This is a genomic window from Patulibacter minatonensis DSM 18081 (assembly GCF_000519325.1).
In the GTDB taxonomy this organism is placed as follows: domain Bacteria; phylum Actinomycetota; class Thermoleophilia; order Solirubrobacterales; family Solirubrobacteraceae; genus Patulibacter; species Patulibacter minatonensis.
On record NZ_KI912613.1, the window covers coordinates 4567512 to 4621497 of the forward strand.

Below are 53986 nucleotides of genomic sequence, written 5' to 3' on the forward strand. Positions count from 1 at the left end.
GCCGCTGACGCACGAGCGGATCGGCGGGTTCGACGAGGGGTACGCCGGCTACGGCGGCGAGGACACCGACTACGCGTTCCGGGCCCGGCGGGCGGGCGTCGGACTGACGTGGGTCGGCGGCGCGTGGGCGTATCACCAGGACCACCCGGTCTCGGACCCGCCGATCGAGCACCTTCACGACGTCGTGCGCAACGCGCGACGGTTCCGTGCGGTCTGGGGGCGCTGGGCGATGGAGGGTTGGCTCGCGGCGTTCGCGGCTCGGGGACTCGTCGAATGGGACCCGGACGGCGACCACCTGGAGCTCGCGGCCGGATAGCGCGCGGGCGGCCGGGGGGTGTCCCTATCGGGTTGTCAAGTCGATCGGGTCAGGTTGTCTGGGTGAGGGGGCCGGCGGAGCCGGCCCCCTCGAACCGGTAGAGCGTCTGCGTGCGGAGCATCTTGTGAAGCAGGTCGCAGCGCCGGCGAGCGAGGCACATGATCGCGGCGTTGTGGCGCTTGCCCTCGGCCCGTTTGCGGTCGTAGTAGGTCCGGGAGGGTGGGTGGTGCAGCGAGCAGAACGCGGAGAGCCACAGCGCGTTCTTCAACCGGTGGTTGCCGCGCCGAGACCGGCTCTGGCCACGGATTGATGAACCGGATTGGCGGGTCACGGGCGCAAGTCCGGCGTAGGCGGCGAGGTGCCCGGCGGTCGCGAATCGGGTCGGGTCACCGATCTCGCTGAGGATCCTGGCGCCGGTCCTGGTCCCGATCCCGGGGAGGCTCTCCAGGACCGGGGCGAGAGGGTGGGAAGCAAACAACTCCCCGATCTGTTCCTCGAGCGCTGCCCGATCGCGCCTGAGCGTTTGCAGGTTCTTCGCCTGTCCGGCGACGATCGATCCGATCGTGCGCTCGGCCGGCACCACGATCGTCTGCTGCTCCAGAGCGGCCCAGATGTCGTCGCGGAGCCGCTCGGCCATCCGTGGTGCGTGGTGCTTCAAGGTCTGCAGGATCCGGCCCTTGCCGGCCTTCCGCAGCGTCGTTGCAGTCGGATACCGGGTCAGCAGCTGCAACACCGCCGGGTGCTCCAACCGCTTGCCAAGCACCGATTCCAGCGGCGGATGGGCCTGCAACAGCAGGTCTCGCAGCCGGTTTGAGACCCGCGTCACGTCGTGTGCGAAGTCGTCATCCATCCCGCACAACAGCTGCAGCGCCTGCAGCACCTCGTCGTCCTCCGGCAGCCAGTGCAGCCGCGCTGCGTGAAGCCTCGCGGTGTCGGCGAGGACCATGCTGTCGCGTCGGTCGGTCTTGCTTTCGCCCGGGTAGAGCTCCGCCGCCCTGCGCATCACCAGGCCCGGCACATAGGCCACCGGCATATCCCGTGCCCTCGCGGCCTGCACCGCGAGCGACCCGATCGAGCCGGGCTGATCGATCACCAACGCCGCCCGGCCCACACCCTGAGCGGTGTCCAGCAGCGCCTCGAGGTCGTCCTGGCGATTCCTCACCGCCCGGTCCGCGAGCTGCCCACCCGCCGTGTCGATGAGCGTGGCGTGGTGGTCGTGCTTGCCGACGTCCAGCCCGATCCAAACCTCGATCCCCGGATCGTCGTGGTCGCTCATGACGGCTGCTCCTCCTCGTTTCGGGGTGCGGTTCGGGCCCTGCAGGGCCCGAACCGCACCCCGAAGCCGCAGCCACCTTACGAATCAGCCCCAACGTGGGCGTGTCCCTATCAGCGGTCACCGGGATGCCCGTGCCGCTGGCCGCAACACCCCCCAGATCACAACGGACAGGGGGCCTTCAGCGCTACCAACGACACCGGGCCCACAACGCATCCTGGCCGAATCACCAGGACGCACCAAAACGGTAAGGGGGTCGCACGCCTCGAGACGCGGACGAACGGCCGCGCCTTCCGGCGCTCGCGGAAGGTGAACGACCGGACCGTGTCGTTCAGGAAGGTCGACATCTCGCCGGACGTCCCGCCCATCAGCTCCTGGACCACCGCGACCGACGGGCCCCGTGGGTCAGGTTCCGGTGCCGAGGCGCCGGGCGTCGGTCGGGGCGTAGGGCGCGTACGCACGCAGCGCTCGGCGCGCGGCGGCCACGCGGCGACGGTCCGACCGCACCGGGCCCGAATCGGCGGCGGCACGGTCCTGCGCGTCGGCGTCTCGGACGGCCGCGAGCACCCGCGACACGTCGACGTCGGACGTGCCGGTGCGCTCGCCCACGGAGTCGGGGGCCGGCGCGCTCACGCCGCCACCGCCCGGTCCGCCCCGGGCTCGAGATGGGCGCGCATCTGCGCGGCGGCGTTCTCGAGGATGCGGGAGATCTGCATCTGCGAGACGTTCACCTCGGCGCCGATCTCGCGCTGCAGCATCTCGTCGCGGTATCGCATGTCGACGACCTTGCGGTCGCGTTCGCTGAGCACGGCGAGGGCGTCGTCGAGCAGGTCGACGTCCTCGACGTGCCCGTAGCCCTTCTCCGGACGACCGAAGGTGTCGAGCAGCTCGCGGTCCTCGCCCGAGGGGAAGCTGAGCGAGTCGATGCGGAAGCAGCGCGCGGCACGCCGGGCGTCGACCACCTGCTCCTCCGTGGTCTCGAGCCGGCGGGCGAGCTCGGCGGTCGTGGCGACGTCGCCCCCGCGCTCGATGACCGCCTCCTCGGCGGTGACGCGCGTCTGGAGCTCCTTCATCGACCGCGGCACGGCGACCGACCAGCAGTGGTCGCGGAAGTGGCGCTTCATCTCGCCGGTGATCGTCGGCGCGGCGTACGCCACGAAGCGGTGCGGTCGGGAGAGGTCGAAGCCCTCGATCGCCTTCACCAGGCCGAGCATCCCGACCTGGACGAGGTCCTCGAGCTCCTCGCCACGCCCGGCGTACTTGCGGGCGAACGAGCGCACCATCGGCGTGAACCGGTGCACGAGCTCGTCGTACGCCGCCCGGTCGCCGCGGTCGCGGTACCGGCCCAGCAGCTGCTTGTCGCGCAGGTCGCGCAACGTCGCGTCTTCGACCATGGGTGTCCCTTCGAGTGATGAACCGTGAGAAGCGGCATCGCTCGAGCCGAGATCGGCCGCGAAGGACTGTCCACCTGGAGCTGAAGTGCGCCGCCGCCCGGGGGGCCGCGGACGTCCGACCCGTGAGCCTCTGGTCGAGGCGGGGGCGGGAGGCGACCTGATCGGCAGCGCTATACACCTGTTCCCCGTTCCGACCGTCCGAAACACCGGATCGCCGATCGGGCCGAAGACATCCGATCGGCCTCACGGCCCGTAGTGTGCGCGTTCAGCGCCCCTCCAGGCGTTCGATGAGGTCGAGCGTCAGGAACAGGGCGTCGGAGATGCTCCGGCGGGCTCGGTGGAGCTCCGGTACGTCCGCACCGTCGAGGCGGCGCCGCGTGGCGCCGGCGACCTGGGACTGGAGATCGCGCAGCGCGCCCGTGAGGACCTCGACCCGATCGACGTCCACCGGTCCACCGACGTGGACGCCGTGCGTGATCGCCCGGAGGTCCGCGAGGATCAGGTCGGCGCGGGCGCGCAGCCCGTCGGCGCCGCGGACGTCGAGGCCTCCGGCGTGCCGATCGTCCGGGGCGGGTCCGTCCCGGTTCGCGAGGCGGGTCGCCGGGGCGGCGGGACGTCCGGCGCGCGGGTCGTCGAGGGGCACAGTGGATCCTTCGCGTTCGGGTTCGGGGCCTCCTGTCGGCGGGCGATGCCCGCCGGCGGTCCTGCCTCACGCCTCCCGGAGCTCCCTGGTGAGATCCCTGCGACTCGTGCGTCCGGGCTCGTCGCCGAGCCCGATCACCGGAGAGTACGACGCGGGGGGCCGGTCGGTTGCACCCGGTCCGCCGACCCGACGCCCGCGGAGCGGGTGCACCGTCGTCAGTCCCCGTGGTCGTCCACGGGTTCCGGGTCGCCTGCCGACCCGAGCACGAACACCTCGCACATCATGTCCGGATCCTGGTGGTTGCCGGACATGAAGCCGACCACGGGACGGCCCGTCGCGTCCTCGACGACCTGTTCGAACCGCCGGCGCAGGAGCTCCTGGAACGCCATCCGCTGCTCGATCACGGCCGCGCCGTGGCCGGCCTCGAGCAACGTCGCCTCGACACGGGTGAAGCCGCCGCGGAGGATGCAGACGACGAGGTCGTCCGCGTAGTAGCTCCGCACGCGCGTCGGACCGCGACCGTAGAACTCCTTCAGCAGCCCGACGAGGCCGTCGGAGACCGCCGTCAGGACGTCCCCGCGGTCGGGGTGCGGCCGTCGCGCGTTCATCGTCGGCCCGTCCGGACGCCGGTCGTCCGGGTCATGCCGTGCGTCGAGGACCGGACCGTCCTGCGTCGTTCACGGCCGGTCCGCCCCGCGGTCCTGCGGGGCCCCCAGCACGAAGACCTCGCACAGCATGTCCGGATCCTGCTGGCTCCCGCTCATGAAGGCGATCACCGGCCGTCCGGTGGCGTGCTCCACGACGGCCTCGTACCGGTCGCGCATCATCGCCTGGAACTCGCGCCGCTGCCGAAGGACCGCCTCGCCCCGGCCGCCGTTCAGGAGCGTCTCCTCGACGCGGGTGAACCCGCCGCGGAGGATGCAGACCACGAGGTCGTCCTCGTAGTACGACTTCGCCTGCGTCGGTCCCTTCCCGTAGAACTCCTTCTGCAGGGCGACCAGGCCGTCGGAGATCGCGGTCAGGACGTCGCCGCGCTTCGTCTGGGTGTGCTGTGGCGCTGGTACCGGGGACCTCGGGCGGAGGGGTCGGTCGGGTGGTGTGCTGGGCTTCTCCGATGCGGGCATGCGGACTCCGGTCGCGACGACGTCATGGACCGGAAGTCAGACCGCGCGATCCTCGACGACACGGCGCCGAACCTCGCTGGTTGCCCTCCTCGGCAAAAAGTAGCCCGCCGGGGTCGGGCGTGTCGAGTCCCCGGCGTCGGCGTCGGTGCTCCGACGGCGGACCGTCACGTCCTGCGACCGTCCCCACCGGCCGGGTCGGGCCGCGCCGGAGGATCGTCGGGCCCGTCGCCGGCCGCGGTCGGTCGGCGGTCGGCGAGGCGGCGCACCTCGTCGTCGAGGCGCCGACGGGTCGCGTCGAGGGCGTCCCGCAGGTTCGTGAGCGCGCTGACCGTCGCCCGTCGGAGCTCGGCATCGACCGCGGCGGGTCGGCGTTCGTGGTCGGTCATGGGGCCTCCGGTCGCTGGCGCGGGTGGACCAGAAGTCGATCGGCCGGTACTCGTCCGGGCGGACGAACCCCGGCGCGGGGCCCTCGGCGTTCGGGGGCCGCCCCGGTGCCGGCCGCGCACGAGCCGCCGGTGCCCTGAGGACCCTCCTCGCGCAACGCTAGCACCGGGTCGGGCGCCCCCGAAGGAGCTGCCCGGTGCGCCGCCGGTGGACGCACACGCGGACCGACGTCGCGCCGGGAGCGCCGAGGACCGCCGGGAGCTCCGGCCCACGTCGCGCGGGCTCGCGGGGCGGGTCCGGGGCGACGCAGCGGGTAGTGCACCTGCATGCCCCGCCCCGCCTCCCGACGCCGCTGCCGGCACGACCGCTCATGGACGTGAACGACGTCGTCGAGCTGACCCTCGAGTCCGACGACCCCGAGGCGCTGGAGCGGTTCTACGTCCGGGCGTTCGACCTCGAGGTGCTCAGCGAGGAACGCGACCGGCGGTGGCTGAAGGTCGGCGAGCGCACGCGCCTGGGGCTCTGGAGCCCGGGCCGCAAGGAGTTCGGCGACCAGGGTGGCCGGCACGTGCACTTCGCGATGTCGGCCACCCCGAACCGCCTCGACGCGATCCACCGGCGGCTCACCGAGGAGATGGGACTGGAGGTCGAGGGTCCCGAGGAGCACGACGGCGGCGACCGCTCGCTCTACGTCCGCGATCCGGCGGGCAACCTGATCGAGGTCTGGGACTTCTTCGAACGCGGGAAGGGCGCCCGCGAGGGGGCCGACGGGCTCGGCTGAGCGCCGCCGGACCCCCGGGGTCAGTCCGCCGCGGTGAGGATCCCGCGCTCGACCACCAGGTCGACGCCCAGGGTCCGGTAGCCCGCGTCCTGGAACAGCACGGTCATCCGCCCGTCGCCGTAGCGCTGCACGACCCCCGGGCCCCACTCCTCGTGCCGGACGGTGGCCCCGACCGCGAACGGCCGGTGTTCGTCGTCCTGCGTCGCGGTCCGGCCCTCGGCGCAGTTGTCGCACGCGCCGCACGGGCCCGCGAAGTCGTCGCCGAAGTACGAGAGCAGGACCGCGCGCCGGCAGTCGCGCGTCTCCGCGTAGGTCCGGACCATCGCGATCCGCGACTCCTCGTAGGCCTGCCGGTGGCGCCCGGCCTCCTCCGCGGTCCCGACCGCCTCCTCGAGATCGTCGGGCGGGGCGAGCGGCGCGACCCGTCCGTCGGGGAGCACCTCGACGGCGCCCGCGTCCTCCAGGCGACTCACCGCGGTCGTGACCTTCGAGGCGGTCAGGTCGATCTCGTCCGCCAGGCGGACCGGGTCGACCGCGTCCCCGAGCGCCCCGACGACCGTCGCCACGCGTTCGATCTGGTCGCCGTCGACCTGCCCCGCCCCCGCCTGGAAGCGCCGAAGCCCGAGGTCCTGGGGCCGGTAGAACAGCACTGCGGAGGCGGGCTCGCCGTCGCGACCGGCACGCCCGATCTCCTGCAGGTAGGCGTCGAGCGACGCGGACGGCGCGTCGTGGAGGACGAAGCGGACGTCGGGCTTGTCGACGCCCATCCCGAACGCGATGGTCGCCACGACGACGCGGACGCCGTCCGCGAGGAACGCAGCGAGGACCTCCTCGCGCTCGGCGGACGGCATCCCGCCGTGGTAGTGCCGTGCATCGACCTCGCGGTCCCGCAGCGCCTCCGCCAGCTCCTCGGCGCCCTTCCGCGTCGCGACGTAGACGAGGCCGGAGCCCGTGCTCGCCACGAGCTCGTCGAGCAGCGCCTCGTCCTTGGCGCGCTCGTCCTCGTACCGGCGGACCTCGAGCCAGAGCTCCGGACGGTCGAAGGCGCCGATCACGACCTCCGGGTCCTCCATGCCGAGCCGGGACGCGATCTCGTCGCGGACGGGCGGCGCCGCGGTGGCGGTGAGGGCGAGGACGGGCAACGGCCCCGTCCTCGCCCCGGACAGGAGCGTCCGGGCGCCTCCGAGCCGCAGGTAGTCGGGCCGGAAGTCGTGGCCCCACTCGGAGATGCAGTGCGCCTCGTCGACGACCAGCAGCGCCGGCGACGTCGCCGCGAGGTCCTCGAGGACGTCCGGGTTCGTCAGCTGCTCGGGGGCCAGGAGGACGAAGCGGGCACGGCCGTCGGCGAGACGCTCGAGGGCGTCCCGGCGGGCCGGCGCGCCCATCTGCGAGTTCAGCGTCACCGCCAGGTCGTCGTCGCCCGAGCGGTCGTTCAGACCGGCGACCTGGTCCTGCTGCAGTGCGATCAGCGGCGAGACCACGACCGTCGGCCCGTCGAGCTGCAGTCCCGACAGCTGGTAGATGGCGGACTTGCCCGACCCGGTCGCCATCACGACGAGCGCGTCCCGCCCTTCGACGACCGCGGCGATGGCGGTGCGTTGCTCCGGGAGCAGCTCCTCGATGCCGAGGGTGTCGCGGGCGAGCTCGTCGAGGGCGTCGGTCACCGCGGGTCCGTACCCACGCCGCCGCGACCGCACCCCCGGTCGGGATCAGGCGCCGCCGCCAACGCCGGAGCGCACCTCGCCGGTCCGCCACGGCCCTCCGGCGTCGGGATGGAGCGGCGGGGTGTCGCCGCCGGCGCGGTCGCGGAGGCCCTCGAGCAGCTCGAGCAGGACCTCCGGTCCATCGTGGACGGGCGCCCAGCCCAGGCCGCGGATGCGGTCGGTCGAGAGCAGCGGCGAGTCCATCGCGAGGTCCAGCCAGCCCGGCGGCGTCGGCTGCGCGCGACCGAGCCACGTCGCCTTCGCGAGCAGGCGCAGCGCCCTCGCCGGGACGGGGACCGGCACGCCGCGCGGCCCTCCGAGCACCCGGGCGATCCGACGCGGCGTCAGCACCGGCTCCGTCGCGACGTTGTACGCCCCGCGGGCGTCCGCGTCGAGCAGCACCAGGCGGTAGGCCTCGGCGACGTCGTCGGCGTGGACCGCCTGGAACCGCAGCGCGGGCGGGAGCGGCGCCACTGGGATGCGGCCCGGGCGGACCAGCGCGCTCGGCCAGAACGGGCCGAGGAAGTAGCGGCGGATCTCCTGGGCGGCGGACCGCTGGAAGATCAGCGCCGGGCGCAGGCGCACGAGACGCACCTCGGGGTGCCGGCGCTCGAAGACGTCGAGGAGGCGCTCCGCGGCGACCTTCTCGCGCGAGTAGAACGACGTCGAGATCCCGACCGTCGGCCAGCCCTCGTCGACCCGGAGCGTCGGGTCGCCCGGGTGCGGGCCGTAGGCGGCCAGCGACGACGCGTGCACCAGGACGGGGACGCCGGCGGCCGCGACCGCCTCGAGCACGCGTCCCGTGCCGCCGACGTCGGTCTCCCGCGTGACGTCCCGCCGGCGCGACGGCTGGATCCGCCACGCCAGGTGGACGACCGCGTCGGCGCCTGCGAAGAGCCCGGCGAGGTCGTGGTCGCGCACGTCGCCCGTCACCCAGGTGACCCCCGGGGACGTGTGCTCCGGGGCGCGCCGGGCGAAGCCGGTGATCGCGGTCACCTGCGGCTCCGCGACCAGCGATCGGACGAGCGCGGTCCCGACGTTGCCGGTTGCTCCGAGGACGACGACGTGCATCGGCGCTCCCTACCCGCGGATCGCGCCCCGCACCGAACGGCACGGGGCCGCGTCGCGCGGAGGCGTCACCACGCGGGCGGGGTCTCCTCGGGGGTGTTCTCGGTGCCGACCTGCTTCTCGGTCTGCGCCTCGCCGGGCTGCTCGTCCTCACCGCCGGACCGCTTCGCGGCGTCGGGGACGCTGACGGCCGGACCGGACTCCGGGTCCACGCCGCCGTCCGTCTTCTCGGGATCGGGGTTCGGATCGGGCATCGGATGCTCCTCTGGTCGTGTGGCGGGATCGCCGTCCCGGCGGCTACCCGGTTCGCGGCCGGCCATGGGTCGGTCGTCGAGCGGACCCCGACGCGGGCGGCCGCGCGACCGCAGGACCGACGCAACCCGTCGCCACGGGCGCCACGTACCGGGGTACGTGTCGGAGGGCGACTCGATCCACCACCTGGCGCGCCGGCTCCGGCCCGCCCTGGTCGGGTCGCCCATCGAGGGTGCCTGGCATCCGGGACCCCGGATGCGGGGGCGCGGATGGGACCGGGCGCTCCGCGGCGCGACGGTCACGTCGGTCGCCGCACGCGGGAAGCACCTGCTGATCGCCTTCGACCGGCCGCTGGTCGTCCACAGCCATCTCGGCATGAGCGGCTCCTGGGTCGTGTGCGAGCACGGGGAGGCATGGACGCGACCCCCGGCCGCCGCGTGGGTGGTGCTCCGTCGTGCCGGTCGCGACGTCGCCCAGTTCGGCGGTCCCTTCCTGCGCCTGCGGGAGCGACGGTCCGTCCTCGCGGACCCGAACCTGCGCCGGCTCGGTCCGGATCTGTGCGTCGCGCGCGAGGTCGACGTGCGCCGCATCGTCCGGAGGCTGCGGGACGACGACCCGGAACGGCCCGTGGGCGACGCGTTCCTCGACCAGCGCACGATGGCCGGGGTGGGCAACGTCTGGAAGGTCGAGGTCTGCTGGGCCCTGGGCGTCAATCCGCTCGTGCCCCTCGGCGTCGTCACCGATCGGCAGCTCGGGGCGATGGTCGAGTGGATCGCGCCCCGGATCCAGCGCTGCGGCCGGCTGGGGACGCACCTGCGTCCCCGGGAGATCTACGGCCGCGCGGGTCGGCCCTGCCCACGGTGCCGCACCCCGATCGTCCAGCGCGGCTCGGGCGAGAACAACCGCCGGACCTTCTGGTGCCCCGCCTGCCAGCCCGGCCCCTCGCCGCCGCAGCTCGGTCGGGTCCGGGTACCGTCCCGGACGCCGGCCTCCCCGGGCGACGATGCACGACGGAGGGCGTAGGGCGGCCCGGCGACCTCAGGGCCGCTCGAGCACGAGGACGATCGCGCCGAGGTCCGGGTCCTGGCACGTGTCCGCGAGCACCGCGACGACCTCCCGGCCCAGGACCTCCGAGACCGCCACGCCGAGGGTCGGGGCGATCATGTCGCCGAACGCCCGGCGCTGGTCGCGGACCGCCTCGGACCGGCCCGCCTTCCGCAGCGACTCCTCGACGATCGAGAAGCCGCCGCGCAGGACCGCCAGCACCGAGTCGGGGTTCAGGTGCACCTTGATGCTCTCCGGGCCCCGCCCGTACTGCGCCTTGTACGCCGCCGAGATCGCGTCGGCGATCGCCTGCCGCTCCGACCGCTCGCGTGGCAGGACTTCGGGGACGATGGCGGGCGGATCCTCCGGACGCGCGGTCATACGAGACCCGTACGTCCGGCCCGGCCCAGTGGTTGCAGGGACCGAGCATCGGGTGCGCGCGACCCCGGCGTCCGCCCCGCGACCGCCGACCGGCCGGGGGCCCGGACGGCACCGCTCACGCCGTGGGGTGGTCCTCGTGCGTCGGGGCGGCGCTGCTGTCCAGCGCGACGAAGTCGCGGTCGTCGCGGATGCGGTGCCACCGGACCACCGCGTCCAGCTCGGAGTACATCGAGCCCAGCGTCACGTCGAGGATGTCCGCGCTGTCGTCCATCTGTCCATCCGGTGCGCCCGCGAGGACGACGAGCAGCCTGGAGCTCCCCCACCGGCCGAGGATGGCGGGAGGCGGGAACAGCTCGCGCAGCAGCATCGCGACCTTCGCGAGGTCCTGGTCGGGGACGAGGTCCGCGGACGTGCCGGGGGCGGCGAGCTCGACGCGGACCGCAGCGACCGTCCGGCGCTCGAACACGAGCTGCCGCATCTGCTGCTCGAGGCTCGCCCGGTTGCGGAGCCCGGTGACGTCGTCGTGGGTGGCGTGGTGCTCGAGCGCGCGCTCGGCCAGCCGCTGCGGGGTGATGTCGGTGTGCGTGACGATCGCCCCGATCCCGGGGAGCTCCATGCGGACCGCGAGGAGCCGGAACCACCGGAGCTCGTCCGGGGCGTGGCAGTCGTAGTCGTGCTCGAACCGCGAGCGTCGTCCGTCCAGGACGGCGCGGAGCCCCTCGGCGATCGGGTCCGTGGCGTCGGGATCGTCGCAGGGGACGGCACTCGCGGCGACGTAGTCGACGCCGATCCACTCCGTCGGATCGCCGCCGTTGTCGAGCGAGAACCGCTGCCATGCGACGTTGACGTGCACCACCCGGCCGCGATCGTCGAGGAGCACCACGTGGTCGCTCACGACGTCGAGCGCGGCGACGACGGCCGCCAGGAGCGCGGGACGGGGACGGGAGTCGGTCATGCGGAGCGGGCGGCGTCGTCGTCCGCGACGACGATCGCGGAGTCGGTGTCGAGGTGGTCGGCCATGTCCATGAGGGAGCGGTTGAGGATGCGGGAGATCTGCATCTGGGACAGCCCGATCTCCGTGCCGATCTCGCGTTGGAGTCGCTCGTCGAAGTACCGGAGCTGCACGACCTCGCGGTCGCGGGGGCCGAGGATCGACAGCGCGTCCTCGACCTCGTCCTGATCCTCGACCTCCCTGTACCCACGCTCGACGGTGCCGAGACGGTCGCCGAGGGTCGATCCCTCGTCGCCCGCCGACCGGAAGTCGAGCGAGTCCGCGCTGTACGCCCGCTGGACCGCCTCGGCGTCCTGGATCTGCTGGACGGTCAGCTCGAGGATCGACGCCAGCTGCTCGCGCGTGGCGTCCGGGTGCTCGGCCCGGGCGCGGGAGACGCGGACGTGCAGCTCCTGCGCCGATCGCGGCACCTTGACGTCCCACGTGTGATCGCGGAAGTGGCGTTTGATCTCGCCGCTGATCGTGGGCCGCGCGAACGCGCCGAAGCTCGCTCCGGGCTGCGGCTCGAACCGCTCGATCGCCTTCACCAGCGCGAGCAGGCCGACCTGCAGCAGGTCCTCGATCGGCTCGCGGCCCCGGGCGTGCTGCTGCGCGACGTGGCGCACCATCGGCCGGAACCGCACGACCAGCTTCTCGAGCCGTCGCGGATCGCGGGTCGACCGGTAGAGCCGGATCAGTGCGAGATCCATCGCGTCTCGCTCGCGATACGAGCTGTCGGAACGTCGGTCCTGTGCCATGCGGCGCCAATCGCGACCCGGTGCGGGCCGTAGTGGGACTGGCCGCCCGGCAACCTGGACTCGACGCCCTGGCCCACCCAACGGATACGACACCTCGGCGGACGCGCCGCCCGGTCTTCACCGGAGCGGACGCCAACCGACTCGCAGCCAGCCTACCCCACCGCGTCCTCGCCGGTGCCCGCCGCGGCCGCGACTCAGGCCTTCTGGCCCCGCGGCTCCGTGGCCGTCAGGACGCCGGTGCGGGCCCGGTGCGCACGCTCGTAGGTGCCGACGCGGTCGACGAGGTCGGCGTCCGCGGTCAGCAGAACCGCGCGGACCTCGTGCACGGCGAGCTCGTCGTAGTTCGCCCACGGCTTGTCGTCCGTGTCGTCGTGCTCCGGCGCGTCGTCGCCGGTCGTCGGCTCCGGGGCCGCGTCCTCCGTCGGCTCCGGCGCGGCCGCGCTCACGGTATCGGCGGCCTCCTCGGTCTTCGCCTTCGCCGCTGTGGCCGCCGCGGCGGCGGAGCTCTTGGCCTTCGCCGCTTCCTGCGTGGCGGTCTCCTTCGCCTTCGCCGCTCCCTGCGTCACCGTCGTGGTGGCGGCCTTCGCCGCCTGCGCGGCCCCGGTGTCCCCGACGTCGTAGGACCCGGCACCCCGGACGTCGGCGTCGAACACGGCGTCGGTCAGTCGCGGGATCTCGTCCAGGATCCGGTCGAGCATGCGCTGCTCGTCGCGCAGGATCGACTCGGCGAGCTCGGCGGTCTCGGCGTCGCCGGCGCGCTCGGCCAGCTGCCTGATGGCGGTGTACGTCGCGATCTCGAGCGCCTCCGTCGCGGCGGCGTCCTTCGCGTTCTTCAGGACCTTCTCCTCACCGCCGCTCCCGCGGAGGAGGTCCAGCGGGGTCTTCGCGAGCGCGAGGGCCTGTCCGACGACCGCCTCGGTCGTGCCGATCGCCAGCGCGACCGGATCGAACCCGGACTGCAGGCCCTTCGCCCGTCGGTGCACGCGGGAGGCGTGCTGCCGCGTCTCGCCCAGGTGCCGCTCGAGCCCCGAGCGGAAGGGCCCCTCGGGCGTCATCGCGATCTGCGACTGGAGCACCCGGACCAGGGCCAGCTCGCTCGCGCGGGCCTCCTTGAGGTACTGCACGATCTTCTCGTCGGCCGTCGTCATCGTTCTCCCGCGGGTGGTGGTCGTCAGCGCGCGTCCCGGCGCCGACCACACCCCGGTCGACCGAAGTGCCCGGGGTCCCTACCCCGGTGGGGCGCGCACACCGCGCACCGGTCGAACCGCACACGACCGACCGGGGCCGTGCCGCGATCGCGGCCCCGGGACGGCACCCCGGAGCCCGGAGCGGCCCGACCGGCCGGGCCGCGTCGGCCGGGACCTCACCCCTCCTCGAGGAGCTCCGCGTAGGCGTACTCGACGTCGCCCTCCAAGCCGCTCGCGTCGGTCGACAGGCGGTAGAGCTCGCGCCCCGCGCGCTCCTCCCCCTCCGCCACCGGGTCGCCCAGCACCGGTCCGTCCGGCCCTGCGCTGAGCACGACCAGCTCGTCCGCGCGGTCCTCGTCGATCGACAGGCTGCCGCCGTCGAACGGTCCTCCGTGGAAGTGCGCGGTCACGGTCGGGCGCGGCATGACCGCACTCTCTGCCCGCCGCCGACGCCCCGCAATCGTCGTGCTCCCCGGGCCCGTCCGACCCCGTCCGCCGGCGTCGGACGGATCCGCGGAGGAGGGCAACCGGCACACCGCACCGCCCCGTAGCGACGGCACCCGGGGGCGCTCCAGATCCCCATGGCGGCCCCCGCCGCCGACCGCCCCGCGACCGCAAGGACCCACGATGACCGCCATCCTGTTCGGCTCGATCAGCACGATCGCCGACACCTCCGAGCTCCAGCGCGACGCGTTCAACCGCGCCTTCGAGGAGCACGGGCTCGACTGGAACTGGAGCCGCGTCGAGTACGTCGAGCTGCTGCAGAAGAACGGCGGGAAGCAGCGCATCGCCGAGCAGGCCGAGGCCTCCGGCGAGGACGTCGACGCCGAGGCCGTGCACGCGACGAAGTCGCGGATCTTCCAGGAGGCGCTGGCGGACGCCGAGCTCTCGCCGCGCGCCGGCGTCGTCGAGACCATCCGTGAGGGCCGCGACGCCGGCTACAAGATCGCGCTCGTGACGACGACGTCCGCGGAGAACGTCGACGCGCTCGTGCAGGGGCTCGCCGGGACGGTCGACCGCTCCGACTTCGACCTCGTGGTCGACGCCGGGAGCGTCGAGCGGCCGAAGCCGGACGAGTCGGCGTACCTCTTCGCGCTGAGCACGCTCGGCGAGGACGCGTCGGGCTGCGTCGCGATCGAGGACAACGTCGGCGGCGTCGCGTCGGCCCGGGCCGCGTCGGTCGCCGTCGCGGCGTTCCCCAACGCGAACACCGCCGGCCACGACTTCGAGGCGGCCGACGGACGGGTCGACGAACTGAGCCTCCCCGCCCTCCGCGCCCTGATCCCCGTCGCCTGAGGCCTGCCATGAGCAACGTCGAAGCGAGCTACACCGCCACCGATCGCGAGTTCCGGGTCGAGGGCTACGAGCGGATCGACTTCAGCCTGCTGATCGTCGACGGCGCGTTCGCGGTGGAGAACACCGAGATCGCCGACCACTACCGCGACGCCGGCCGCTGCCTGATGATCGTCGACGAGGCCGTGCACGGCCTCTACCGCGAGACGTTCGAGGCGTACTTCGAGCACCACGGGATCGCGCTGACCGCGTTCCCGATCCGCCAGCACGAGACCGCCAAGTCGCTTCGCACCCTCGAGCGCATCGTCGACGAGTTCGGCCGGTTCGGCCTGCTCCGCAAGGAGGCACCGCTCGTCGTCGGCGGCGGGCTGACCACCGACATCGCCGGGTTCGCCTGCGCGAGCTACCGCCGCGCCACCCCCTACGTCCGCGTCCCGACGACGCTCATCGGCCTGGTCGACGCGAGCGTCGCGATCAAGGTCGCCGTCAACCACGGGCACATGAAGAACCGCCTCGGCGCGTACCACGCGTCGTCGAAGGTGCTCCTCGACTTCTCGTTCCTCAGGACCCTTCCGACGGAGCAGGTCCGGAACGGCATGGCCGAACTCGTGAAGATCGCGGTCGTCGCCGACCTCGGCCTGTTCGAGCTGCTCGAGGCGCACGGCGAGGACCTGCTGCGCACCAGCTTCGGGCACGTCGACGGCACGCCCGAGCTGCTCGAGCACGCGCGGAAGGGCACGTACGACGCCATCGACACGATGCTGCGCCTCGAGGTCCCGAACCTCCACGAGATCGACCTCGACCGCGTCATCGCCTACGGCCACACGTGGAGCCCGACGCTCGAGCTCGTGCCCGAGACGCCGATGCGCCACGGCCACGCGGTGACGGTCGACATGGCGTTCTCCGCGACCCTCGCGGCCGAGCGTGGCTACATCACACCGGAGGACCGCGACCGCGTCCTGCGCCTGATGAGCGGGCTGGGCCTCGCGATCGACAGCCCGTACCTCACGTCCGAGCTGCTCGACGAGGCCACGGCCTCGATCACGCAGACGCGCGACGGGCTGCTGCGGGCCGCGGTCCCGAAGCCGATCGGCACGTGCTTCTTCGTCAACGACGCGACCTCCGAGGAGCTCGCCGCGACGCTGGCCGTGCACCGCGGTCTCTGCGCCGAGCACCCGCGCGGCGGCGACGGCGAGGACATGTTCGTCTCCGCCGGCGCCCCGGCGGTGGGCTGAGCGCCGTCGTGGCCCCGGAGACCGAGGCGACGACGGGCGCGCCGCGCCCCGTCACGCCGGTGGGCATCCTCGCCGCGGAGCTCGAGGCGCTCGTGGCGCGGGTCACCGCCGAGGGCCCCCCGGACGCCGAGCTGCTGGCCGGGCTGGTCCGCGCCCGCGACCTCGCCGCCGGGCTCGACCCGTACGTCGCGGCGTGCACGAGCCCGGAGTCGCCGGCGCTCGCGGCGCTCCACCGTCGGACGGCCGCGGAGGACTGGGGCACGCACGACGGCGGCCTCGGGCTCGAGCAGGAGATGGTCTCCGGCCACGTCGAGGGGCAGGTCCTGCGGTTCCTCGTCCACGCGACCGGCGCGCGGCGGGTGCTCGAGGTCGGGCTGTTCACCGGGTACTCCGCGCTCGCGATGGCCGAGGCGCTCCCGGACGACGGGGAGCTCGTCGCCTGCGAGGTCGACCCGCGGGCCGCGGCGATCGCAGAGGAGTGCCTCGGCGCGTCCGCGGCGGGCGCGAAGGTGCGGATCGAGCTGGCCCCCGCGCTCGAGACGCTCGGGCGCCTCGCGGACGCGGGCGAGCGCTTCGACCTGGTCTTCGTCGACGCCGACAAGGCGGGCTACGCCGGCTACCTCGACGCGGTCCTCGACCGCGGGCTGCTGTCCCCGGACGGCGTGGTCGCGGTCGACAACACGCTGCTCCAGGGGCAGCCGTACCTCCCCGGCGAGCCGACGCCGAACGGCGCCGCGATCCGCGACTTCAACGCCGCGGTCGCCGCCGACCCGCGGGTCGAGCAGGTCCTCCTGCCGGTGCGCGACGGCCTGACCCTGATCCGGCGGGCGGCGTGACGTCGCGGGAGGCCCCGCCGGACACCGGTGACCGTGCCCGGGCGGTGCTGCGCTCCGTCGCCGCCCTCGGCGCGCTGACCGCCGTCCTGCCGCTGAACGCCGCGGTCACCGGGGCGCTGCTGCTGCGCCGCCCGCGACGCGTGCCCGCCGGTCCTCCCGGCGCGGCGCGGAGGACGGTCCTCATCAGCGGCGGGAAGATGACCAAGGCGCTGCAGCTCGCGCGGTCGTTCCACGCCGCCGGGCACCGCGTCGTCCTCGCCGAGACGTCGCGCTACCGGCTCACCGGCCACCGCTTCTCGCGGGCCGTCGATGCCTTCCACGTGGTGCCGCAGCCCGACGCCGAGGACTATGCGCGGGCGCTCCTGCGGATCGTCCGCGACGAGGACGTCGACGTGTACGTCCCCGTGTGCAGCCCGAAGGCGAGCTTCTACGACGCGCTCGCCCGCCGGACGCTCGACGCGCACTGCGAGGTCGTCCACGTCGACTCCACGACGATCGAGACGCTCGACGACAAGGACCGCTTCGCGGCCGCCGCGGCGGGGCTCGGGCTCCCCGTGCCGGACACCCACCGGATCACGGACCCGCGGCAGGTCGAGGCGTTCGACTTCCCGGACGACGGCACCCGGTACGTGCTGAAGAGCATCGCCTACGACCCCGTCCGCCGCATGGACCTGACCCTGCTGCCCCGGCCGACGCCCGAGGAGACCTCGGCGTTCGCGCGGTCGCTGCCGATCTCCACCGGCAACCCGTGGATCCTGCAGGAGTTCGTCGAGGGCGAGGAGTTCTGCACCCACAGCACCGTGCGGGGCGGCCGGGTGCGCCTGCACTGCTGCTGCCGCTCCTCCGCGTTCCAGCTGAACTACGAGCACGTGGACGACCCCGAGATCGAGGCGTGGGTGACGCGGTTCGTCGGCGCGCTCGGGCTGACCGGCCAGGCCTCGTTCGACTTCATCCGCGGCCGCGACGGCGTCGCCCGCGCGATCGAGTGCAACCCGCGCACGCACTCCGCGATCACGATGTTCTACGACCACCCCGGCGTCGCGGGGGCGTACCTCGAGGACGACGGCGACGTGGTCCTGCCGACCGCGTCGAGCCGCCCCACCTCCTGGCTCTACCACGAGGCCTGGCAGGCGCTCCGTCACCCGGCGACGGCCGCGGGCCGCCTGCGGACGGTGCTGCGCAGCAAGGACGCGATCTTCGACCCGGGCGACCCGCTGCCGTTCCTCCTGGTCCACCACCTGCAGATCCCGCGGCTGATCCTCGGCAACCTGCTGCGCGCGAAGCCGTGGGTGAAGGTCGACTTCAACATCGGCAAGCTCGTGGAGCCGGCGGGGGATTGAGCGTGCGCGTCCTGCACCTCGCGGGCTCGCCGACGAGCGCGTTCCACGCCGATCTCTCGCGCCTGTACGCCGCCGACTGCCTCGACGCGATCGCCGGCGCCGATCTCGAGTCGCACGTCGCCTGGGTCGCGCCGGACGGCCGGTGGCGGTTCCCGGACGACCTCTCCCCCGCTGCGATCGCCGGCGCCGAGCCGCTCGCGCTGGGCGACGCCGTCCGTCGCATCGCGGGGCTCGAGGTCGACGTGATGGTGCCCCAGATGTTCTGCCTCGCGGGCATGACCGTCTACCGCGGGCTGTTCGACGTGCTCGGGATCCCCTACCCGGGCAACGGCCCGGACGTCATGGCGCTGACCGCCGACAAGGCGAAGGCCCGCGCGGTCGTCGCGGCGGCGGGGGTCGACGTGCCGCGGGGCGAGGTGCTCCGCGCGGGCGACCGTCCCGGGATCGCACCGCCCGTCGTCGTCAAGCCGGTCGACGCCGACAACTCGGTCGGCGTGACGCTCGTCCGCGACGTCGACGGGTTCGACGCCGCGCTCGCCGGGGCGCTGGACCACGCCGGTGCCGCGCTCGTGGAGGACTACGTGCCGCTCGGTCGCGAGGTCCGCTGCGGCGTGCTCGAGCAGGACGGCGCGCTCGTCTGCCTGCCGCTCGAGGAGTACCGGGTCTCCGACGTGCGCACCGCGGAGGACAAGATCGTCCGCCACGCCGACGGCGATCTGCGCCTGATGGCCAAGGACGCCGCGAGCGCCTGGATCGTCGACGCCGACGACCCGATCGTCGCCGCGGTCCACGAGCTCGCCCGCCGCACGTTCGTCGCCCTGGGGTGCCGCGACTACGGCCTCTTCGACGTGCGCGTGGACCCCGAGGGCCGGCCGTGGTTCCTCGAGGCGAGCCTCTACTGCTCGTTCGCGGAGCAGAGCGTGCTCTGCGTCATGGCCCGCGCGGCCGGCGTCGGCCCGGCGGAGCTGCTCCGCCGGACCGTCCGGCAGGCGCGGACGCGCCGCGCGGACCACGCCCACGGCGGCGGCCCCACCCGGACGACGAAGGAGACGCCCCGTGCAGGTTGAGCCGCTGGACCCCCTCGGAGCCCGGGTGACCGGACTGCGCCTGGCCGACGTCGGCCCGGACGAGACCGACGCGCTGCGCGGGCTGCTCGCCGACCACGGCGTCCTCGTCCTCCCGGGCCAGGACGACGCGGGGGACCCGGAGTTCGTCGCCTTCCTCCGCGGCTTCGGGCCGCTGGCGTTCACCACGGGCGAGGCGTCCGCACCGGGCGCCCCGGACCTCAACGTCGTCAGCAACGTCGGCCGGACCACGCCGCCGAGGAGCACGTGGCACGTGGACACGAGCTACGTCCGCGAGCCCCCGGCCTACACCGCGCTGCGCGCCGTCCGGATCCCCGCGCGCGGCGGTGAGACCCTGTTCTCCGACCAGGAGCGCGCGTACGAGACGCTCCCGGCCGACGTCCGGGACCAGCTCGAGGGACGGAGCATCCTCCACGTCGCGACGGGCGTCGAGCTCGCCGACGCCGACGAGTCCGAGGCGTGGCACCCGATCCTCCGCCCGCACCCGCTCACCGGCCGGCTCGGGGTGTTCCTCACGACCCCGAAGCGGTGCGCCGAGGTCTCCGGTGCGTCGCCGGCGGAGACCGAGCGGGTCGTGGAGCACCTCCTCGGGCACTCGACCGAGCCGCGCAACGTCCTCGCGCACGCGTGGGCTCCGGGCGACGTCGTGATGTGGGACAACGCCCGCGTCCTGCACCGCGCCGACCACTCCGCCGTCGACGGCGACCGCGTGATGCACCGCGGCATGGTGGCGACGCACCACGGCGGCGCGGGCTGAACGCGCCCGGCGTCAGCCGGCGGCGACCGGCGCCGCGCGCAGCGAGCTGCGGCCGTCGGCCCACGCCGCGTCGACCGCCGCCGCGAACCGGCCCTCGACGGCCGCGAGCGCCGCGGCGCCGAAGAGCGCGTCGCACCCGAGCTCGGGGTCCTGGTGCGCCAGACCGCCGGCCAGGTCGACGGCGGCGATGCTCTCGTGCACCGCGTCGGCCTCGACGTGCTCGTCGAAGAAGTCGGTCGCCCGCGCGGTGTCGAACCCGAGCCGGCGCAGCCCGGTCGCGTACCGGCGGCTGGGCACCGAGGAGGTCATCTCCGTCAGCGCGAGGTGCCCGGCGCACGCGGCACGCAGCCGGCGATGCAGGCCGAAGAACGACGCGAGGTTCACGGTCGCCAGCGTCGTCGCGGGCAGGACGTCCAGGTAGGCGCCGTAGCGCGGGTCCAGGTCGAGCTCGTCCATCGTCGCCGCGAAGAGGTCGGCGTGGATGCGGTCGGGCTTGCCGGCGCCGTACTCGTCGACCTGGATCTCGACCATCGCGGCCTTCGGGCGACCCCAGAGCCGCGGCAGCGCGAACGAGTGCGGGTCGGCCTCCTTCAGCTGGTACGCCGAGCGGTGGACCAGGAGCTCGCGGACCTGGTCGGCGTCCGCCTCGCGCTCGACGAACGCCGACAGCGACGGCCCGTCGTCGGCGCGGACGATCTCGCGCAGCGCGTCGTCCATCCGCGACGGGTCGACGCGCTCCGGACGGGGCGCGACGGCGCGCACGTCCTGCTCGAACGCGCGCTCCAGGCGGCCGCGGAGGGCCAGCAGGCCGGGATCCCACTCCCACGCGTCGTCGACGCCGGGGAGCCCGCGATAGTGGAGCTCGTAGCAGCAGTAGAGCGCGAGCTGGACGTCCTCGTCGCCGAGCACGTCGTCGGGCACGCGTTCCTCGGCCGCGACGTCCCCCCGACCCGGTGCGCCCGCGATCACGTCGAGGAGCCGCTCGGTGAGCGGTCCGCGTGCGGTGGGGAGTCCGATCGTGGTCACCGTCGGTCTGTACCCAGCCCGGGCGCTCCCACGGGTCCGGATCGCGGAGACGGTGGGGTCGTCGCCCCGCCGCCGGATGGGAGGCGCCGCGGTGGGTAGCGACGCGCCGTCCGGCCTCGGACCTCCCTCATGCTCGACGACCTCCTGCTCTCTCCCGCCCCGCCCACGACGTCGCGCGAGCCGGTGCCGGCCGCCGACCCGCTGCGGATCCGTACCGCTCCGGGCGTGTACGAGCCGCAGGCCGACTCGTGGCTCCTGGCCCGCGAGCTGCGCCGCGAGGCCCCGGCCGGCCGACGCGTCCTGGACCTCTGCACGGGCTCCGGACTCCTCGCGCTCACCGCGGCGCGGGCGGGGGCCGCCGAGGTCGTCGCCGTCGACGTCTCCCGACGGGCCGTGGCGACCGCCCGGATGAACCTCAGACGCAACGGCCTGCGCGGGACCGTCGTCCGGGGCGACCTCGTCGGCGCGCTGCCGGACGACCGCGGCTTCGACCTGATCGTGTCCAATCCGCCCTACGTCCCGGCCGACGCCGTCGCGGTCCCGGATCGGGGCAGCGCCCGCGCGTGGGACGCGGGCCTCGACGGGCGCCTCGTGCTCGACCGCATCTGCGCCGACGCACCGTCGCGCCTGCTTTCGGGCGGCCGCCTGCTGCTCGTCCACAGCCACGTCAGCGGCGTCGACCGCACCCTCGAGCTGCTCGCCCGGCAGGGCCTGCGCGCCGAGGTCGTGGCACGGCGGGAGCTCGCGTACGGCCCGGTGATGCGCCGCCGCTCCGCCTACCTGCGACGCGCGGGACTGGCGGACCACGGCGACGTCCACGAGGAGCTCGTCGTGATCCGGGCGGAGCGTCCGGCCGGGGACGCCGTCTCGTGAGCCCCGGGGCCGACGACGATGCCGTCCGCATCGTCCCGTACCGCGACGGGCCGCTGATCGTGCGCGGTCCCGTCACGATCACCGACCAGGACGGCGTCGAGATCGACCCCGGGCGGTCCCCCGTCGCCCTGTGCCGGTGCGGGCGGTCCCGGATCCGACCGTTCTGCGACGGCACGCACGCCACCACGCGCTTCCGCGCCCCCAGCGGGCGCGAGTCCCGGTGACCCGGCCCGGTCCCCCGCAGGCGTTTGCCGCGGCCCGGATCGGGGTTCGTGGACCGGGCCCCCGTCGCACGTCCACCCCCGTCCCCCCCATCTCCTCCTGACCTCGTGACCCCCGAACTCTCTCCCCAGGACCGCGTCGACCTCCGGCTGCTCGGCCGCCACCACGCGACCGACGACCGGCGCGCGTTCGCCGAGCTGCTCCGCCGCTGGACGCCGCGCGTGCGGTCGCTCGCCCGGACCGTGGCCCGGACCGACGACGACGTCGAGGTCCTCGCCCGATCGGGCACCACCGCCCTGGTCGACGCGATCGAGGCGTTCGACCCCGGATCGGGGGCGCGCTTCTCGACGTTCGCGGGACGCCGCATCGCGATCGCGATGCGGCACGCCGACGTGGGGCGCCCGCGGGACGCCGCAGCGCTGACCCTCGCGCCGCCGCCCACCCCGACCGATCGGACGGTGGTCGTCGTCCGGCCCCGTCGATCAGCACCCGGGACCGCTGTCGACCGCGGGACCGCCCCGTCGACCGGCGGGCGCCGGGCCGCCTGACGGCCGCCCCGTCCGCGCCGGTGGTCGGGACGCGCCGGGCGGCGGTCGCGCGGCGGCCGGGCTCGCGCCTCTGCCAGGCTCGGCCCGTGCCGCCCGACGCCTCCCCCGTGCCCGTCGTCCTCGCGGTCGACGTCGGCACGACCGCCGCGAAGACGACCGCGTTCGGCCCCGACGGCCGACGCCGCGGCGCCGGCGCGGAGCAGGGCTACCCGCTCGACGCGCCGCACCCGGGCCACGCGACGCAGGACCCCGCGCGCGTCACCGCGGCGGTGCTGCGCACGGTGCGGGACGTCGCGTCCGAGCGGCGCGCCGCGGGCGACCGGGTCGCCGGGATCGCCGTGTCCACCGCGATGCACGGCCTGTGCGCGCTCGACGCCCGCGACGCACCGTTGACGGCGATCCTCACGTGGGCTGACACGCGCGCCTCCGCCCAGGCCGATCGGCTGCGCGAGGCCGATCCCGGGCTGCACGACCGGACCGGCACGCCGGTCCACCCGATGGCGCCGCCGGCGAAGCTCGCGTGGCTCCGCGAGCACGACCCGGCGACGTTCGCCGCGGCGCGCCGCTGGGTCGGCGTCAAGGAGCTCGTGCTCCACGCCCTCACCGGCGAGCTCGTGCTCGACGAGTCCGTGGCGTCCGGGACGGGGCTGTGGAACGCGTCGACCCGCGACTGGGACCCGGCCGCGCTCGATCTGGTGGGCGTCGACGCCGGCCTCCTCGCGCCGGTCGTCCGGACGTCGACGGTCCTCGGCGGGCTGAGCGCGGAGGCGGCGGACGCGACCGGGCTCCCCGCGGGGACGCCGGTCGTCGTCGGGGCCGGGGACGGCCCGCTCGCGAACCTCGGCATCGACGCGGTCGCCCCGGGCGTCGCGGCGTGCTCGATCGGGACGAGCGGCGCGCTGCGGCTGACCGTCGACCGCCCGGCGGTCGACGCCCGGCGGCGGCTGTTCAGCTACGCGCTGGACGACGACCGCTGGGTGACCGGCGGCGCGATCAACAACGGGGGCGTCGTGCTCCGCTGGGCCGGGGCGGCGCTCACACCGGACCTGGGCCCGCACCCTGAGGACGCGCTCCTCGCGCTCGCGGCGGAGGTCCCGCCCGGCGCGGAGGGGCTCGTCCTGCTGCCGTCCCTGTGGTCGGAGCGCGCGCCGCGGTGGCGGGGCGACGCCACCGGTGCGTTCGTCGGACTGACGGCACGGCACGGGCGCGGGCACCTCGTGCGCGCGGCCGTCGAGGGCGTGTGCCTCCAGCTCGCGCTCGTCCTCGCGTCGCTGCGGGAGGCCGGGCACCGCGTCGACGAGGTCCGTGCCACCGGTGGGTTCTCGCGCAGCCCGCTCTGGCGGCAGCTGCTGACCGACGTGCTCGCGCTGCCGGTCGGGTTCCCGGACGACCCGGAGGGGTCGGGACGCGGCGCGGCGCTCGTCGGCCTGCGCGCCCTGGGCCTGGACGACGGCGCCGGTCCCACCCCGCCGGGACGCGTCCTGCATCCGGACGGGGCGGCGGCCGCGACCTACGCGGACCTGCTCCCGGTCTTCGCGGACCTCCAGGACGCCCTCGGGCCGGGGATGCGCGCCCTGCGGGACCTCGCCTCCGCGCAGGACCCCGGCGCCGGGCCCTGAGCGACGATCAGTGGAAGCGGGGCAGGACGTGCTCGGCGTACGCGGCGAAGAACGCGTCGTGCCCGCCGCCGACCTGCTGGACGTACAGCTCGTCGACGCCGGCGTCGGCGTACGCCTGGAGCTGCTCGACGTGGTGGTCGAGGTCGGGCCCGCAGACGATCGACTCGGCGATCAGCTCCTCCGTCACGAGCTCGCCGGCCTGCTCGAAGTGCCTCGGGGTCGGCAGCAGCTGCGCGAGCTCGCCGGACATCGCCGACACGATCGACCTCGTGCCCGAGCGCCTGTACGGCGTCTGCCGCACGATCCGCGAGGGCCACGACGACGTCGACGAGGCCGACCCCACGACGGCCGACCAGTTCCACGGCTTCCTCGAGTAGCTCGAGCAGTTCGCCTGGATGGTCTCCGCCGAGAACCGCGTCGCCGGCCGCACCGATCCGCGTCCGATCGACGAGTAGCGGTTCGACCGGCCGGCCCTCGGGCCCGGGACCCGATTACCGAATAACACCATAAGCCAGCTAGGGTGGTCGCTCGCGAGCGGCCATCCGGGCCGCAGCGCCCGCGGCAGGAGCGGGATCGCGACGATCGCCCGCCCCATGCCCGGAACCGACGACGGACCCGCTCGCGCCCTCCGCGCCGGCGTCGAGCACCTGCAGCGCCTGATCGATGCGCTGCAGTCCGAGCTGCGCGACGCGGTCCCCGTCCGGGACGCGGTCGTCGACCCGCTCGTGCACGCGATCGAGGCGCGCCAGCAGGAGCTCGCCCGGTGGCGGGCGGCACTCGAGATCGCGGAGCCCGGCGCAGGGCCCGACCCACTCGATCGCCCCCGCTGAGCGCGGACGTCTGCCACGCCCGAGCGCGGCCTGCTGCCGGCGCATCGCCCCGGAAACGCGAAAGCCCCCGCGTCAGCGGGGGCTTCCGGTACTGCCCGAGGAGCGGATGAAGAGACTCGAACTCTCGACCTTCTGCATGGCAAGCAGACGCTCTAGCCAACTGAGCTACATCCGCGCGGGACGTGGAATATAGCGAGCCTGGATTTCGCGTGTCGGCTGCTTCCCGTTCGGGGGCCGGACACGTAGGCTTGCAGGGGAATGCCGCCCCCGGACCCGCCCAGATGACCGACGTCGACGTCCTCGGCGACGGCGAGGCGGTCGCCGACCTGTGGGACCTGGACGACCCGCTGGCCGCCGCGGGGTGGAACGACGACGTCGCCCGCGACCTCCAGCCGTACCTCACCGGGGACCGCCGCCCGGCCCGGGTGGCGCGCATCGAGTACGGCGGCTGTCACCTGGTGACCGCCGAGGGCCGCACGCCGGGGGTCGGCCGGCTGGGCCGGACCTCGGAGCTCGACGACGACCGCTCGGACACCCCGCTCGCGGTCGGCGACTGGGTCGCGACCGAGCGCGACAAGAGCGACGACCGCCTGCTGGCGGTGGCCGTCGGGCCACGGCACCGCCTCGTCGGCCGCCGCGATCCGTCGCGGGAGCTGCTCGAGCAGGTGCTCGCCTCCAACGTGGAGGCCGTCCTCGTCGTGCACGCCCTCGACCGCCCGCTCCGACCGAGCCGCATCGAGCGCTCCCTCGTGATCGCGCACGAGGGCGACGTGCGACCGATCGTGGTCGCGACGAAGGCGGACCTCGACCTGCCGGACGCGTGGCGGGCGCTGCGCGACGAGATCCCGCCGGGCACGCCGGTGGTGGCGGTCTCCAAGCGCGACGGGCGCGGGTTCGACGAGCTGGAGGCCCTCCTCCCCCGCGGCGGCACGACGGCGCTGATCGGCGAGTCCGGGGCCGGGAAGTCGTCGATCGTCAACGCGCTGCTCGGCCGCGAGCTGCTGGCCACCGGCGCGGTCCGCGGGACGGACGCGAAGGGCCGTCACACGACGACGGCGCGCGAACTCGTGCCGCTGCACGGCGGCACCTGCCTGCTCGACACCCCGGGGACCAGGGAGCTGGGTCTCGTCCGCGACACCGGCGGGCTCGACGCGGCGTTCGTCGACGTCGTCGAGCTCGGACGCACCTGCCGGTTCACCGACTGCCGACACGACCGGGAGGCCGGGTGCTCCGTGCTGGGCGCGGTCGCCGACGGCACGCTGCCGGAGGCCCGCCGGGTCTCCTACCTGGAGCTCCGCGCGGAGATCGAGGAGCTCGACGAGAAGCGCGAGAAGCGCGAGCAGCGGCTCGGCGAGGGCCGGCGGCCCCGGCCGTAGCGACGCGGGGCCCGCCGTCGTCAGCCGGCGACGCCGGCCTGCAGGTACAGGTAGCCGTGGTCGTCGGCCACGGCGTTGGGGTCGACGTCGCCCGGAGAGAGGTCCTGCAGCGACGTGCCCTGACCGGTCGGGCGGACACCGTCGGCCTCGCGGGCGAGGTCCAGCTCGAACCGGTACCAGGTGAGCTCCCAGGCCAGGACGATCTGGACGCGCGAGCCCTCGACCGTCCGGACGGTGACCCACGGCGCCCCGAGCGTGCGGGCGATCCCGGCGAGCCTCCGCGGGTGCTCCGAGTGGTTGTAGACGTCGATCGCGCGGGCGCTCATGCGGGCACCCGACGTGGTGACCTGGGCCGGTGCGCCGGCCGCCGTCGTCGCGTACGCGGCCAGCGGGGCGGCGGCGGGCTCGTCGTGGAGCCCGAGCCCCTCGACCTCGTCCTCCAGGCGGTGCGGGCGCCACTCGGGGCGCGCCGTCGGATCCGGGGCCTCGTCCGTCTGGTGGTCGCGGCGGCGGCCGGCGCGCTGCGCACCGGGCTCGGGGTCCGGCGTCCGCGGTGCGCGGTCGCGCTTGATCCCGCGGCGGAGGCGCTCGACGAGCGACGCACCGCGGCCGCGACCGGGCTCGAGGGTCGGGGCGTCGTTGACGCCGACGCGGATCCAGCCGGCGTAGAGCGCCCGCGGGACGCAGAGCTCGCAGACGTCCTTGCGGGCGCCGTCGTGCAGGAAGATCTCGGGCTGCTCGCCGCGGAGCAGGTGCCGGTCGCAGACCGCGCAGACCTCGTAGTTGCCGTCAGATGCCACCCGCAGAGGCTAGCAACGCGGGGCGGCCCGACGCCGCCCTCAGGCGACCGCGACGTCGTCCGGGCTGATGCGCGCGCGGAGGCGCAGCACGGCCTTCGTGTGCAGCTGCGAGGCGCGCGACTCGGTGACGCCCAGGACCTCGCCGATCTCGCGCAGCGTGAGGTTCTCGTAGTAGTAGAGGGCGATCACGACCTTCTCGCGCTCCGGGAGCCGCTCGATCGCCCCGCGCATCTGGTCGCGCACGTCCTGCTCGGCGAGCATCGCGGCGGGGTCGGGGGCCTGCTGGTCCTCGATCGTGTCCAGCAGCGAGACCTGGTCGCCGCCGCTGGAGTCGCCGACGGACCACATCTCGTCCAGCGCGTGGATCGTGGACTGCGACACGGACACGAGGGCGTCCTGGAACTCGCGGACGGTGATCTCGAGCGCGTGGGCCATCTCCTCGTCGGTCGGGGCCCGGTGGAGCTTGTGCTCGAGCTTCGCGTGGGTGCGCTCGATCTCCCGCGCGCGCTGGCGGACGGACCGCGGGACCCAGTCCTGGGACCGGAGCTCGTCGATGATCGCGCCGCGGATGCGGGTCACGGCGTACGTCTCGAAGCGGACGTCCCGCGTGGTGTCGAAGCGGTCGACGGCGGTGGTGAGCCCGACGAGCCCGTACGAGATAAGGTCGCCCTCCTCGACGTGCGGCGGCAGCGTCGCGGCGACACGCCCGGCGACCCATTTGACGAGTGGCGCGTAGTTCAGGACCAGCTTCTCCCGGGCGACCGGGTCCTGGCTCTCCCGGAGGCGACGCCAGAGGTCGCGGAGGTCGTTGGGACGTGGCGGGCTCGGCACCGAGGAGGATCCGTGGTCGTGGGAATTGGGAGGAATCGGGGGGATCGTCCAGCCTCCCCGACCGCGCTCAAGCTCGGGGGTGGCTACGCCGATAAGCCGTCTTCAGTCGGCTGGACTCTACACGTGTGTACACCTGGGTTGTGGACAAGCGTGCGTGTCCCAGGAGCTCCTGGATCGACCGAAGGTCCGCTCCGCCGTCCAGCAGGTGGGTGGCGAACGAGTGGCGCAGGGCGTGGGGGTGCAGGTCGCTCGGCAGGCCCGCGGCACGGACCCAGAGGTCCATGCGGCGACGGACGTCGCTGGTGGACAGTCGGCGTCCGCGGCGGGAGAGCAGGAGCGCCTGCTCCGCCGGGCCGTCGGCGCCGGGCGCGGCCAGCGCCGGACGTCCACGGTGGAGGTACCTGCGGATCGCGTCGGCGGCGGGATCCCCGAGCGGGACCGTCCGGGTCTTCTCGCCCTTGCCCGTCGTGCGCAGCGCCCGCTCCTCGAGGTGGACGTCCTGGACGTCGATCCGGACGAGCTCGGCGGCGCGGAGCCCGCAGCCGTAGGCGATCTCGAGCATCGCGCGGTCGCGGATCGCGAGCGCGTCGTCGTCGGCGGGGATCTCGTCCAGGAGCCGCGAGGCGTCGTCCGGCTTGACGATCCGCGGCAGGTGCTGCGGCCGCCGGGGCCCCTGGGCCAGCTCCGCGGGGTTGCCCGGGACGACGCCGGCGCGGACGAGTGCGCGGAACAGCGCGCGGAGCGCCGCGAGGGCCCGCGTCACGGACGACGCCGCGGCCCCGCGCTCGGTCAGGCTCTGGGTGTACCGGCGGATCGTCCGGACGTCCACATCGCCGGGCCCGGGGCGTCCGTCGGCGACGCACCAGCGCGCGAACCGGCCGACGTCGCCCGCGTAGGCCGTGCGCGTCCGCTCGGCCGCACCCTTGCGGCGATGCTCGTCGTCCAGGACGACCAGGGCGGCGGCCCAGGCCTCGGGGAGCTCGTCCGTATCCTGTGGGGCTGTGGGCTTGTTCTTCATCGACACCGACTCCGGTCGCGTCGCGACGCAGCGGCAGCTGACGTACGCGGGGCTGGGCGACTCCATGACCCCGCCCCCGCGGCCGTGGCACCAGATCCGCGGCTCGGGCGACGCCTCGACGCTCTGGTACGCGGTGCTGCGGAAGCAGGAGCGCGGGATCTGGCTGGGCTCCCTCGTCTTTCGACAGGGGGACCACTATCCCCTCCTCCTGCAGAAGGGCTGGCAGGAGGTCCCGGTCGAGGAGATCGCGGCGTTCGGCCCCGTGACCCCGACGAGCCAGGAGGGCATCGGCGACCTCGACGACGCGATCCAGGCCCTCGCGGCGGCGGAGATCTCGGCGGTCTCGCCCGAGGTCCGTGCCCTCGCGGCGCAACCGCCGCGCGACCCGCAGGACTGACGCCGGGTCCGGGACGCTCGGGTCGGGGCCCGCACCGCGGGTCGGGGCCCGCACCCCTCAGGTGGCCCGCCGCGCCGCGGTCCGGCGCGATGGCAGCCCGCGACTCAGGTCGGGGCCCGCACCCCTGCGTCGTCCCTAGAGGATGTAGATCGGCGTCCCGACCGGCACCCGCGGGAACAGGTCGATGACGTCCGGCACGTGCATGCGGAGGCAGCCGTGGGAGGCGTTGGTGCCGATCGAGGCATCGTCGCTGGTGCCGTGGATGCCGACGCCGTCGTAGATGCCGAGCCAGCGGGCCTTGATCGGGTTCGACGGTCCGGGCGGGACCACGGTGCCGGCGAGGCTGCCGGCCCAGGCGGAGTTCGGCACGTGCCACGACGGGTTCTCGGCCTTGTTGCCGATCGTGTACTGCCCGGCGGGCGTGTCGTGGCCGGCGGCGCCGACCGAGATGCCGTAGCTCTTGGCGACCTTGAGGTCCTTGTAGAGCGTGAGCTTGAAGGTGGAGCGGTTGGCCACGAGGACCGTGCCGTACTTCTTGCGGATCGCTGCGGTCGTCTCCGCCGGCTTGATCTTGTTCGTGTACGCCGAGACGTCGTGGTCCGCGGAGGGGTCCATCAGCGCGGTGCGGACGAGCTGCGCGACGCGCTCGCGCTGGAGCCGCAGCCCGACGCGGCCCTTCGTGAACTGGAACGTGCCGCCCGCGAACGACACCGCGGCGGACTTCGGCTCGCGGTGGAGGTCCTTCTCGACCCGGTTGAGGAGGCGCGTGATCGCGTACCGGTTGTACGTGCTGAGCGGCGAGTAGTCCTTGCGGACCGTGCGGCCGGCGACGCGGTGGTAGACGCGGGAGAAGGCGTTGCCGTCCTCGCCGAGCTTCACGGCCTGGACGACGGCGTCCTTGATGTCGACCTTGATCTTGGCCTGGGCCGCGGTGAGCGTCCACTTCCGGTCGCTGTGGTTGACGACCACGGGCTTCGACAGGCGGTTGGTGAGCTCCGTCGTCGCCTTGCGCTCGGCGGCTGACGCGGTCAGCCCGCCGACGTCCACGCCACCGATGGTGACGCCCTCCGGGATCTTCTTCGGCGTGCTCGCGTCGGCGACGAGGACGCCGCCGCAGGCCACGAGGAGCACCGAGAGCAGCGTGGTGAGGATCAGGACAGGACGTTGACGCATGGCGGCACCATGGATGGTAACGGGGAATCGGCGGAACCGAAGCCGCGTGCAACGGCGGGTTCAGCGGCAGACGGTCCTACGTCGGAGGTGGCCCCGCGGTTGCATCCATGAGACCGTTCTCACGATCGCGGACGGCGTACGTCCCGCCGGGGGTCCCGCGGTGGTCGCCGGTCAGCGCTGCTGGAGGAGCAGGTCGATCTCGTCGAGCACCCGGCGCCGGCCCGGGCCCGCGGCCTCGTGCGCCCGGAGCGCGCGCAGCGCCTCAGGGTCCAGCGACGGCAGCAGCACCAGCAGCGCGTCGCCCTCCAGGGCGCCGATCCCGTCGTCGTCCGGCGCGCTCGGCGAGCCGCCGTCGGACCGCGCCGACGGGCTGTACCGCAGGAACGCCTCGACCTCGGGCTCGTACGGCGCGGGCATCCCCGGATGGAGCACCCGGCGCCGGCGCCGGACGCCCGCAGCGGTGGTCAGGGCCTCCCGCGAGGTCGCGCGGTACCGGAACCCCGTGGCCTTCAGGCGGCGGTTGTCGATGCCCCGCCCGCGGCGCAGCTGGCCCGCGAGCTCGTGCGCGCCACCGAGACCGGCCCGCGAGAGCACCCCGGCGATCATGCCCGTGCCCCACGGGGGCAGCACCGGGGCGTGCGCGCGTCCGAGGATCCGCAGCGCCTCGGTCAGCGCGAGGGTGCCGTCGGCCGCGACGAGGTACGGGCCGTCCAGGCGCTCGCCGACGACGTGGGCCACGGCGGCCGCGGCGTCCTCCTCGTGGACGACCTGGACGGGCGGGTCGAACCCGAGGACCGTCGGCAGCAGCGGCAGCCGGTCCGCGGCCTGCAGGATGCCGCTGCCCGCGGGACCGACGTGGTCCGCCAGGCGGACCGTCGTCAGGCCGAGCTCGGGCCGGCGGCGGAGCACGCCGGCCGCGGCGCCCTCGATCTGCGCCAGCGCGGTGGCCAGGGCGCCCCGGGGCGACGACGGGGGTTCGACGTCCTCGGTGAGGAACGCCGGGAGGTCCCGCCCCCACCCGTGCCGGTGGACGGAGCCGACGGTCACGAGGCGCCGGACGGGGCTGCCGTCGTCGGTGCACGCCGCGCCGACGCGCTCGGTGACGCGGGCGTGCCCGGTGATCGCGCGCTCGTCCAGCGGGGCGATCGCCGCGGCGGCGCGGACGTCGACGAGGACGTCGACGCCGGCCCCGCGCACGACCCGCGGCAGCTGCAGCAGGCCCTCGCCGAGGCGGACGAACTCGGCCCGGACGAACGGCGCGCCGGGGGCGTGGTCGTCGACCGCGATGACGGTCTCCACGTCGTCGCGGCGCTCGAGCGCGGTCACCACGAGCGCGCCGAAGCGGCTGGACCCGGCGGTGACCAGGACGCGGAGGCCGGTCATCCGACCCACCGCGACGTCCGGGCGCGGAGCATGTCCGCGGTCTCGTGCCGGAGCCGGCGGGCGGCCGAGAGCGCCAGGCGCTCGGCCTCGGCGGCCGGTTGCACGCCGTCGTCGGTGTCGGGGTGGAGCGGCGGGAGCGGGCGCAGGCGGATCTTCGCGGGCAGGAAGGCCAGCAGGGCGAGCGGCCCGAGGTGCGGGAAGCCGAGCGTGACGGGGACCCGGCGGCCCCCGGGGAGCGGCACGCGCGCGAGCACGGGCTGTGCGTCGTCGGCGCCTGCGGCGACGACGGGCACGATCGGGACGCCGGTGCGGACGGCGGCGAGCACGGCCGGGTGCTGCCCCAGGGTCGCGCTCGCCGCGGCGTCGTGGAGGCGATCCGTCCGGGTGCTCAGGACCACGAGCTCGCCCTCGTCGCCGAGCAGGCGGGTGAGGTCGTCGACGTGGGCGCCGACGGCCCCGGCGCGGGTCAGGAGCACCGACAGCCCGGGCTGGTCCAGCAGGGACCGGTCGACGCAGATGCGCGGGTCGCGGCGGCGCGGGTGGTCCTCGCGGACGGCCTTGGCCAGGAGCGGGGCGATCGGCGACACGACGCCGCCGCCGGTGACGATCAGGAGGGCGCCCCCGCTGGACGGGATGCGGTCGGCGTGCTCGAGCTCCACGCGGAACCAGAGCTTGTGCGCGGCCTCCCAGACCGTCCGGTCCAGCACGCCGCTGAGGCGCGCGGAGCGGCCCCAGTCGTCGAGGTCGCGGTCCGGTTCGACGACCGGCAGGATGTCGCGTGCGCCGTCCATGTCAGCCGATGGTGACGGCGCCCTCGCTGGCGGTGCCGACGAGCTTCGCGTACTTGGCGAGGACCCCGGTGGCGTCGGGGCTGAGGACGGGCTCGTAGGCCGCGGCCCGCTCGGCGATCTGCGCGTCCGTGAGGTCGACCGACAGGCGGCGCTCGTCGACGTCGATCGTGATCTCGTCGCCCTCCCGGACCGCCGCGATCGGGCCGCGGTGGAACGCCTCCGGCGAGACGTGCCCGACCGAGAAGCCGTGGGTCGCGCCGGAGAACCGGCCGTCGGTGATCAGCGCGACCTCGCCGGAGATCCCGATCCCCGACAGCGCGGAGGAGACGGCGAGCATCTCGCGCATCCCCGGACCGCCGGTCGGACCCTCGTTGCGGATCACGATCACGTCACCGGGCCGGATCCCGCCGTCGGTGACGACCGCCATCGCCGCGGCCTCCTGCTCGAACACCCGCGCCGGACCGACGTGCCGCCGGCGCTCGTGCCCCGAGAGCTTCACGACGCAGCCCTCGGGCGCGAGGTTCCCGCGGAGGATCGCCAGTCCGCCGGTGTCCCGGATCGGGTCGTGGAGCGGCCGGATGACGCGCTGCCCCTCGGCCTCGACGCCCTGGTCGGCGAGCTCGCCGATCGTGGGACCGGTGACGGTCGGCTGTCCTTCGTGGAGCTGGCCGGCCTCCTTCAGGCGGCCGAGGAAGACGGGGGTGCCGCCGGCGTGCCAGAGGTCCACGGCGTTGTACCGCCCGCCGGGCAGCAGGTCGCAGAGCAGCGGCGTGGAGCGGCTGATGCGGTCGAAGTCGTCGATGTCGAAGTCGACGCCCATCTCCTTCGCGACCGCCAGCAGGTGCAGCACGGCGTTGGTGGAGCCACCGGAGCCGGAGACCGCCGCGACGGCGTTCTGCAGCGACTCCTTCGTGATCACGTCGGACGGGCGCAGGTCGCGGCGCAGGACGTCCATCACGAGCTCGCCGGTCCGGAACGCGACCTCGAGCTTCGACGGGGCCTGCGCGTGGACCATGGCCGCGCCGGCGGGGCTGATCCCCATCGCCTCGAACGCCATCGCCATCGTGTTCGCCGTGAACTGGCCGCCGCAGGCACCGGCGCCGGGGCTGGCGACGTTCTCGAGCTCGTCGAGCTCCGCGTCGGTCATCTTCCCCGCGGCGTGGCGGCCGACGGCCTCGAAGACGGACTGGATGGTCACCTGCTCGCCGTGCAGGTGCCCCGGCGGGATCGAGCCGCCGTAGAGCATCAGGCCGGGGATGTTCAGGCGGGCGAGGGCCATGACGCCGGCCGGGATCGTCTTGTCGCAGCCGGTGATGACGACGAGGCCGTCGAAGAGGTGGCCGCGGGCGACGAGCTCGATCGAGTCGGTGATGACCTCGCGGGACACGAGCGACGTCTTCATGCCCGAGGTGCCCATCGTGATCCCGTCGGAGATCGCGATGTGGTTGACCTCCATCGGGGTGCCGCCGGCCGCCCGGATGCCCTCCTTGACCTTGTTGGCCAGGACCCGGTGGTTGAAGTTGCACGGCATCGTCTCGATCCAGCCGTGCGCGACGCCGATGATCGGCCTGCTCAGCGCCTCGTTGTCGAACCCGATGCCCTTCAGGTACGTCCGGGCGGCCGCGCGCTGCGGCCCCTCGGTCATGACCCGGCTCCGGTGCTTCAGGTCGACGTGGTCGGAGGTGTCGCTCACCGGGGGAACGCTACCCCACCACCGGCGGCGACCTGCGGCCCCCGGTCAGCCCGCGGCGCGACGCCGGGCGGCACGCGCGAGGCGACCGGTCCGGGCCAGGCCCATGGCGCGCTCGGTGCGCTCCCGCTCCCACTCGCGCATGCGCCAGAGGTCCCGTCGGATGGACCGGCGGGAGAACTCGGTGCCGGGGAAGCTGATCCGCGCCGAGGCGACGACGCCGCGCTCGTCCTGCGTGAGCGCCATCCAGTGCGCGAGGACGTCGTCGCTGGCCACCAGCGGTTCGTCGGGATCGAGCCCGGCGAGCTGCACCCGGCACTCCCCCAGGAGCGTCGTGGTCTGCGGCAGGAAGACGACGTGCGGACGATGCGGGTAGACGAGGTACGCGTACGCGACGCCGGACGCCGGACGCCGGCCGGACGGCGCCGGGGCACGCCCGCCCCCGCCCCAGACACGGACGAACCCGAGGTCGCGGTACATCGCCCAGCTGTCCTCGTCCAGGCAGGTGCGCAGGAGGTCCCGGGCGGTGGCCTCCGCCCGCTTGCGCTCGAGGTGGCCGGCGCGCCCGGCGCGCACCACGGCGACCGCGTGCTCCACGCGGTCGGCGAGCAGCGGGAACCAGTAGCCGGCGGTGAGCGCGAGCGGCAGGACGGCGGCGGCGACGAACGCCGCGATCGCGAGCGCGACGATCATGGCGCGCTCACCCGGTCCGGTGCCGGGGTCGCGGCGTCCGCGCGACTTCCCGCGGGGGTCCGCAGAGCGGGGAGGTCGAGCACGTCGACGGGGCCGGGACCGGCACCGACGTCGCGCAGCCCGCGGCGGACGGCCTCGCCGGCCTCGGCGCGCGCGACCCGGGCGGCGCGGACGACGTCGTCCCCCGCCGCGAGGCGGGCGGCCAGGGTGCTCGAGTGGGTGCACCCGGACCCGTGGGCGGCGCCGTCGGGGTGGCGGACGCCTGGGAGCCGGTGGACGGTGCCGTCCTCGAGCAGGAGGAGGTCCTCCGCGGCGGCGCGGTGCCCGCCGGTCACCAGGACGTTCGCCGGGCCGGCCGCCTGGATCGTCCGGGCGAGCTCGGTGACGTCGTCGTCGGTGAGCACGGCGAGGTCGCGCACGTCGTCGCGACCGGCGAGCACGACGGCCTCGGGCAGGTTCGGCGTGACGACCGTGGCGAACGGCAGGAGGTCCCGGACGTAGGCGCGCTGGGCGTCGGCCTCGAGCAGCCGGGCACCGGACTCGGCGACCATCACGGGGTCCGCGACCACGGGCACGCCGGCCGGGAGTCCCGCGAGGGCCTCGACGACGGCACCGATGCTGGGCTCGGACCCGACCATGCCGATCTTGACGGCGTCCACGCCGAGGTCCCCGACGACCGCCAGCACCTGCTCGACGATCATCCGAGGGGCGACCGCGTCGATGCGGGTCACGCCGACGGTGCTCTGCGCCGTCAGGCCGGTGATCGCGCTCGTCCCGTGGACGCCCTGGGCGGCGAACGCCTTGAGGTCGGCCTGGATCCCCGCGCCCCCTCCGGAGTCGGAGCCGGCGATCGTCAGGCAGATGGGGGTGCGCACGGCCATGCACACCGAGGCTACCGCGATGGCGGCGTCGGGGCAGACGCTCCTCCCGGCCGTCGTTCAATCGTTGGGCCCGGCGTCCGGACGCTCGGCCAGGAGCTCGAGCCCGCCGTCCAGCGACCGACGCAGCCGCCCGTCCGCCTCGAGCGCCCCGAGCCCCGCCAGCACCGTCGTCGCCCCGTCCTCGGCGATCAGGCTCTCGATCGTGCGCGGTCCCCGCAGGAGCTGCTCGCCGATGCGGCGGGCGTTCCCGTGCAGACCCAGCAGCCGGTCGACCTCGGGCAGCGGGACCCCGAGCGTCGGTGGGACCACGCGGGGCGCGGACGGGGGCTCCTCCTGTCCGAGCGGGAGCTGCACCGGACCGCCACCGCCGGACGACGCCCCCCGCCGGACGCTGCGGACGCCCACGAGCGCCTCGTGCACCATCTGCCGGGCGTCGTCCGCGGTGACGATCGCCCGGGCGGGGCCGGGATCGTCGTCGTCCCCCGACACGACGCCGCGGAGCAGGTCGTTGCTCCCCGCCCATGCGGGGTCGAGGACGGAGCCGGGCACCACGCCGACGGGGCGGTGCAGCCCGTTCGCGTGCTCGACGGAGCGCAGCGACCCCGAACCGCGCGCCGCGGCCGTGACGAGCAGGCCGTCGCCGAGGGCCGCGATCAGGCGGTTCCGGGCCGGGAAGCTCCAGCGCCGGGGCGTCGACCCGGGAGGGAGCTCGCTGACGATCACGCCGTGCTCCGCGATCCGCCCGTAGAGCCCCCGCAGTGTCGCGGGCGTCGCCCGCTCCGGACCGCTCGCCAGGACCGCCACGGTCCCGCCCGGGCCCGCGTGGTCGTCCCCGGTCGGAGCACCGGCCGCCAACGCCCCCTCGTGCGACGCCTCGTCGATGCCGAACGCCATGCCGCTGACCACGGTGATGCCGCCGCCGGCGAGCGACTCGGCGAACCGGCGGGCGAGCCGTCGGCCGTCGGCGGGTGCCCGCCGCGCACCGACCATGGCGATCGTCGGGCGGTCGAGCCCCGGTCCGAGGACGGCGAGCAGCCGCTCGACGCCTCCCAGCACGTGGAGGACCGCCGGTGGGTCGCGGAGCTCGCGCAGGCGACCGGGGAACGCGTCGTCGTGCCGGCACACCGACTCGACGCCGAACGCGCGCTCCTCCCCCGCCGCCCCGGACAGGAGCTCGTCGTCGGAGCAGCGGAGCGCCCGCGGCCGCGGCGCCCCGTCGCCCTGGACCGCACGGACGAAGTCCTCGTTCTCCAGCGCGAGGACCAGCGGCGGACGGCCCGCACGCGGGCGATCGAGGCCGGGCGTCATCTCCCGCAGGAGCTGCGCCCGCCGGACGCAGTCGGCGCAGGCCCTCATGCGGCGACGGCCTCGTCGTCGTCCCGAGCCACGTGCTGGCGGAGGAACAGCGCCTCGTCGAGGTGGTCGCCGGTGATCCGGTCCGAGACGGCGAGGTCGGCGATCGTCCGGCCGATGCGCAGGACCCGGGCGCGGCCCCGGGCCGAGAGGGTCTCGCCGAGGTACGCCCGCTCCAGGCGCTCCGCGGCGGGTCCGGCGAGGTCGGCCTCCAGCCGCCGCGGACCGGTGGAGCGGCGCCGCTCCGCCGCGAACGCCCGGGCCCCGGCGACGCGCTCCCGCACCGCCGCGGTCGATTCGGCCGGCGCACCGGCGATCTCGGCCGCGCTGGGCCGCGGGCAGGCGACGTGGACGTCGATCCGGTCCAGCAGCGGCCCCGACAGCTTGCGCCGGTACCGCTCGAGGTCCTGCCGGCCGCAGCGGCACCGCGAGGAGCCGTGGTGGCCGCACGGGCAGGGGTTCGCGGCGGCGACGAGGAGGGTCCGCGACGGGAAGGTCCGCGTCCGCCCCTGGCGGACCAGGACGACGCGGGCGTCCTCGAGCGGCTGGCGCAGGGCCTCCAGGGCGTCGCGCCGGAACTCGGGGAACTCGTCGAGGAACAGGACGCCCCGGTGCGCGAGCGTGATCTCCCCCGGCCGGCCGACGGTGCCGCCGCCGACCAGCCCGGCCGCCGACGTGCCGTGGTGCGGTGCCCGGAACGGCCGCTCGGCGACGAGCCCCGCGCCGTCGTGGAGGCCACAGACGCTGTGGATCCTCGTGACCTCGAGCGCCTCGGCCGTCCGCATCGCCGGCAGGAGCCCGGGCAGTCGGCGCGCGAGCATCGTCTTCCCCGTCCCCGGGGGCCCGACGAGGAGCAGGCTGAGACCTCCCGCGGCGGCGACCTCGAGCCCACGCCGTGCGAGCGCCTGACCGCGGACGTCCTCCAGGTCCGGGCCGTCGGGAGGGGCAGCCGGGAGTCCGGCGTCCGGCGTCCGGTCGTCGCGCCCGGGCTGCCCGAGCGCGCGGACGGCCTCGCGCAGCGTCCCCACCGCGCGGACCGCGACACCCGGCACGAGGCCCGCCTCGTCGCGCTGCTCGCGCGGGACGACGATCGCGCCGAGCCCGGCGGCCCGCGCGCCCTCGGCGACCACGAGCGCGCCGCGCCCGGGTCGCACGATCCCCCCGAGCGAGAGCTCCCCGACCACCGCGACGCCGGCGAGATCGACCCCCGGGGCCTGCCCCGACGCCGCGAGCAGGCCGACGGCGATCGCGAGGTCGAACCCGGGACCGCCCTTCGGCAGGCTCGCCGGCGCGAGGTTCACGGTGATCCGTCGCCCCGGCAGCTCGAACCCCTGGTTGCCCAGCGCCGCCCGGACCCGCTCGCGCGACTCCCGCACCGCGAGGTCGCCGAGACCGACGATCGTGAACGACGGCAGGCCGGGCCGCACGTCGACCTCGACGACGACGGGACGGGGCTCGAGTCCGTCGATCGAGAACGTGTGCACGCGGGCCAACATGGGGGCCACGCTAGGCCCGGGCTCCGTGCCGGGACGAGGGGACGACCGTGCCGGAACAGCACCGGATCCGTCACGGAGGACGTCGCGACCCGCCGGACGGCGACCGGCGGCGTCGACCGTCCGCCGGAGCGGAGTTCCGGCACGATCAGGACGCGCGTTCCGCACGGATCGGGGGTGGAGCGGGCACGGGCGTCGGCCTACGGTCGCATCGTGTCCGAGAGCCAGCCGTCGTCCGAGCCGCACCACCCGCGTCACGACCACCGCCCGGGGGTCGGACGGACCGGGGAGCGGTACGCGCGGGACCACCTGGTGCGCCTCGGCTACGAGGTGCTCGCCGAGCGGGCGCGGACCCGGTGGGGCGAGATCGACCTCGTGGTCTACGACGGGCGGACGATCGTCTTCTGCGAGGTGAAGTCCCGCGTGGCGCGCGGGAGCGCCGCCCCGTGGGCGTCGCTGCACGCCCGCAAGCGCCGACAGGTCCGGCGGCTCGCAGCGGCGTGGCTGTCCGAGACCACCGACCGCCCGACGGGGCGCGAGATCCGCTTCGACGCGATCGGCGTCCTGGTCGACCCGACGGGCCGGCTCGTGCGCCTGGACCACATCGAGGCGGCCTTCTGACCTACAGGTGCCCCTCGTACGCGGCGGCGCGGAACGACCGCCGGTGCAGGACCGACAGGCCGTGCTCGCGGATCGCGTCCTGGTGGGCGGTGGTCCCATAGCCCATGTGCTGCTCGAAGCCCCAGGCCGGGTGGCGGACGGCCGCCCGGTGCATGAAGCGGTCGCGCGTGACCTTCGCGACGATCGAGGCCGCCGCGATCGCGGCGCTCTTCGCGTCTCCGCCCACGACGTGTCGCTGGTCGAACCCGGTGTCGGGGACCGCGAAGCCGTCGGTCAGGCAGAGCGCGCCCGGGCGGGCGACCCGCCGGGCGGCGGTCGACAGGGCCTCGAGGTTCGTCACGTGCAGCCCCCGCGCGTCCAACCCCTCGACGCACCGCGAGACCGACGCGACGCGGACGGCGATCCCGAGGACGACGCCGAACAGGCGCTCGCGCTCCTCGGCGGTGTGCGCCTTGGAGTCGTCCAGCGCCCCGAGCGCCCGGACCTCGCGGGGGCCGATGCGCTCGAGGTCGAAGAGGACCGCGCCGGCGACCAGCGGGCCGGCCAGGCAGCCCCGCCCGGCCTCGTCGGCGCCGACGACCCAGCGGGTCCCGAGCGCCCGGTCGTGCCCGAAGAGCCGTCGACCGCGGCTCCCGGAGGACGGGAGCCTGCGGCGTGCCGGCGCCCGCGGCGTCACCGGCGCGGGGCCGGAGGTGCGGGACGTCGGGGCCACGGGGTGGTGCGGCTAGATGCCGCCGATGCGCTTCGGCGGCCAGTAGGTCGCGAAGGCGCCGCCGATGACCCAGTCCCGGGGCACCGGGCCCCAGAAGCGGCTGTCGTTGGACGCGCCGCGGTTGTCGCCCATCATGTAGTAGTGCCCCTTCGGCACCGTGATGGTCTTCGGCAGGCTGCAGGGCGTGTCGGTCGTCCCGGCACCGTCGCAGGTGTCGGAGATGAACGACTCCTTCTGCTTCTTGCCGTTGAGGACGACGTGCCCGTCCTGCACCGAGACGCGGTCGCCGGGGCCGGCGACGACGCGCTTGATGTAGTTCTCGCTCTTCCACTCGCCCCCGACGCTCTCCGGGCACGGGCGGCCCTGGGCGATGTTGTCCGCCTGCGCGCACTCGGCGGCGTCCTCGTTGCCGACCTGGTCGGTCTTCGCGCCCTTGGGCGGGTGGAAGACCACCACGTCGCCGATCGACGGATCGCTCCCGAGGTGGTGCGAGATGCGGTTGACGAGCACCCGCTGCCCGACGTCGAGGAGCGGCTCCATCGACTCGCTCGGGATGCGGTACGGCTTGACGAAGAACGCCTGGATCCCGAGCGCGAGGAGCAGCGCGATGGCGACGAGGCCGACGAGCTCGACGATCGGGTTGAGGCCCTTCTTCTTCTTCTTCTTCTCGGCCGTCCGGCGCTCGGTCGCCTTCGGAGCGGCGGACTCGGGCGCGTCCGGAGCCCCGGTCGTCGACCGGGGCTCGGGGGTGTCGTCGCTCACGGGGGAGAGCGCCGGTGGCTAGGAGTCCGAGGACTCCGTGGCGGGCGCCTCGGCCTCGGGGGCCTCGGCGACCGGGGCCTCGTCGACCGCGTCGGCGGGAGCCGGCGCGTCGGCGGCGACGAGCTTCTCCGGCGCGACGTAGCGACGCTCGCGGACGCGGGCGGCCTTGCCGACGCGACCGCGCAGGTAGTAGAGCTTCGCGCGGCGGACGTCACCGCGGGCGGCGACGTCGATCTTCTCGATCTTCGGCGAGCTCAGCGGGAACGTGCGCTCCACGCCGACGCCGAAGCTCTGCTTGCGAACGGTGAACGTCTCGCGGGCGCCGTGTCCCTGGCGCTTGATGACGATGCCCTCGAAGACCTGCGTACGGCGACGCGTGCCCTCGACGACCTGGAAGTGGACGCGAACGCGGTCGCCGGGCTGGAAGTCGGGCTGCGAGCGGAGCTGTTCACGCTCGAGCTTCTCGATTACGGTGGTCATCAGCGAGGGGCCCGGACTGGTCGGAAAACACGCACCAGCGCGTGATCCGGGCAAGATTCGGAACCTTAGCGGAGCCCCGGGGTCCGGCGCTCCGCGCCTCCCCCGCCCACGGCGGAGAACCGCTGGAGACCGCGCGAATCGCCTCCGGTCGGTCGGCGGACCGGCCCGCGGAGGGGTCTGCCGGGCGCCTCAGCGGCCGAGCCGGGTGCCGCCGTCGCCGCGCTCGCGGCTGCGCGCGCGGCGCCAGGTCTCGATCTCGGCGTGGTGACCGGAGAGCAGGACGTCGGGGACCTTCCAGCCCCGGTACTCCGCCGGCCGGGTGTAGTGCGGGTACTCCGGGTCGCCGTCCAGCGCGACCGAGAAGCTCTCCTCGACCGCGGAGTCCGCGTGCCCGAGGCTGCCCGGGAGCTTGCGGAGGACCGCGTCGCACACGACCATCGCCGCCAGCTCACCGCCGGCGAGGACGTAGCGCCCGATCGACAGGGTGTCGGAGCAGAAGTGCTGCACGATCCGCTCGTCGAAGCCCTCGTAGCGCCCGCAGAGCAGCGTGATGCCCTGCTCCTCCGCCGCGAGCTCGTCGACGAACGCGTCGTCCAGGACGCGGCCGCCGGGTGTCAGCGCGATCACGCGGCGCTGCTTGCGGAGCTCGACCGGGTCCTCGTCGTAGACGCCCCGGAGCGCCTTCTCCATCACGTCGACGCGCAGGACCATGCCCGCGCCCCCGCCGAACGGGGTGTCATCGACCTGCCGCGCGGACATGTCGCTGTGGTCCCGCGGGTTGAAGGTCCGGACCTCGTGCCCGTCCTGCATCGCGTTCTTGACGTGCCGCTGCTCCCGGAACCAGTCGAACCAGTCGGGGAAGAGCGTCATGACGTCCAGCTGCAAGGGTCAGCCCTCCTCGGGCGTCGTCGGGCCGGAGGGCTCCCCCGCGGCGTCGCCGGGAGGGTCCTCGTCGAGGAACGCCAGGTCGATGACGACGTCGCGGGACGCGACGTCGAAGACCGGCACGGCGTCCCGGTGCAGCGGCACGAGCAGGTCGGGGCGCCCGTGCTCCGGTGCCCAGCGCACGCGGAGGACGTCGACCGACGGCATCACGAGGACCTCGGCGACCTCGCCGACGTCCTGGCCGGTCGCCGCGCGGACCGGCAGTCCGACCAGGTCGTCGGGCCAGAACTCGTCGTCGGGGAGCGCGGGGAGCGTGTCGCGCGGCACGAGCAGGTCCGTGCCGCGGAGCGCCTCGGCGGCGTCGATCCCGTCGATCCCGGTCAGGCGCAGGATCGGCTTGGCGTCGGTGCCGGACCGCCGGACGATCTCGCGCTCGACGCCTCCGACGGTGAGCACCGTCCCGACGGTGAGGTGCTCGCCCTTGGGGCGGGTGACCGCGAAGGAGCCGTCGAGGCTGTGGGCCTTCCCGATGCGCCCCAGCTGGTGCATCTGGCGGGCGACCGGGGCGCCGGGACCGGCGGCCGTGGTGGGCGTCCCGGCGTCCGCGGGGACGCCGGAGTCGACCGGGGCGCCGTCGGCGTCCGGTCCGTCCTGGCGGTCGGCGGCCACGTCAGTCGTCGACGATGTCGACGAGCACGCGCTGGTCGCGGTGCGCGGCGGCGACCTTGACGACCGTGCGGAGCGCGTAGGCGGTGCGTCCGCCGCGGCCGATGACCTTGCCGTAGTCGCCCTCGTCCACGCGGAGCTCGAGGACCACGGCGCCGTCGTCGGTGTCGACGTCCGGCGTGACGGTGACGGCGTCGGGCTCGTCCACGATCGCCCGCGTGAGGTCGCCGAGGAGCTCGGCGACCACAGTCGGATCCTGGTCGGCCGCCGTCACGGCCGGATCAGCCGACTTCGATGCCCTGCGTGCGCAGGAGCTTCTTCACCGTCGAGGACGGCTCGGCGCCGACGTCGAGCCAGTGGCGGACGCGGTCCTCCTTGAGGACGATCGTCGACGGCTCGGTCTGGGCGTTGTACTGACCGATGGTCTCGATCACCCGGCCGTCGCGCTTGCTGCGCGAGTCGGTGGCGACGACGCGCCACACCGGGTTCTTCTTGCTCCCCACACGGGTGAGCCTCAGTCGAACAGCCACGAACGTCCTTCAGTCGAAGTCAGGAGAGGAAAAACAGCGGCCCGGGCCGAGAGGCCGCACGCCGGAAGACGGACAGCCTACCGCGACCCGGAATTGCCTGCGGTGCGGCACCGCGGACGCTCCCTGCGGGAGGACCGTGCCCGGCCGCGGTCCGACCCGTGACGCACGGGCCGGGGCCCGCACGCCCTCCCGCGTCAGCGCTTGCGGCGGCGGGCGGCGCGGCTGCCGCCCCGCACGCCGACCGGCGCGCCCTGGCCGGCCTGGCCCGCGCCGCCGGGCATCCCGCCGGGCATGCCGGCGCCGCCCATCATCGCGCCGATGTCCTTCAGACCGCCCTTGCTCATCTGCTTCATCATCTTGCGCATCTGCTGGAAGTTCTTCACCAGCTGATTGACCTGCTGGACCGAGGTGCCGGAGCCCTTGGCGATGCGGATGCGCCGGCGGCCCTTGATGAGCTCGGGGTGGCGGCGCTCCTTCGGCGTCATCGACAGGATGATCGCCTCGACGCGGTCCATCTCGCGGTCGTCGATCTGGGCGTCCTTGAGCTGCGACCCGACGCCCGGGAGCATGCCGAGGACCTTCGACATCGGACCCATCCGGCGGATCATCTTCATCTGCTTGAGGAAGTCCTCGAGCGTGAACTCGTTCCGACGGAGCTTGCGCTCGAGGTCCTTGGCGTCGCCCTCGTCGAACTGCTTCTCGGCGGACTCGATGAGCGACAGGACGTCGCCCATGCCGAGGATCCGCTGCGCCATGCGGTCCGGGTGGAACTCCTGGAAGTCCGGGAGCTTCTCGCCGGTGGACGCGAAGAGGATCGGCTTGCCGGTGACGGCCTTGACCGACAGCGCGGCGCCACCTCGGGCGTCGCCGTCGAGCTTGGACATCACGACGCCGTCGAAGCCGGCGGCGGCGGAGAACTGCTCGGCGACGTTGACGGCGTCCTGGCCGGTCATCGCGTCGACGGTGAGGAGGACGGTGTCGGGGCGGACCGCGTCGCGGATCTGGACGAGCTCGTCCATGAGGTCCTGGTCGACGTGCAGACGACCGGCGGTGTCGACGATCAGGACGTCCTTGCCGTCCTGCTTGGCCTGGTCGAGCGCCCAGCGGGCGACCTCGACGGCCGGGAGCTCGGTCCCGCGGTCGTAGACGGTGGCGCCGGCCTGGGCACCGACGAGGCGGAGCTGCTCGACGGCGGCCGGGCGCTGGACGTCGCAGGCGGCGACGGCGACGGACGAGTGCTTCTCGTCCTTCAGCCACTTCGCGAGCTTGGCGACGGCGGTGGTCTTGCCCGAGCCCTGGAGGCCGGACATGAGGATCACGGTCGGGGGGCTCGAGGCGAACCGCAGCCCCTCCTGCTCGCCGCCCATCAGCGCGACGAGCTCCTCGTGGACGATCTTGACGACCTGCTGGCCGGCGTTCAGCTTGCCGAGGATGTCGGCGCCGAGGCAGCGCTCCTTGACCGTCGCGGTGAAGGACTTGACGACCTTGAAGTTGACGTCCGCCTCGAGCAGCGCGAGGCGGATCTCGCGCATCGCGACGTTGACGTCGGTCTCCGTCAGCGAGCCGCGACCGCGGACGTCGTCGAGGGTCGCCTGGAGTTTCTCGGAGAGGGCGTCGAACACGGCAGTCGGAAGTGTCGCAGGACCGGGGCCCTCCGTCACACCTGCCCGGGTTCCTCCAGGGCCTCGGGGAGCGGTTCGTCGGGCCCGAGCACGTCGACCTCGCCGTCCTCGTGCTCGTCGACGTCGGGGTGGGGCTCCCCCAGGCGCTCGGCGAGCAGCTCGAGGTCGCGACGCATGATGCGGCGGAGCTCGCGCGCGACGCCGGGCCCGGCCAGGCGCAGCGTCGGCGGCAGGGTCAGGCCGACCCTCCACGTGACGGTCGCGCCGTCGTCGTGCGGATCGACCTCGAGCGTCGTCCGGCCGGCGACGCCGCGCCACGCGACGTCGAGCTCCAGCACCTCGGGGACGACGACGCGGGAGACGCGCACGTCGAGCCCCAGGCGCAGGCCGCCGTGCCGGACGACCGGCCGGTGGTGCAGGAAGCCGCGGGGCCGCAGCTCCTCGAGCTGCGGCAGCCACTCCTTGAGCAACCCCGGTTCGACGACCCACGCGAACGCCTCCGCCGGCGGGGCGGGGACGACGATCTCGAGCTCGATCCAGCGCACGTCCGGGCCCTGCTACCCGTTCGCGGGACGCCGGCCCGGCGCCGCGCGGGGCCACCGCACAACGAGGGCGCGCGCGGTCCGGCTACTCCGGGCGGGACGGATCGGCGGGTCGGGGCGGGTCGACGGGGCGCGGCGGGTCGACGGCGCGGGGAGCGTCGGCCGGTCGCCCGCCCGGCAGCGGCGGGCCGTCGGGCGCGGACGCGTGCCCACGGAGCCCGTCGACGACCCCGCCGAGCCCGGAGAGCGCCTGCGTGAACTCGGACGGGATCACGAAGAGCTTGTTGGCCTCGCCCTTCGCGAGCTCGGGCAGCATCTGGAGGTACTGGTAGCTCAGGAGCTCCTTGTCGGGGCGTCCGGCGTGGATGGCGTCGAAGACCGTGCCGATCGCCTTCGCCTCGCCCTCGGCCCGGAGGACGGCGGCGGTCTTCGCGCCCTCGGCCTTCAGGACCGCGGACTCCTTCTCGCCCTGCGCGGTCAGGATCTGGCTCTGCTTGGAGCCCTCGGCCGTCAGGATCGCGGCGCGGCGGTCGCGCTCCGCGCGCATCTGCTTCTCCATCGCGTCGAGGATCGTCGACGGCGGGTCGATGGCCTTCAGCTCGACGCGGCCGACGCGGATGCCCCACTTGCCGGTCGCCTCGTCGAGGACCGTGCGCAGCTGGCCGTTGATCTCGTCGCGGGAGGTCAGCGCCTGCTCGAGGGTCAGGCCGCCGATGACGTTGCGCAGCGTGGTGGCGGTCAGCTGCTCGATCGCCTGCAACGGGTTGGCGACCTCGTAGGTGGCGGACTTCGGGTCCGTGATCTGGAAGTAGAGGACCGTGTCGATCGAGACCGAGACGTTGTCCTCGGTGATCACGGAGTTCGGCGGGAAGCTCACGACCTGCTCGCGGAGGTCCAGGAGCGGCAGCAGGCGGTCGATGAACGGCACCGTGATCCGGAGCCCCGGCTCGAGGGTCCGCTGGTAGCGGCCGAGCCGCTCGACGATCCCCGCACGGGCCTGCGGGATGATCCGCACCGTCTTCGCGGCGACCAGCAGCGCGAAGAACAGCAGGACGGCGAGGACGATCAGGATGACCACGGGGACCTCCGGGGGGCGAGCCGACGGCCGGGGCGAGCGCCCGACCTGCGGCGGAGCCTACAAAGCAGGCGCCGCGCCGCACAATCGGGGTCGGTCCCGGATCAGTCCGCGACGACCGCGGTCGCGCCGCGGATCTCGAGCACCGTGACGGTCTCCCCCACCGCGATCGGCTCGTGCCCCTCGCCCCGGGCCGTCCAGATCTCGCCGTCCAGGCGGACCTGGCCCTGGAGCTCGGGCCCCTCGATCGCCCGGACGACCACGGCGGTGCGCCCGACGAGCGCGGCGGTGCCGGTCTTCGTGCTGGACGGCTGGCGCAGGTGGCGCTTGGCGACCGGGCGCACGAAGCCGAACATCAGGGCGGTGACGAGCGCGAAGATCGCGATCTGGGGCGCGGTGTCCGCCCCCGCGAGGGCCGTGACGGTGGCGGCTCCGCCACCGACCGCGAACGGCCCGAGGAAGAGCGAGAGCGTGAGGACCTCGCCGACCCCGAGGACGACGGCGATCAGGAGCCAGGGAACCCACGCGTCCATGGTCTGATCCTACCCGCCGGGTGCGGCGACGGACGCCGGCGCGCCACGTCGGGGACCCCGTCCGGCCGGGGGACGCCGCGAACGGCCGCGGCGGTCGCGGGTCGCGCACGACCGGGCTCACGCCTCCGCGCCCCACTGCCCGACGCGGCACACGGCCTCGATGTTCGCGCCGTCCGGGTCGAGCACGAACGCCGCGTAGGGCGCGTGCGGGCGCGGACCCGGCGCCCCGTTGTCGACCCCGCCGGCGGCGATCGCGGCGGCGTGGAACGCGTCGACGGCCTCCGTCGACTCCGCCACGAACGCCACGTGGGCGCCGGCGGTGACCGGCCCGTCGGCGCTGAGCGCGAGGTTGCCGAACGCGAGCAGGCCGTGCGCGTCGAGCAGGAACGCCACGCCGAGCGGCTCCAGCGCCCGCCGGTAGAACGCCCGCGACCGGTCGAGGTCGGCGACGCGGAGGTGGACGTGGTCGATCGACGGGCGCGTCCAGTCGTGGGTGCGGGGGTCCGTGAGCTCCAGCATGCAACCGGTTATACTGGTGTCGTGTCCGAGGGTCAACCGCACGCCCCCGATCCGCGGGTGCTCCGCCGCGAGGACCTCGGCGCCGACGACGCCCGCCGGTTCCGCACGGGCGCCGACTGCCTGGACCTCACGCACACCGGGGCGGAGGGCCGCTACGCCGTGTTCGAGCTGCTGCACGCGCCCGAGGACGTCGGGCGCTGGCTGGGGCTCCTCGTCCGGACGCCCGTGGCTGCCCGGGACGAGGACGTCGCTGAGGTGCGCGGGGTGCGCAACGCGATCGGACGGGTGGCCCGGGCGATCGCCGCGGGCGACGCGCCCGCCGCCGCCGACGTCGCGCGGGTCAACGCGGCGGCCGCGGGGGCGCCGATGGTCGAGGAGCTCGTGCGCCCCGGGGTGGCCCATCGCCCGCCGACGACCGCCGGGCGAGCGCTCGCGTCCCTGGCCCGCGAAGCCGTGGAGCTGTTCGGCGGGCCGCTCGCCGACGGCCGGATCCGCGTCTGCGGGGCGGAGGACTGCGGCCTCCTGTTCGTGGACCGGTCGCGGCCGGGACGCCGGAGGTGGTGCTCGATGGAGCGCTGCGGCAACCGCGCGAAGACGCGCGGCTACCGGGCCCGGGGCGGGGCGAGGGGGGACTGACGGCCGGCGGGGTCCCGTCGGCGCGCGGCGGCCTCCGTCAGGCGGCGACCTCGTCGGGCTTGACGAGGGCCTGCGCGAAGTCGTCGGGATCGAACGGGCGGAGGTCCTCGAGGGCCTCGCCGATGCCGATGAGCTTCACGGGGATGCCGAGGTCCTGGGCGATCGCGATCGCGATGCCGCCCTTGGCGCTGCCGTCGAGCTTCGTCAGGACGATGCCGGAGACCGGCGCGACCTTCGAGAACTCGGCGGCCTGGCGCAGGCCGTTCTGGCCGGTGGTCGCGTCGACGGTCAGGAGGATCTCGTGCGGGGCGCCCGGCATCAGCTTCTCGACGACGCGGCGGACCTTCGAGAGCTCCTCCATCAGCGGCAGCTGCGTGTGGAGGCGCCCGGCGGTGTCGACGATCACGACGTCGGCGCCGGACTCGCGGCCGCGGCGGACGGCCTCGTAGGCGACCGACGCGGGGTCGGTGCCCTGCTTGCCGGTGACGACCTCGACGCCCGCGCGCTCGCCCCAGATCTGGAGCTGCTCGACCGCGGCGGCACGGAACGTGTCGGCGGCGCCGAGGACGACCTTCTGGCCGAGCTCGAGCGTCAGCGTGTTGGCGAGCTTGCCGATCGACGTCGTCTTGCCGGTGCCGTTGATGCCGCACACCATCACGACGGTCGGACCGTGCCGGAGGTCGATCGTGGCGTCCTCCTTCGGGCGCGCGGCCTCCGCCAGCAGCTCGGCCAGGCGGTTCTGCAGCGCCTGCGGGTCGGTCAGCCCGCCGGTCGTGGCCTCGGTCTCCAGGCGGCCGACGATCTCCGCCGTGGCCTTCGCGCCGCAGTCGGCCATGATCAGCGCCTCCTCGAGGCGCTCCCAGGTCTCCTCGTCCAGCGTGTCGAAGAGCGTCTGCGTCAGCTCGGCGCCGAGCGCCTCGCGCGTCTTCTTCATGTTCTGGCGTAGGCGCTTGAAGAAGCGGCCGCGCTTCTCGGGCTCCGGCGCCGGCAGCGCCGCAGCGCGGGTCTCGTCCAGGACGAAGAGGTCGGTCCACTCGCGCGCCATCCCCTCCGACGATACCGGGGGCGGCAAGGCGTCCGGCTCGGGGTACCCTGCCGCCGATGCGCGCCGTCGTCACCGGAGCCGCCGGGTTCGTCGGCACCCACCTCGTCGCCGCCCTGCGGGAGCGCGGCTGGGACGTCGTGGGCACCGACCGCCGCCCGGGCGCCGACCACCGCGCCGACCTCGTGGACGCGGACCTCGACCCGCTCGTCGGCGGCGCCGACGTCGTCCTCCACCTCGCCGGCCGGGCGTCGGCGCGGGCCAGCTGGCGCGAGGACTTCGACGGCTACCTGCACGACAACGTCCGGGCGACCCAGCGGCTGCTGCACGCCTGCCACGCCGCGCGGGTGGGTCGCGTGGTGCTGGCGTCGTCGTCCTCGGTCTACGGCGGCGCAGCACCGCTGCCGACGCCGGAGGACGCGCCGACCGCCCCGGTCTCGCCCTACGGCGCGACGAAGGTGATGGCGGAAGGGCTCGCCGCCGCCTACGGCGCGCAGGGGCTCGACGTCGTCGTCCTGCGGTACTTCACGGTCTACGGGCCGGGCCAGCGGCCGGACATGCTGCTCGCCCGCGCGATCGACGCGGCGCTCCACGGCGACGAGCTGCTCGTCTTCGGCGACGGGCGACAGACCCGGGACTTCACGTTCGTCGGCGACGCGGTCGAAGCGACGATCGCGGCCGGCACGCGCGGGCCCGCCGGGCGCACGTACAACGTGGGCGGCGGGGCGCCGGTCGCCGTGCGCGACGTGCTCGGGCGCGTCGCGGCGCTGTGCGGCGGGACGCTCACGACGGCCGGGGCGGCCGCGCACGCCGCCGACGTCCGCGACACCGCCGCCGACGTCTCGCGGGCCCGGGGGGCGCTCGGGTTCGTCGCCCGGACGACCCTCGACGACGGCCTGGCCGCACAGGTGGCGGCACGCCGGGCCGCGCTCGCCGCCCCGTCCGCGGACCGGCGCTGAGCCGGCCCCGGCGGCGCGCCGGCTCACGCCGCCAGGTCGGGGCCCAGCTCGCGGCGGACGTGGCGGGCACGCCAGGGCTGGTCGTCGAGCGCGCGCTCGAACGGCACGACGTGGTGACGACCGCGGAACGGTCGGCTCTCGTCCAGGACGTTCCAGCCCGCCGCGGTCACGAGCCGGTCGGCGGCGGCCAGGAACGGCGCTGCCGGCAGCTCGTCCCGCACGAGCACGTCGTCCGGCAGGCCCGGCGGGGTCGTCGGGGACAGGACGACGATCGGCAGGTCCGTGCCCTCCGCCGCCTGGTGCTCGCGGGCGTGGGCCACGAGCTCGAGGGTCTCCTCGTCCGGGCCGCTGTGCACCACGAGCCAGTGCGGGCCGGGATGCGCGCGGCGCGGCGCGTGACGCTCGACCGGGGGCGACCACGGGACCATGCGGTCGCTGTGGTCCCGGAGGAAGGCCTCGTGGGCGGGCTCCAGCGGCTCGAGGACCAGGGTCGTGCCGAAGCGGACGCGGCCGGCGCCGAACCGGGGCCGGTAGACGTCCCAGCGCAGCCGACGGGCGACGTGGTCGACCCGCGGTCCGCCCGCGACGCCGGACGAGCAAAGGCCCTCGAGCTCGCCGGCGACGCCGAGCGGGAACGCGTCGACGACGATCCTGGCGGGCGCGCGGGCGGCGATCAGGTCGAGGAGGGCCGCCGGGTCGCCGGCCGCCGCGGGGTCGACGGCGACGACCGGCAGGCCGCCGGTCGCCCGGACGTCGCCGGCGTGACGGGACGCGGTCAGCAGCACCGCGCGGTCCTCGAGGCCCAGCGCCCGGACGACGCGGCATGCGCGCGCGAGATGGCCGAGGCCACCGCCGAGCGCGTGGACGAGGACCTCTCCCCTGCCGTCGTCGACGATCGGCGGCGTGGTCGGGGCGCCGCCGGTGCGGACGGACGCACGCGCCGTGCGTGCGCCCGCGGTCCGGTCGACCCCGGTCACCGCGGACCGCCCGCGGAGGCGCACGCGGTCAGGGCGTCGACGTACCGCGCGGTCTCGGTGCGGGCGTCGAACGCGCGCTCGGCGAGCGCGCGGCACGCCCGGCCGTACGGCTCGGGATCCTCGGTCAGGGCCCGCCGCAGGGCCTCGGCGCAGCCGTCCTCGTCGCCGGGCTCGAAGAGGAGGCCGGTCTCGCCGTCGACGAGGACGTCCGCCATGCCCGCGACGCGGGAGCCGAGGACCGGGACCCCGAGGGCGGCGGCCTCGACCAGCACGTTCGGGAGGCCGTCGTAGAAGGACGGGATGGCGACCCAGTCGCACGCGGCGTACCACGGCAGCAGCTCGAAGCGGTCGAGGAACGGCAGCCCGCTCCACGAGACCTCGCCGTCGTGGTCCGCAAGCCAGGCGTCCATCGCCTCGTCGCGGTCGCCGGCGAGCAGCAGGTGCGCGTCGTCCGCGCGCCCCGACCGCAGCAGGGCGTCGAGGAGGAGCGTCCCGCCCTTCTTCGGCTTGAGATGCCCGAACATGCCGATCACGCGCCGGCCGGCCGGGACCTCCGCCGCCCGCCACGCCGCCGCGCGGGCGCGGTCCGACGGCGCGGTCGCCCAGTCGTCCAGGTCGATGCCGTTCGGGATCCAGCGCACGGGGATCCCGGGGTGCAGGGCCGCGATCCGGCGGACCTTGTCCTGCGCCACCGCGGCGACGAGCGCGGACCGCGACAGCGCGTCGTCGAGCGGGCCTCGCCTCCTGGCGGAGAAGACCGCGGAGTCGAAGTCGTTGCCGCGGATCAGCGTCACGAGCGGCACCCCGAGCCACGCTGCATAGACCGGCGCGACGGTGATCGGCCGGGACCCCCCGAACGCGACGACGTGGGTGATGCCGTCGGGGTCGCCCTGTGCCTGGAGCGCCGACCACGCGCGGTTGAACGCGTGCGGCGGGTCGTCGTCGACCGGGCAGGGCAGGTGCAGGCCGCCGGCCCGGCGGACGACGCGGAACGGCTCCGTGCCCGGACGCGCCGTCGGGGTGACGTGGAGGACGTCGATCGTGGCCCCGGCGCCCCGGAGCCCGCGGACGATGCGGTCGCACGACTGCGCCATGCCGCCGCGGGACGGCGGGTACGTCTCGGTGATCCAGAGGACGCGCAGGGCCGCGGGGTCGCCCGCCGCGTCAGCTGTCACCGAAGCCGCCGCCGTCGTCGTCGGTGCCGTCGTCGTACCAGCGGAACCCGTCGCCCGACCAGGTGCTGTCGTGCGTGCCCCACCACATCGGCTCGTAGCCGTGGCGGTCGTAGTAGCGGCGGCGGTAGCGGGCGGTGCTCGCCGTCGCGTCCTCGGGCGCGACGACCTGGGGGCCCTCCCCCGCGTTCACGGGGCCGACGCCGGGCCGTCCGTCGGTCCGGACCAGCGGTTCGACGGCGTCGTCCTCCGCCTGGCGGGCGGAGCACTCGACGCACACGGTGGCCTGGACGCGCGGGGCGCGGTGCTCGTCGCAGATCCGCCGTCGGCAGACGTCGCAGGTCCGGGTCGCCGCCCGCTCGCAGTCCCGGAGCGTGAAGAACCCGCGCTTGCAGGCGCAGGGGTCCAGGGAGGCCGTGCTCATCGGAGCTTCTTCCTGCGGGTCGGGTCGACGCGGTCGTAGGCGTGGGCGACCAGGTCGACGACGTGCGCGGCATCGAGGGCCACCCTCGGCCCGACGGCCTTGATCACGCGACGCTCGCGCACGGCGGTGCGCCCCGGCGCGGTCCTCACGCGCTCGCGGTCGGTGCCCGACGGGCTCGGCCCGCCCGACGTGGTCGGGACCGCCGCGTAGTTGCGGTCCGGGAAGCGGACGTCGACCTCGTACGTCGTGCGCGTCTTGGTCTTGATCTTCGTCTTGATCTTGTTGCTCTGGCTGCGCTTCGTCTTCCGCGACACGCGGCTCTGCACCCGGCCCGCGATCGACACCTGCGCGCCATCGGCGAACCGCACGCGGGCCCGGAGGAACGGGTCGTCGTAGAACGTGTCGACGATGGCGTGGTAGGCGCCCTTGCGGTACGTGTCGCTCTTCCCGAGCTTCTTCGCGTCGGTCCGGTGCCCGGTGAGGTCGAGGTCGAGCGCCACGGGCGTCCCGGGCGCTGCGTCCTCCGCGAGGATCGGCAGGAGCGCGGCGGTCAGGCGCAGCGGCTCGCCTTCGAGGTCCTGCGTGCGGAGCCGGCGGCGCTCGACGCGGAGGGCGACGATCGTGAGCAGCGCGAGGACGACGACGACCCCCGCCGCGACGCCGAGCGGCGCGACGCCCGCGACGCCGGAGACGATCGCGACGATCCACCCGCCGACGAACGTGGAGCTCGCCGCGTAGGTCCGCCGGCGGACGCGCTCGAGCGCCTCGCCGATCCGCACGTCGTGGGCGAGCACGGGACCGAGCAGCCCGAGCCACTCGAGCGCCGGGCGCTCGCCGCCGACGACCTTCGCGTCCAGCACGGCCCGCTGCGCGGCGTCGAGGGACGCGCGGTGCTCCTTCAGCCCGCTCACCGGTCGGATCCGGGTGCGTCGTCGGCGGCGGGCGGGGTGCCCGGTCCGGTCTGCGGGACGAGATCCGGGCGGGGTG

General features: G+C 74.7%; 64 protein-coding genes, 1 tRNA gene and 1 pseudogene (2 of these 66 only partly in view). 19 read left to right on the forward strand and 47 right to left on the reverse strand.

Features of this window, described 5'->3' with window-relative positions; all coding sequences use genetic code 11:
* On the forward strand, positions 1–316 hold the 3' end of the coding sequence (locus tag PATMI_RS0121485) for a glycosyltransferase family 2 protein (RefSeq protein ID WP_026912399.1). It extends 521 nt beyond the left edge of the window; the window shows 316 of its 837 coding nt (coding positions 522–837); the start codon falls outside the window, past its left edge; its stop codon occupies positions 314–316.
* Between the two features lie 49 nt (positions 317–365).
* Here the strand turns inward: PATMI_RS0121485 and PATMI_RS0121490 are convergent, their stop codons facing one another.
* The 7 genes from PATMI_RS0121490 to PATMI_RS0121525 form a co-directional block, all read right to left on the reverse strand.
* Positions 366–1592, reverse strand: a complete 1227-nt coding sequence (locus PATMI_RS0121490) for an IS110 family RNA-guided transposase (RefSeq protein ID WP_026912400.1) — start codon at positions 1590–1592, stop codon at positions 366–368.
* A 402-nt stretch (positions 1593–1994) separates the two neighbouring features.
* A complete protein-coding gene (locus PATMI_RS0121500; protein WP_026912402.1) occupies positions 1995–2222 on the reverse strand; it encodes a hypothetical protein in 228 nt (75 codons plus the stop codon).
* On the reverse strand, positions 2219–2983 hold the full coding sequence (locus PATMI_RS0121505; protein ID WP_026912403.1) for a sigma-70 family RNA polymerase sigma factor: 765 nt from the start codon (positions 2981–2983) through the stop codon (positions 2219–2221). Before PATMI_RS0121505 ends, PATMI_RS0121500 begins: the two co-directional genes overlap by 4 nt.
* Before the next feature lie 265 nt (positions 2984–3248).
* Entirely contained in the window at positions 3249–3626 is a 378-nt protein-coding gene (locus PATMI_RS0121510; RefSeq protein ID WP_026912404.1) for a hypothetical protein, read from the reverse strand.
* A gap of 215 nt (positions 3627–3841) precedes the next feature.
* Positions 3842–4234, reverse strand: a complete 393-nt coding sequence (locus tag PATMI_RS35240; RefSeq protein ID WP_051472121.1) for a Na-translocating system protein MpsC family protein — start codon at positions 4232–4234, stop codon at positions 3842–3844.
* A 69-nt stretch (positions 4235–4303) separates the two neighbouring features.
* Positions 4304–4750: a Na-translocating system protein MpsC family protein gene (locus PATMI_RS0121520; protein ID WP_026912405.1), complete on the reverse strand. Its 447-nt coding sequence runs from the start codon at positions 4748–4750 to the stop codon at positions 4304–4306.
* A gap of 164 nt (positions 4751–4914) precedes the next feature.
* Positions 4915–5136, reverse strand: a complete 222-nt coding sequence (locus tag PATMI_RS0121525) for a hypothetical protein (RefSeq protein WP_026912406.1) — start codon at positions 5134–5136, stop codon at positions 4915–4917.
* 368 nt (positions 5137–5504) lie between these two features.
* Between PATMI_RS0121525 and PATMI_RS35245 the strand changes: the two genes are divergently transcribed.
* The gene (locus PATMI_RS35245; RefSeq protein ID WP_051472122.1) at positions 5505–5915 is read left to right on the forward strand and encodes a VOC family protein; all 411 of its coding nucleotides are present in this window, start codon (positions 5505–5507) and stop codon (positions 5913–5915) included.
* A gap of 20 nt (positions 5916–5935) precedes the next feature.
* Here the strand turns inward: PATMI_RS35245 and PATMI_RS0121540 are convergent, their stop codons facing one another.
* The 3 genes from PATMI_RS0121540 to PATMI_RS0121550 form a co-directional block, all read right to left on the reverse strand.
* On the reverse strand, positions 5936–7579 hold the full coding sequence (locus PATMI_RS0121540) for a RecQ family ATP-dependent DNA helicase (protein ID WP_026912407.1): 1644 nt from the start codon (positions 7577–7579) through the stop codon (positions 5936–5938).
* A 45-nt stretch (positions 7580–7624) separates the two neighbouring features.
* Complete coding sequence (locus tag PATMI_RS0121545) at positions 7625–8689, reverse strand: NAD-dependent epimerase/dehydratase family protein (RefSeq protein ID WP_026912408.1); 1065 nt, start codon at positions 8687–8689, stop codon at positions 7625–7627.
* 65 nt (positions 8690–8754) lie between these two features.
* A complete protein-coding gene (locus tag PATMI_RS0121550; RefSeq protein WP_026912409.1) occupies positions 8755–8940 on the reverse strand; it encodes a hypothetical protein in 186 nt (61 codons plus the stop codon).
* Between the two features lie 64 nt (positions 8941–9004).
* On the opposite strand from PATMI_RS0121550, the gene PATMI_RS32220 reads away from it, so the two are divergent.
* On the forward strand, positions 9005–9961 hold the full coding sequence (locus PATMI_RS32220) for a DNA-formamidopyrimidine glycosylase family protein (RefSeq protein ID WP_084270142.1): 957 nt from the start codon (positions 9005–9007) through the stop codon (positions 9959–9961).
* A 15-nt stretch (positions 9962–9976) separates the two neighbouring features.
* Here PATMI_RS32220 and PATMI_RS0121560 read toward each other — a convergent pair whose 3' ends face one another.
* From PATMI_RS0121560 to PATMI_RS0121580, 5 genes are all read right to left on the reverse strand, one after another.
* Entirely contained in the window at positions 9977–10363 is a 387-nt protein-coding gene (locus PATMI_RS0121560) for a Na-translocating system protein MpsC family protein (protein WP_026912410.1), read from the reverse strand.
* Between the two features lie 115 nt (positions 10364–10478).
* A complete protein-coding gene (locus tag PATMI_RS32225) occupies positions 10479–11318 on the reverse strand; it encodes a GGDEF domain-containing protein (protein WP_036726249.1) in 840 nt (279 codons plus the stop codon).
* Complete coding sequence (locus PATMI_RS32230) at positions 11315–12064, reverse strand: sigma-70 family RNA polymerase sigma factor (RefSeq protein WP_051472124.1); 750 nt, start codon at positions 12062–12064, stop codon at positions 11315–11317. The genes PATMI_RS32225 and PATMI_RS32230 overlap by 4 nt, the downstream gene beginning before the upstream one ends.
* Before the next feature lie 242 nt (positions 12065–12306).
* Positions 12307–13260 (reverse strand): YciE/YciF ferroxidase family protein, encoded by a 954-nt coding sequence (locus tag PATMI_RS35250; protein ID WP_051472125.1) that lies wholly within the window; start codon positions 13258–13260, stop codon positions 12307–12309.
* Positions 13261–13475: 215 nt separating this feature from the next.
* A complete protein-coding gene (locus tag PATMI_RS0121580; protein ID WP_026912411.1) occupies positions 13476–13724 on the reverse strand; it encodes a hypothetical protein in 249 nt (82 codons plus the stop codon).
* Between the two features lie 202 nt (positions 13725–13926).
* Between PATMI_RS0121580 and PATMI_RS0121585 the strand changes: the two genes are divergently transcribed.
* The 6 genes from PATMI_RS0121585 to PATMI_RS0121610 are packed head-to-tail and all read left to right on the forward strand — an operon-like array spanning position 13927 to position 19845.
* Positions 13927–14595 (forward strand): HAD-IA family hydrolase, encoded by a 669-nt coding sequence (locus PATMI_RS0121585; RefSeq protein WP_026912412.1) that lies wholly within the window; start codon positions 13927–13929, stop codon positions 14593–14595.
* A gap of 8 nt (positions 14596–14603) precedes the next feature.
* Positions 14604–15827, forward strand: a complete 1224-nt coding sequence (locus tag PATMI_RS0121590) for a sedoheptulose 7-phosphate cyclase (RefSeq protein ID WP_026912413.1) — start codon at positions 14604–14606, stop codon at positions 15825–15827.
* A gap of 8 nt (positions 15828–15835) precedes the next feature.
* Entirely contained in the window at positions 15836–16663 is an 828-nt protein-coding gene (locus PATMI_RS0121595) for an O-methyltransferase (RefSeq protein ID WP_051472126.1), read from the forward strand.
* A gap of 44 nt (positions 16664–16707) precedes the next feature.
* Complete coding sequence (locus PATMI_RS0121600; protein ID WP_084270410.1) at positions 16708–18003, forward strand: ATP-grasp domain-containing protein; 1296 nt, start codon at positions 16708–16710, stop codon at positions 18001–18003.
* Between the two features lie 2 nt (positions 18004–18005).
* A complete protein-coding gene (locus PATMI_RS32240) occupies positions 18006–19070 on the forward strand; it encodes a D-alanine--D-alanine ligase family protein (protein WP_211241771.1) in 1065 nt (354 codons plus the stop codon).
* The gene (locus tag PATMI_RS0121610) at positions 19060–19845 is read left to right on the forward strand and encodes a TauD/TfdA dioxygenase family protein (protein WP_036726253.1); all 786 of its coding nucleotides are present in this window, start codon (positions 19060–19062) and stop codon (positions 19843–19845) included. Before PATMI_RS32240 ends, PATMI_RS0121610 begins: the two co-directional genes overlap by 11 nt.
* Positions 19846–19857: 12 nt before the next feature.
* Here the strand turns inward: PATMI_RS0121610 and PATMI_RS0121615 are convergent, their stop codons facing one another.
* On the reverse strand, positions 19858–20862 hold the full coding sequence (locus PATMI_RS0121615) for an iron-containing redox enzyme family protein (protein ID WP_026912417.1): 1005 nt from the start codon (positions 20860–20862) through the stop codon (positions 19858–19860).
* A 138-nt stretch (positions 20863–21000) separates the two neighbouring features.
* On the opposite strand from PATMI_RS0121615, the gene PATMI_RS0121620 reads away from it, so the two are divergent.
* From PATMI_RS0121620 to PATMI_RS0121635, 4 genes are all read left to right on the forward strand, one after another.
* Positions 21001–21744 carry a HemK2/MTQ2 family protein methyltransferase gene (locus PATMI_RS0121620; protein ID WP_084270145.1) on the forward strand — a complete coding sequence of 248 codons (744 nt, stop codon included), beginning with the start codon at positions 21001–21003 and terminating at the stop codon, positions 21742–21744.
* Complete coding sequence (locus PATMI_RS0121625) at positions 21741–21968, forward strand: CDGSH iron-sulfur domain-containing protein (protein WP_026912419.1); 228 nt, start codon at positions 21741–21743, stop codon at positions 21966–21968. Before PATMI_RS0121620 ends, PATMI_RS0121625 begins: the two co-directional genes overlap by 4 nt.
* Before the next feature lie 105 nt (positions 21969–22073).
* Positions 22074–22514: a sigma factor gene (locus PATMI_RS0121630; protein ID WP_026912420.1), complete on the forward strand. Its 441-nt coding sequence runs from the start codon at positions 22074–22076 to the stop codon at positions 22512–22514.
* 86 nt (positions 22515–22600) lie between these two features.
* Positions 22601–24133, forward strand: coding sequence for a gluconokinase (locus PATMI_RS0121635; protein WP_026912421.1), 1533 nt, complete (start codon positions 22601–22603; stop codon positions 24131–24133).
* A 7-nt stretch (positions 24134–24140) separates the two neighbouring features.
* On the opposite strand, the gene PATMI_RS35255 is transcribed toward PATMI_RS0121635, so the two are convergent.
* Complete coding sequence (locus PATMI_RS35255; protein ID WP_026912422.1) at positions 24141–24383, reverse strand: LLM class oxidoreductase; 243 nt, start codon at positions 24381–24383, stop codon at positions 24141–24143.
* Between the two features lie 343 nt (positions 24384–24726).
* Here PATMI_RS35255 and PATMI_RS0121650 point away from each other — a divergent pair, with 343 nt between their 5' ends.
* Positions 24727–24963, forward strand: coding sequence for a hypothetical protein (locus tag PATMI_RS0121650; protein WP_026912423.1), 237 nt, complete (start codon positions 24727–24729; stop codon positions 24961–24963).
* A 101-nt stretch (positions 24964–25064) separates the two neighbouring features.
* Here PATMI_RS0121650 and PATMI_RS0121655 read toward each other — a convergent pair.
* Positions 25065–25138: transfer RNA gene (locus PATMI_RS0121655), tRNA-Gly, on the reverse strand.
* Between the two features lie 106 nt (positions 25139–25244).
* Between PATMI_RS0121655 and rsgA the strand changes: the two genes are divergently transcribed.
* On the forward strand, positions 25245–26339 hold the full coding sequence (rsgA, locus tag PATMI_RS32250) for a ribosome small subunit-dependent GTPase A (protein WP_051472127.1): 1095 nt from the start codon (positions 25245–25247) through the stop codon (positions 26337–26339).
* Between the two features lie 20 nt (positions 26340–26359).
* On the opposite strand, the gene PATMI_RS0121665 is transcribed toward rsgA, so the two are convergent.
* From PATMI_RS0121665 to PATMI_RS0121675, 3 genes are all read right to left on the reverse strand, one after another.
* Positions 26360–27139 (reverse strand): hypothetical protein, encoded by a 780-nt coding sequence (locus PATMI_RS0121665; protein ID WP_026912424.1) that lies wholly within the window; start codon positions 27137–27139, stop codon positions 26360–26362.
* 39 nt (positions 27140–27178) lie between these two features.
* The gene (whiG, locus tag PATMI_RS0121670) at positions 27179–27970 is read right to left on the reverse strand and encodes an RNA polymerase sigma factor WhiG (protein WP_169738408.1); all 792 of its coding nucleotides are present in this window, start codon (positions 27968–27970) and stop codon (positions 27179–27181) included.
* A gap of 67 nt (positions 27971–28037) precedes the next feature.
* Entirely contained in the window at positions 28038–28988 is a 951-nt protein-coding gene (locus PATMI_RS0121675) for a tyrosine recombinase XerC (RefSeq protein ID WP_026912426.1), read from the reverse strand.
* Between PATMI_RS0121675 and PATMI_RS0121680 the strand changes: the two genes are divergently transcribed.
* The gene (locus tag PATMI_RS0121680) at positions 28972–29385 is read left to right on the forward strand and encodes a hypothetical protein (RefSeq protein ID WP_157260914.1); all 414 of its coding nucleotides are present in this window, start codon (positions 28972–28974) and stop codon (positions 29383–29385) included. The two genes, PATMI_RS0121675 and PATMI_RS0121680, sit on opposite strands and share 17 nt — an antisense overlap.
* Positions 29386–29520: 135 nt before the next feature.
* Here PATMI_RS0121680 and PATMI_RS35260 read toward each other — a convergent pair whose 3' ends face one another.
* From PATMI_RS35260 to PATMI_RS0121720, 8 genes are all read right to left on the reverse strand, one after another.
* Positions 29521–30558, reverse strand: coding sequence for a L,D-transpeptidase family protein (locus tag PATMI_RS35260; protein WP_051472128.1), 1038 nt, complete (start codon positions 30556–30558; stop codon positions 29521–29523).
* A gap of 171 nt (positions 30559–30729) precedes the next feature.
* Positions 30730–31941 carry a Rossmann-fold NAD(P)-binding domain-containing protein gene (locus tag PATMI_RS0121690; RefSeq protein WP_026912428.1) on the reverse strand — a complete coding sequence of 404 codons (1212 nt, stop codon included), beginning with the start codon at positions 31939–31941 and terminating at the stop codon, positions 30730–30732.
* A complete protein-coding gene (locus PATMI_RS0121695) occupies positions 31938–32732 on the reverse strand; it encodes a lysophospholipid acyltransferase family protein (protein WP_026912429.1) in 795 nt (264 codons plus the stop codon). Before PATMI_RS0121695 ends, PATMI_RS0121690 begins: the two co-directional genes overlap by 4 nt.
* Before the next feature lies 1 nt (position 32733).
* Positions 32734–34425 carry a dihydroxy-acid dehydratase gene (ilvD, locus tag PATMI_RS0121700; protein WP_084270148.1) on the reverse strand — a complete coding sequence of 564 codons (1692 nt, stop codon included), beginning with the start codon at positions 34423–34425 and terminating at the stop codon, positions 32734–32736.
* A gap of 45 nt (positions 34426–34470) precedes the next feature.
* Positions 34471–35115 (reverse strand): hypothetical protein, encoded by a 645-nt coding sequence (locus PATMI_RS0121705; RefSeq protein ID WP_026912431.1) that lies wholly within the window; start codon positions 35113–35115, stop codon positions 34471–34473.
* Entirely contained in the window at positions 35112–35996 is an 885-nt protein-coding gene (thiD, locus tag PATMI_RS0121710) for a bifunctional hydroxymethylpyrimidine kinase/phosphomethylpyrimidine kinase (protein WP_026912432.1), read from the reverse strand. Before thiD ends, PATMI_RS0121705 begins: the two co-directional genes overlap by 4 nt.
* 57 nt (positions 35997–36053) lie before the next feature.
* Positions 36054–37352, reverse strand: a complete 1299-nt coding sequence (locus PATMI_RS35265) for a DNA-processing protein DprA (RefSeq protein ID WP_051472129.1) — start codon at positions 37350–37352, stop codon at positions 36054–36056.
* A complete protein-coding gene (locus PATMI_RS0121720; RefSeq protein WP_026912433.1) occupies positions 37349–38845 on the reverse strand; it encodes a YifB family Mg chelatase-like AAA ATPase in 1497 nt (498 codons plus the stop codon). Before PATMI_RS0121720 ends, PATMI_RS35265 begins: the two co-directional genes overlap by 4 nt.
* 210 nt (positions 38846–39055) lie before the next feature.
* Between PATMI_RS0121720 and PATMI_RS37705 the strand changes: the two genes are divergently transcribed.
* Positions 39056–39463 (forward strand): YraN family protein, encoded by a 408-nt coding sequence (locus PATMI_RS37705; RefSeq protein ID WP_169738409.1) that lies wholly within the window; start codon positions 39056–39058, stop codon positions 39461–39463.
* 1 nt (position 39464) lies between these two features.
* Here the strand turns inward: PATMI_RS37705 and PATMI_RS32270 are convergent, their stop codons facing one another.
* From PATMI_RS32270 to PATMI_RS0121785, 12 genes and pseudogenes are all read right to left on the reverse strand, one after another.
* Positions 39465–40175 carry a ribonuclease HII gene (locus tag PATMI_RS32270; RefSeq protein WP_245604244.1) on the reverse strand — a complete coding sequence of 237 codons (711 nt, stop codon included), beginning with the start codon at positions 40173–40175 and terminating at the stop codon, positions 39465–39467.
* 12 nt (positions 40176–40187) lie between these two features.
* A complete protein-coding gene (gene lepB / locus PATMI_RS0121735) occupies positions 40188–40937 on the reverse strand; it encodes a signal peptidase I (protein WP_157260915.1) in 750 nt (249 codons plus the stop codon).
* Between the two features lie 141 nt (positions 40938–41078).
* A pseudogene (rplS, locus tag PATMI_RS32275) lies at positions 41079–41417 on the reverse strand (50S ribosomal protein L19); the annotation flags it as partial.
* Positions 41418–41606: 189 nt separating this feature from the next.
* Positions 41607–42302: a tRNA (guanosine(37)-N1)-methyltransferase TrmD gene (trmD, locus tag PATMI_RS0121745; protein ID WP_026912435.1), complete on the reverse strand. Its 696-nt coding sequence runs from the start codon at positions 42300–42302 to the stop codon at positions 41607–41609.
* A 3-nt stretch (positions 42303–42305) separates the two neighbouring features.
* Entirely contained in the window at positions 42306–42971 is a 666-nt protein-coding gene (gene rimM / locus PATMI_RS35270; RefSeq protein WP_051472131.1) for a ribosome maturation factor RimM, read from the reverse strand.
* Position 42972: 1 nt separating this feature from the next.
* Complete coding sequence (locus PATMI_RS0121755; protein WP_026912436.1) at positions 42973–43215, reverse strand: KH domain-containing protein; 243 nt, start codon at positions 43213–43215, stop codon at positions 42973–42975.
* A gap of 34 nt (positions 43216–43249) precedes the next feature.
* Positions 43250–43498 carry a 30S ribosomal protein S16 gene (gene rpsP, locus PATMI_RS0121760; protein ID WP_026912437.1) on the reverse strand — a complete coding sequence of 83 codons (249 nt, stop codon included), beginning with the start codon at positions 43496–43498 and terminating at the stop codon, positions 43250–43252.
* 194 nt (positions 43499–43692) lie between these two features.
* Positions 43693–45120: a signal recognition particle protein gene (ffh, locus tag PATMI_RS32285; RefSeq protein WP_051472132.1), complete on the reverse strand. Its 1428-nt coding sequence runs from the start codon at positions 45118–45120 to the stop codon at positions 43693–43695.
* 35 nt (positions 45121–45155) lie between these two features.
* Complete coding sequence (locus tag PATMI_RS0121770; RefSeq protein WP_026912438.1) at positions 45156–45665, reverse strand: SRPBCC family protein; 510 nt, start codon at positions 45663–45665, stop codon at positions 45156–45158.
* Positions 45666–45747: 82 nt separating this feature from the next.
* A complete protein-coding gene (locus PATMI_RS0121775; RefSeq protein ID WP_026912439.1) occupies positions 45748–46740 on the reverse strand; it encodes an SPFH domain-containing protein in 993 nt (330 codons plus the stop codon).
* A gap of 101 nt (positions 46741–46841) precedes the next feature.
* A complete protein-coding gene (locus tag PATMI_RS0121780) occupies positions 46842–47270 on the reverse strand; it encodes an NfeD family protein (protein WP_026912440.1) in 429 nt (142 codons plus the stop codon).
* A 117-nt stretch (positions 47271–47387) separates the two neighbouring features.
* The gene (locus tag PATMI_RS0121785; protein WP_051472133.1) at positions 47388–47789 is read right to left on the reverse strand and encodes a VOC family protein; all 402 of its coding nucleotides are present in this window, start codon (positions 47787–47789) and stop codon (positions 47388–47390) included.
* A 21-nt stretch (positions 47790–47810) separates the two neighbouring features.
* Here PATMI_RS0121785 and PATMI_RS0121790 point away from each other — a divergent pair, with 21 nt between their 5' ends.
* Entirely contained in the window at positions 47811–48425 is a 615-nt protein-coding gene (locus PATMI_RS0121790) for a CGNR zinc finger domain-containing protein (protein WP_211241773.1), read from the forward strand.
* Between the two features lie 37 nt (positions 48426–48462).
* On the opposite strand, the gene ftsY is transcribed toward PATMI_RS0121790, so the two are convergent.
* Positions 48463–49470 (reverse strand): signal recognition particle-docking protein FtsY, encoded by a 1008-nt coding sequence (gene ftsY, locus PATMI_RS0121795; RefSeq protein WP_084270150.1) that lies wholly within the window; start codon positions 49468–49470, stop codon positions 48463–48465.
* 56 nt (positions 49471–49526) lie between these two features.
* Between ftsY and PATMI_RS0121800 the strand changes: the two genes are divergently transcribed.
* A complete protein-coding gene (locus tag PATMI_RS0121800) occupies positions 49527–50426 on the forward strand; it encodes an NAD-dependent epimerase/dehydratase family protein (RefSeq protein WP_026912444.1) in 900 nt (299 codons plus the stop codon).
* A 23-nt stretch (positions 50427–50449) separates the two neighbouring features.
* On the opposite strand, the gene PATMI_RS35275 is transcribed toward PATMI_RS0121800, so the two are convergent.
* The 5 genes in view from PATMI_RS35275 to PATMI_RS32300 are tightly spaced (each overlapping or abutting the next) and all read right to left on the reverse strand, a layout consistent with a single transcriptional unit that may run on beyond the window.
* Positions 50450–51403, reverse strand: a complete 954-nt coding sequence (locus tag PATMI_RS35275) for a hypothetical protein (protein ID WP_157260916.1) — start codon at positions 51401–51403, stop codon at positions 50450–50452.
* On the reverse strand, positions 51400–52578 hold the full coding sequence (locus tag PATMI_RS32295; RefSeq protein ID WP_051472135.1) for a glycosyltransferase family 4 protein: 1179 nt from the start codon (positions 52576–52578) through the stop codon (positions 51400–51402). The genes PATMI_RS35275 and PATMI_RS32295 overlap by 4 nt, the downstream gene beginning before the upstream one ends.
* Entirely contained in the window at positions 52568–52999 is a 432-nt protein-coding gene (locus tag PATMI_RS0121815; RefSeq protein WP_026912445.1) for a hypothetical protein, read from the reverse strand. Before PATMI_RS0121815 ends, PATMI_RS32295 begins: the two co-directional genes overlap by 11 nt.
* Positions 52996–53910, reverse strand: coding sequence for a hypothetical protein (locus tag PATMI_RS0121820; RefSeq protein ID WP_026912446.1), 915 nt, complete (start codon positions 53908–53910; stop codon positions 52996–52998). The genes PATMI_RS0121815 and PATMI_RS0121820 overlap by 4 nt, the downstream gene beginning before the upstream one ends.
* Positions 53907–53986, reverse strand: the end of a protein-coding gene (locus PATMI_RS32300) for a glycosyltransferase family 4 protein (protein ID WP_084270151.1). The gene runs 1240 nt beyond the window's last position; only the last 80 of its 1320 coding nucleotides appear in the window; the start codon falls outside the window, past its right edge — the gene reads right to left on this strand; the stop codon is at positions 53907–53909. Before PATMI_RS32300 ends, PATMI_RS0121820 begins: the two co-directional genes overlap by 4 nt.

Coding starts and splice junctions, on each gene's coding strand:
- PATMI_RS0121490 (WP_026912400.1), bottom strand. CDS start 1,592: ATGAGCGACCACGACGATCCGGGGATCGAGGTTTGGATCGGGCTGGAC.
- PATMI_RS0121505 (WP_026912403.1), bottom strand. CDS start 2,983: ATGGTCGAAGACGCGACGTTGCGCGACCTGCGCGACAAGCAGCTGCTG.
- PATMI_RS35240 (WP_051472121.1), bottom strand. CDS start 4,234: ATGAACGCGCGACGGCCGCACCCCGACCGCGGGGACGTCCTGACGGCG.
- PATMI_RS0121520 (WP_026912405.1), bottom strand. CDS start 4,750: ATGCCCGCATCGGAGAAGCCCAGCACACCACCCGACCGACCCCTCCGC.
- PATMI_RS0121525 (WP_026912406.1), bottom strand. CDS start 5,136: ATGACCGACCACGAACGCCGACCCGCCGCGGTCGATGCCGAGCTCCGA.
- PATMI_RS35245 (WP_051472122.1), top strand. CDS start 5,505: ATGGACGTGAACGACGTCGTCGAGCTGACCCTCGAGTCCGACGACCCC.
- PATMI_RS0121545 (WP_026912408.1), bottom strand. CDS start 8,689: ATGCACGTCGTCGTCCTCGGAGCAACCGGCAACGTCGGGACCGCGCTC.
- PATMI_RS0121550 (WP_026912409.1), bottom strand. CDS start 8,940: ATGCCCGATCCGAACCCCGATCCCGAGAAGACGGACGGCGGCGTGGAC.
- PATMI_RS32220 (WP_084270142.1), top strand. CDS start 9,005: ATGGGTCGGTCGTCGAGCGGACCCCGACGCGGGCGGCCGCGCGACCGC.
- PATMI_RS0121560 (WP_026912410.1), bottom strand. CDS start 10,363: ATGACCGCGCGTCCGGAGGATCCGCCCGCCATCGTCCCCGAAGTCCTG.
- PATMI_RS32225 (WP_036726249.1), bottom strand. CDS start 11,318: ATGACCGACTCCCGTCCCCGTCCCGCGCTCCTGGCGGCCGTCGTCGCC.
- PATMI_RS32230 (WP_051472124.1), bottom strand. CDS start 12,064: ATGGATCTCGCACTGATCCGGCTCTACCGGTCGACCCGCGATCCGCGA.
- PATMI_RS35250 (WP_051472125.1), bottom strand. CDS start 13,260: ATGACGACGGCCGACGAGAAGATCGTGCAGTACCTCAAGGAGGCCCGC.
- PATMI_RS0121580 (WP_026912411.1), bottom strand. CDS start 13,724: ATGCCGCGCCCGACCGTGACCGCGCACTTCCACGGAGGACCGTTCGAC.
- PATMI_RS0121585 (WP_026912412.1), top strand. CDS start 13,927: ATGACCGCCATCCTGTTCGGCTCGATCAGCACGATCGCCGACACCTCC.
- PATMI_RS0121590 (WP_026912413.1), top strand. CDS start 14,604: ATGAGCAACGTCGAAGCGAGCTACACCGCCACCGATCGCGAGTTCCGG.
- PATMI_RS0121620 (WP_084270145.1), top strand. CDS start 21,001: ATGCTCGACGACCTCCTGCTCTCTCCCGCCCCGCCCACGACGTCGCGC.
- PATMI_RS35255 (WP_026912422.1), bottom strand. CDS start 24,383: ATGTCCGGCGAGCTCGCGCAGCTGCTGCCGACCCCGAGGCACTTCGAG.
- PATMI_RS0121650 (WP_026912423.1), top strand. CDS start 24,727: ATGCCCGGAACCGACGACGGACCCGCTCGCGCCCTCCGCGCCGGCGTC.
- rsgA (WP_051472127.1), top strand. CDS start 25,245: ATGACCGACGTCGACGTCCTCGGCGACGGCGAGGCGGTCGCCGACCTG.
- PATMI_RS0121675 (WP_026912426.1), bottom strand. CDS start 28,988: ATGAAGAACAAGCCCACAGCCCCACAGGATACGGACGAGCTCCCCGAG.
- PATMI_RS35260 (WP_051472128.1), bottom strand. CDS start 30,558: ATGCGTCAACGTCCTGTCCTGATCCTCACCACGCTGCTCTCGGTGCTC.
- PATMI_RS0121690 (WP_026912428.1), bottom strand. CDS start 31,941: ATGACCGGCCTCCGCGTCCTGGTCACCGCCGGGTCCAGCCGCTTCGGC.
- PATMI_RS0121695 (WP_026912429.1), bottom strand. CDS start 32,732: ATGGACGGCGCACGCGACATCCTGCCGGTCGTCGAACCGGACCGCGAC.
- PATMI_RS0121705 (WP_026912431.1), bottom strand. CDS start 35,115: ATGATCGTCGCGCTCGCGATCGCGGCGTTCGTCGCCGCCGCCGTCCTG.
- thiD (WP_026912432.1), bottom strand. CDS start 35,996: ATGGCCGTGCGCACCCCCATCTGCCTGACGATCGCCGGCTCCGACTCC.
- PATMI_RS35265 (WP_051472129.1), bottom strand. CDS start 37,352: ATGAGGGCCTGCGCCGACTGCGTCCGGCGGGCGCAGCTCCTGCGGGAG.
- PATMI_RS0121720 (WP_026912433.1), bottom strand. CDS start 38,845: ATGTTGGCCCGCGTGCACACGTTCTCGATCGACGGACTCGAGCCCCGT.
- PATMI_RS0121780 (WP_026912440.1), bottom strand. CDS start 47,270: ATGGACGCGTGGGTTCCCTGGCTCCTGATCGCCGTCGTCCTCGGGGTC.
- PATMI_RS0121785 (WP_051472133.1), bottom strand. CDS start 47,789: ATGCTGGAGCTCACGGACCCCCGCACCCACGACTGGACGCGCCCGTCG.
- ftsY (WP_084270150.1), bottom strand. CDS start 49,470: ATGGCGCGCGAGTGGACCGACCTCTTCGTCCTGGACGAGACCCGCGCT.
- PATMI_RS0121800 (WP_026912444.1), top strand. CDS start 49,527: ATGCGCGCCGTCGTCACCGGAGCCGCCGGGTTCGTCGGCACCCACCTC.
- PATMI_RS0121815 (WP_026912445.1), bottom strand. CDS start 52,999: ATGAGCACGGCCTCCCTGGACCCCTGCGCCTGCAAGCGCGGGTTCTTC.